Origin of the sequence: Leptospira sanjuanensis, from assembly GCF_022267325.1 — a bacterium.
GTDB lineage: Bacteria > Spirochaetota > Leptospiria > Leptospirales > Leptospiraceae > Leptospira > Leptospira sanjuanensis.
The window spans coordinates 57,672-112,500 of sequence record NZ_JAIZBG010000002.1; the positions used below are offsets into that span (position 1 = coordinate 57,672).

Here is a 54,829-nt window from a genome sequence, read left to right on the forward strand (position 1 = left end):
GGGGAGCGAAGCATTCTTAAATCGTTCCCGGAATTGAGCGAGAACTTCCGTCTCACCCAAAAGTCTGGAATGAAGTCCGGAAATGACTTCGAGCAAAAAACGATACGCTTCGTAACCGGAATACGATTCCAAAGTGGAAGGAAGTTTAGAAGGTTCTTTATGAATTCGGCTGTCCGTGACCCAGATCGTACGCATGCAAGTCATCCAGGAATAAGAACCAGGAATCTCAACATTCTCTCTATCCTTTTGGATCGAATGATAAACTCGCAGAGTGGACCACATATCGATAAAAGAACTATACCAGTTTTAAAGCTTTGATTGTCAAAGAAGTGTCACTGTCTCAAAAAACTTTCTGTTGACTTTATTGAGACTGATTTTCAATTTGATAATATGCACCTGGAGATACAAACGCAGGATTGGATCGTCTACGGAATCGTCAGCCTAACGGCGATTCGATTATTCTTTCCTTTGATCTCCCTGATCCGCGAATTTACGGATAAATCTTCTGGAAATAACGAAGAGGATTTCGGTTGTTACAACGGAGCGTGCAAAAGCTGCGGACCAGCACCCGTTTCAAAAAAGAACGATCCCATTCTCCACTAAGGCGAGAGCGACTCCGTCTTCTTCGTTGCTGTATCGCGTAACGTGCCTCGCGGAATTTCTGATTTCGGGAATCGCATTTCTCATCGCAAAGCCCGCGCCGCTGTGAAGCAGCATCTCCAAGTCGTTTCTTTCATCCCCGAAAGAGATGACACCGCTTCCATCCAATCCTTTAAGAGATAAGAACCGGGAAATGCCCGACCATTTGGATACGGAGACGTTGATGATTTCCACACAATACGACACCCCGGGGATTTTGGTGAGAATACATCGAAGAGAAGAGGCTTCCGGCAACGCGGAAATTTTATGAACCAGAGAATCCAAATCTTCTTTGAGAAGAGACAAAAAACAAATCACCAATATTTTTTCAAGATCGGCGGACAAAAGATCTCCGATGGATCTTGTTCGCGAATGATCTCCCCCGGAATAGTTGTGATACATTCCGTCCGTGATCGGAACCTCGGTCAACATGTCGATGCCTTCCTCGAATCGATCCACATGAAGAATCGGAGGCGTATGAAATTCTTTTCCTAAATGAAGAATTTTATGTACGACGTCGAGTTCCAGATAACTTTCCGCAATCCGCTCGGCGTTCGGAGACTTACGCAGAATCTGCCCGTTGTTGGACACGACGTGAACTTCTCCCTTGAATTCTTTCGCAAAGGCGAACGTGGAATAAAATCTTCTGCCGGTTGCGATCACGAGATTTTTTCCCTGATCGATCGCCTTTTGCAAAACGGAATGGGTGAGGGGAGAAATTCTGCTTTTGGAGTTGAGAAGAGTTCCGTCCAAATCGACGGCGATCGTGTGAATTTGTGTCGGGTCAAAGGACATGATTCTTTCAGTAAATCAGGGCGATCGCTTTCGTGAATGATTTTTTGAGGATTTGTCGGAGGTACGACATTTTTTTGTGAAACGGGCGCCCTGGCCCCACCCTGAAATTGGGCGGCGGTGGAGAGGAGGCGGGAGTGCTCGGGCCAATTTTCCTTTATCAGAAAATCCCGCATTTCACAATCGAAAATCAAAGATGCTGTCGGAACATTTTCGGTTTTCAGATAAAGAATCTCATCAAAGTTCCGACAACATCTGCAAATTAAAGTTGCAAGAAGAGACTTTCTTTTTTCGGCAAAATTCGAAACAATGGAATCTAAGTAGAAACATGATGGAACTCAGCTTAGCTTATTCTCCCTGTCCTAACGATACGTTTTTATTTTATCATCTTGCGCACGGAAAGGCTACGGATCAATTCCGAGTCCGTGAAGAACTGCACGACGTCGAAGAACTCAATCGTGCCGCGTTTGCCGGAAAATACCAAGCAACGAAACTTTCCTTTGCCGCATATTTTTCCGTTATGGATCGATATTCGATTTTGGATTCAGGCTCGGCGCTTGGGAGAAATTGCGGACCGCTTCTTGTTTATAAAAAAGGGAAGAATCCCGGAAACGCAAAAGGAAAAAAAATCCTGATTCCGGGTGAACTAACCACCGCGAACTTGCTTTTGAAACTTTTCTTAAAGAACGACTTTCAACCAACCGCGGTTCGGTACGACAAAATCATCCCGCTTCTTCTTGCAGAAGAAGCCGACTTCGGCGTTCTCATTCACGAAGAAAGATTCACTTACGAAAAACAAGGATTGGTCAAACTTCAGGACCTCGGAGAATGGTGGGAAGAAACGACGGGCAAACACATTCCGTTAGGCGCGATCGCCTTTCGCCGAGATTTGGGCGTTCCGTTAAAGGAGAATTTCGATTCTTCCCTGAAACACAGTTTGGACCTTGCCTACAAAAATCGGGAAGAGACTTATGAATACATCCTCAAACATTCTCAAGATACGACTCGAGAAGTAGTCGATGCGCATATCGGATTGTATGTGAACGAATTTACGCGTTCCCTCGGAGCCGATGGAAGAGAAGCGATTCTTACCCTGTATCGAAAGGGAGTGGATGCGGGTTTTCTGCCTGCGGGGAAAGAAAAAGATCTCTTTTAAAGTAAAATCGCGAATGCGCAAAAATAAAAAACAATATCAATCGTTTTTTCAGAGGGGAACCGTAGGAGCTCCCACACTTTCCTCACAAGAAAACGGTTTACAAAAAAAGAATCTTCTGATAGAGAAAAATTCTCCGAAATTCCCCACCAAACGCCCGCCTCCTCCACCCTAAGAGGGTGGGGCGCTGCTCTGTTTCACGAAAAGATCCTGTCGTAGCTCTTACCTTATCCCTTCAATTCCCGCACAATGTCGTAACTCGCATGCGATTGATTGAGCGTATAAAGATGAATCCCGGGCGCTCCCATCGCGAGCAGTTCGCGACACTGTTTCACCGTAAAATTCAAACTTCTCCGATAAAATTCCTCGGGGCGATGCTCGACTTCCTGCAAATCCTCGATCAAAGAAGAAGGAAACTCGCATGCTGCCAAGGAACGAAACCGTTCAATCTGAGAAAACGAAGTGATCGGCATAATTCCCGGAATCACAGGAATCGTAATTCCGACCTTTCTCACGAGATTTAAAAAATTCTCAAAGATGGAATTTACAAAGAAAAGCTGAGAAACCAAAAAATCCGTCCCCGCTTCCACTTTTAACTTTAGATGGCGAACGTCTTCTTCCAACGTTTTTGCATTCGGATGTTTTTCGGGATAACACCCGCCGCCGATACAAAAGTCCATCTTCTCGGAACGGATAAACGAAATAAGCTCCGTCGCGTTTGCAAATCCGCCCTCGGTTTTTTTGAATTCGCCTTCGCCCTTAGGAGGATCTCCGCGTAACGCCATCAGATTGACGATTCCCGCCGAACGAATTCCTTTCAACATTTCCCGAATCTGATCTCGATTTGCACCGACACAGGTAAAATGGGAAACCGTCGGAACGGAATAATTCTTAGAAATCTCGGACAAAATTTGCACGGTTTTATCCCTCGTCGAACCTCCCGCGCCGTATGTCACCGTTACAAAGTCGGGATTCAAACGAGACAGTTCCTTTACCGTCTCCATCAATTTCACATCTCCTTCCGGAGTTTTCGGAGGGAAGAATTCAAACGAATACACCGGCCCTTTGGCAGAGCCGTAAATTTCAGATATTTTTTTCATAAATTCCCGTTTATTGAAAGCAAAGAAGAATCTGGATCTGACCTTTTCCGGATCGAAGAGGACTCAAAGCCTTGCCAAACAAAGAACCCGGCCGAAGAGATTCCGCCGAAATTCGAACAGCGTGTCCGCCCGTCAAACCGGTCACGAGCAAACTTCCGGGTTGAATCGGATATGCGGACGCATCCGCATTCACCAGAACGACACCCGAAACCGCAACCAGCCAATGAGTTCCGTCCGCAGGAGCTTCGTTTCCGAAGAGTAGGGCCGCCGATTTCACGGCAACGCCGATCGCATGCGTCGCGTTAGCCGTCTTTGCCTTTTGCAATCTTCCGTCTTCCCCCATAACCAAAATGTCGCCTTCGGAAATCACGTCCGAAGGATTTACGGGAAAGAATCTTGCGATGCAGTCGGAATTCTTTCCCGTCGAAATCCGAACAGTACCGGAAAATTCGGATTCTCCTTCCGCAAGTATCGCCTTGCCCGATCCCGTTTCTCCCAAAGAAGCGATTCCTTTTCCGGTCGCATAAAGCGCGATTCCGGATCTCGAATGGAACATTCCGCCAAACCCTCGTTTGGCGAGACCGACAACTCCGGCTGCGTCCTTTTCGCCCGAAGAAGAATCTCCACGAACTCCGTATTTTTCTCCGTAGCCGATCAAGCCGGTGTTCCGACCCGCGCCGACAATTCCGGCTCCTTTCTCGCTTTCATTCTTCCCATAAATGGGCGCATGATTTTCCGGCGGGGGAGAAATGTTCGTATAAGAAGCTTCGGTATTTCCTTTTACTTTTAAGAATCCCGTATGAGAACTAAAGTCGTGATCCAGCGGTGCGTAATCGTGTGCATGCGGTTTCGGATCTCTTTTGTCGGATAATCTCGGGTCGTCGGCGGAAACCACTTTGCCCGGCGCATTGCTGCCCAATGTCGCAATTTCCACGATTCCGGGATAAGAAGTCGTGGCATTGCGAAGTCGCTTATCATTTCCTTGAACGACAAGACCTTCTTTCGATTCACCCGACTGTGCTAGCTGAACGATTCCATACGATTCCGCGGTGGCGATTTTTAGGCGTTTGTCATTTCCCTGCACCGCCGCCTCCGCCGAGTCTTCTCCGCTTTTCGCAAACCGAACAATCCCGGGAAATTCCGTGTTCGCTTTTCGAATTCTCGGATCATCGGCAGTAACCGCTTTTCCCGGTTCCGAAGCGCCCGGTTCGGAAAGAATCGCCAATCCGTATTTTTTCGTGGTGGCGATTTTCAGTCGATCGTCGTTTCCTTGAACGACAACACCTTCTTTTGTTTCACCGTTCTCCGCGAGTTCTACAATCCCGAGACTGGAAACGGTTGCCGCCTTCAAACGGTCGTCACTTCCTTGAACAACTCTTTCCGCCCGATTTTCGCCATTCGACGCCAGACGAACCAAACCGTGCGCGAGTTCCGTGGAATGTTTTAAACGTTTGTCGTTTCCTTGAACGACTACGCCTTCCTTATCTTCTCCGTCTCCCGCAAGTTCGACGATCCCCTTGTATTCGGTAGAAGCGTCTCTCAATCTTCTATCGTTGGACTGAACCGCAACTCCCTCCGAATTTTCCCCGTCCACTGCCAAACGTACCAACCCCGACCGCAACACGGTCGCGTAAGGAAGAGGTTCGGCCGTCGGTTTATTCGTGAGATCGCTCAAATGCGGCGTCGCATACAATTCCAATTCTACGATTTTTGTCTGATAAATTTCTTGGCCTTTCTTTTCTTTCTGGCGCGCGACGAGCTTCAGATAACGCACGTTCGTCGGCAAAAATCTCCACTGATACCAAACCCCCGGCTCGGATAAGAATTGATTCTCCTCAAGCAACTGGTTCCAAGAAAGATCGTCTTCGCTATAATAAACGGTAAATCTTTCGGGAAAAAAAGTCGGGTTTAATTTCGGAGTCAGAAGTCGCAGCTCATTCACGCGACTGATCGATCCTAAATCCACAAGAAAGAATTCCTCCGACGGCTTGGAAGATTCTTTTGATGACCATCCGTAGTCGGGCCGCTCGTCGATGAGATTTTCTTTTACCCAGAATCGATCCTGTTCCGTGCTGACTCCGATTTTGACGATGCCCGAAATTCCTACTTCTAACTGACCAAGAGCGATCTTATATTTTCCCGAGGCGTCTTTCTCGCTCACCTGGCAGATCAGCTTTAAAAACTTAGCTTGAACCAGAGAAAAATTCCAAAGCCCGGTCTTCTGATTCAAACGCCTAAATCCGGTCTCTTGCAAAATCGGCTCCCATACAACCCCGTCCATCGAGATTTCGAAACGGAATGTGTCGGGAAAAAATGCTACCTCTTGCGGATTCGAATGAAGACGGATTTGATTGAGACTGGAAACTCCGTCAAAGTGCAAGGTGAGGGCGGAAATTCCGGGAGAATCCTTCGCTTCCGAATAACGGAGTAATTTTCCTTCTTTTAAATCGCTGGTTCCCGATGATTTGATTTCACGGATTTTGATCAGACCGGGGTGACTGATTCGAATTGATTCAGAATTCATTCAAGATTTGTCCTGGTTCTCTTTTTAATATTTCGAGGATGTAGTTCGATTTTCTTCGGTTTTCGCGGAAAATATAACCAATATCGGGGGACGGATTTCCTCTGTGAAGTACTTTGCTATGATCATTCGCAACGACTCCGGCACACCGTCCAACACACAGAGCGTTCTTCCATCCGGCTCGACTCGAATTCGTTCTAAAATTTCTATGCTCGATCGGGTGAGTCTTTCCCGCGACCAATGAAGGAATCCATTCCAAGTTGCGTCCTGTTTCGGCGTTTCGGATTCCTGATTAAATTCCGGCATTGTCCCCGAGTGAGTCCGCATTAAGTTCTTACAGATCCCTTGAACATACTTTAAATTCGTTTCCATTCCTCGAGCTTTTGCAATTCCGAGCGCTTCCGCTAAAGTAGAAGCCCCGTATTTTTCTTCCAAAGAATCCAAATCTAAATGTACTTTTTTCCTTTCTGGTTCCTGATTTTGATTGTTGGTTATGGTTATATTGATATGGTTTGGGGCTCCTTCTGCCGACCCCTGAGGTCGCCGTCCCGACACCTCCGGAGATCCCGATTCGCCACCCCCGGGGTGCCCGAAAATATACCCCTGCGGTGGAATTTTGGAACCGGGGTAGTTGAAGCAAAAATAATAACGCGAACTTGTATGTCCTGTACCCGGAGTCACTTGAAGCAACCCCGCTTGAATCAGATCTCTCTTTCCTTGGATGATGGACTTTTTTGTTTTAAAGCCGGTCAGTTTGAGCAAAATTTCCGTACTGGGCCAGACGGGTTTGAAATGCTGATCACTAAATTTAAGCAGCACCAAATAGAGTGTTTTTGCGGCCGAAGAAAGGCTCGCCCAGACGCCAGATTCGATGATATCTGCGAAAAATTTGATGTATGGATAATGTTCGCCCATCTTTCTTTTCGGGTCCCTCCGCTTCGGAAGTACATTAATTTTAAGCAAAAATTCCGAAGAAGGTTGACATTATCCGACATAATGATACTTATGTCTCATCCAACAACATTCCTTCGGGAAAATCCGGCCCCTGGTTCTCCAGGGGAATTTTTTTATCCGGATCCAGAAAATACGCCTTCGGCCCGAATCCTTCCGGATTTGAGCTTCGTACTATATTTCCGTTTACTATATTATGTCACATTAAACATTCGAGGTGGAGCTTTGTCAATCCCATTGAATGTTTTTTCCGGGGTTTTGAAAATTTCTTTTGCTAAGTACCTGTATGTACCTTTTTAATGTCGCTTAATAATTTTGTTAAGCGACATTCTGTCCGCAATTATGCTGATTCGAATTTTTTGCGGATTTCTTTTTTGATCAGTTTTAAAATTTCTCCAAGCAACTCTTCGTTTTCGGAACTGATCTGAATCAAACCTTGTTTTTTTGTTATCTTGTATTCGACTGTTTTTGATCCGGAGGAAGAAGTCTTCGGGCCTGCGTTGTTTAAGGCCTTGGGAGAGAAGAGGTTGTCTTCCTCGCGATTGAACGACTTCGCGTCCTTGACCGTTTTGAGCGCCCCGGTTTGGAATAAATTTAAGAATTCCGAAAATGTTCCTTTGCGGGACGCGGAAACTGCCTGGATCAATAGATTCTTACTTTCGATTCCGGCTTCTTTGCAGAATCTCAATTCGTCCTTGCTTAAGTCTGAAATTCCGAGGAGTTCCGTCATGTAACTTCTGCTTTTTCCAAACAGCGTTCCCAGTTCTTGATCCGTGTATTTGAAGCTTGTCTTCAAATGAGACATGGCCTCGACTTCTTCGTAAGGAGATAGGTTTTCTCTTTGGAGGTTTTCGATGATAGCGAGCCGAAAGGTTTCTTTTTCATCCCGGTCTAAAATTTTACATTCTACTTCGATCCAGCCGAGTTGTTTGGCCGCGTGGTATCTTCTTTCTCCCGCAACGATTCTGTAATTTTCGTCTTCCGGATTCTGTTTTGTTACAATGATGGGCTGCAAAAGTCCGTCTTTTTCCAAGCTTCTCGCAAGATCTTCCACGCCTTTTTTTCGATCCTGGCGGGGTTGATTTTCCGATGGAAGAATTTTTTCGAGGCGGATTTTTTTGACGGTTCCTTCCAGCTTTTCGGCTTGGAATACATCCGCAAGGGAGCCGAGTCGTTTACTTTTTGAGCTCATTCAAAAACTCCTCAATGAAGCCTTCGTATTCTTGGGCCTGCTTGCTCGTTTTGTTATACTCAAATACCGATTTTTTTGCAAGATGAGATTCTCCCACGGCCACTCCGTCGGAAATGCTCGTTTCAAAAATACGGAAATATTTTGTAAGAACGGGGACAATCGTTTTGGTCAAAAGAGTTTGCGGTTTGAGTTGTGTTACGAGCGCGCCTAAGATTTCAAGTCCGGGATTGATTCTTTTTTTGATACTCGTGATCGTTTGCTGCAGCCCGACAATCCCATCCACGGAAAATTTTTCCGCCTGCAAAGGAATCACAACATAGTTTGATCCAACCAGCGCATTGATCGTAAAAATCGACAAACTAGGAGGGCAGTCGATGATGCAAAATTCGATTCCGTCCACACTTTGGAGAGCGTCTCGCAAAATATAGGGAGCGTCAACAGAAGTTCCGGAAAGGGTTTCCACTTCGGCAAGATTTGTCTTCGAAGGCGCCAGATACAAATTGGGTTGTTTGGTTTCGATCATGATTTCCTTGATCGTCATTTTCGAGTTAAAAACCCCGTGCATCGATTTTTCCAGAGTTTCCGGATTCGTAAAAATGCCGGTTGAATTTGCCTGAGGATCGATGTCGACAAGCAGGGTTTTTTTTCCTCTTCTCGCGAGCCCCATGGACAGATTGAGAGAAGTAGTCGTTTTTCCTTCTCCGCCTTTCTGGTTTGCTATAGATACAACTATCATGATTCTACCTTATACTCTATTGTCGGATATCCGACATTGAATCCTTATCGAGACCGGGTTTGGATTGGAGGAATTTTTCTTGTACGAAATGCGCGTCGTCGTTTCGAGTTCGGTCTCGTTTCCAGATGGGCCGAAGGTTTTCTATCTTCAATCATTTATCCGAAATTAGATCTTTTTTGAGTAAAAAATCTTTTTCAGAATCGATTTTGTCGGACGTCCGACATTCTCCTGTACTTGGTTGACAGGATGCTTAATTTTAAACATCTTCCCTTTGTGCATCCGTCCTATTTCAATCCATTCTTTGCGGAGAATTCTTCCTTGGAAACCATGAGGAAAGAGTTCGCAAACGCCTTTGAAGAATGGATTCGGATTTCCGGCGCGGCTTGCGGAGTTCTTACGTTGAGTTCCGACCACGGTCAAAGTCTGGAAGAAGTGGCGAGCGTCGGTTATGACGAAGACGGATTTTTCTATTCTTTCTTGTCCCGGTCTACCGGGAACTTGGATCGACTCAATCGCGGTTCCGACTTTATTCCGGTCTGGTTTGGGGCGACCGAAAATGATATGTTTCATCCAAATTCCGCCGGGTGTTTGGTTGCCGGGATTCGGGGAAATTCTTTCCTGGAAGGATTTTTTCTCGCCGAGTTTTTGGAAAAACCTGGAGATTCCGTTCTTTTACTTTGGGCCTTGGCGGCCCAAAAAATCTCGGCAAATGCGGAGGTGAAAACCTCCGTTTTGAAAGCACATTCTTCTTCTCATTCTCGTGCTGATTCTTTGAAAAAGGAAGGGGTCGCGGATTGGCTCGCGGAAATTTCCGGATGCGATTCTCCTCCCGATTGGCTCGAAAGAAAAAATTCCTGGGCTCGAATTTTGGGTCCTGCGGGCTCCGGAAAAAAGACGCTCGGAAAATGGCTGCATCGAAATTTGAACCCGGAAAAGGGAATTCTGGTTTTGGGATTTTTGCCCGAGCAAATTTCCAAGCTGGAAAAGTCTTTGGACGAGTGGATTCGAATGACCGATTCCGGAACGATTCTGATCGAGGGTGCGGAAAAATTCACCTCGATCCAACAAAAATTCTTCTTTCAACTTTTGTCCACGGCGTCGGGAAAATTTCGTCTTATTTTTACCGAAACCGCAGGCGTCGAGCCCAATGAAATCTTTCGTCCGTTTCGGGAGTTTTTACTCCAAAGGACGATCGAAATTCCGAGTCTGGACAAACTGGATTCTTCCCAAAAACGAATCGCGATCCGGTTGATTTTGGAGGAATTGAAAGAATCTTCCGGCCGCGAAGACCTTCGTCTTTCGGAGGAAAATCTTCAAAAGATCGCAAAAATGGGGTTCGAGAAAAATCTTTCCGGCTTGCGCAATCTTTTAGAAGAATCTATTTTGAGTTCCTCCGGTTCCGAAATTGAAATTCAGGACCGAACGGAAATTCGGGATCGAATTCTGACAATTCCCGATTCCGAAGACCTCGATCTACGCAGAGCGGTCGAGGCCGTGGAACGACAGAAGATTCTTCTGGCCCAAAAATTATTCGGCGGAAATCAAATTCGAATGGCGCGGGCCCTCGGAATTTCGAGGGGATCTTTGCAATACAAACTCAAACAATTGGAGATTGGCTAAAGTGGATCTCGATTCTCTCTATGAAGAACGAAAAACGCCGGGTGGATTTTTAGTAAAAGTCCGCCTCGCAAAAATGACCTACGTGGTCTTTACCCAAAAGGGGCCGGAAGTGCCTCGGGGTGCGAAAAACAATTCCATCGTCGTCGCCGTTCCGCGGGTCGTTTTTTTAGGGGTAGAATTCAATCTCTCCCACTTTCGTTTGGGAGAACTGAGTTTCGTAAACGTAAAGCAGGGGAAGCTCGTGATCCCGTATCAGCATTCCAATTCCGGAAACGAGGTTCGAACTATTTTTCTCAATAGCGGAAGCGACTGCGACGTCCTTCCGGTCGTCGTGTATCATTTTCAGAATAATGAGGATTTGATCCGTTCTCGGGAAGAAGGGGTGGAAATGCACCATCTCGTTCTGGATGAATCGTATCCGCGCCAGGATTTGATCACTCTGAAAATCCGTTTTCCTTCTCTCAACATGCTGATCGTTCGCAAAAAAGTCGCGGCTCATAAAGCCGTCGAAGCGGCGCCTTCCGAAACGAACAATAAAAAAGAATCCGGAATCGTAGACTTCAACAAAGTTCGCGCTGCGGATATTATGGATTCGGGAAATCTCAATATTCATTCCGGGAACCCGGTCTTTTTGGCTCGGATTCATTTGAGGAGAATGGATCTGGAAAAGGTAAAACAACTTCTACTCGATTTCCAATTAAAGCCGGAGGAAGTTTCTTTTATTCGAACTTTTTTTGCGGTAATGATTCGAAATGAATTTGAGAAGGACGATTTAAAGTTAGCTAAGCAAAAACTTTTGAATCTCGACGAAGGCTTTCGTCTTGCGGAGTTGATTTTGGAAATGAAAATTCCCGAGTTCGAAGTGGAGTTAGGGAAAAATTTTGGGCCTGAAATCGCGAGCATGTGCTACGCGCTTCTTGAAAAAGAACAAGACCGCGCCGAAGAAGAGGAAAAAGGAATTATTCTCTGGGAATGGAAGTTGAGAGTGAAGCGCCTTTTCCGCAAGACTGCTTAGGCCTGAATCTTAAAAAAACTCCGAAAAACACGAAAAAAAGCTTCCATTTTCTTGAAAAACGGGCAAATTATAGAAAATTGCTATGTTTTTTCGAGCAAAAACAAAATTTCTGGCACAAATCTTGCTTACTGGGCTGGTCGGGTTCGGGATGGTTGGATCCTTGTCCGCGTCCGAAAATCAGTCGGAAGCGAAGTCTGAAATTTTAACGCATCAAACGGAAGTGGACCGAGTTTTATTGCAACCGGTCGCAAGTGATTTTGATTTGGATCAGTTGGACTTTTCCATTTCAAACACAAGGCTCGTTGCTCAAAAAGAAATTTCTAAATCGACTTCAAAGCCGATTCTTGATTTTGGTTCCGGCAAAAACGGAATCGTCGCAAATTTGTCTGCCTCTGAATTTCACTTTTTAGCTTTCAGTTTGTATACCGGATGTCGCGCTATTGTTCAAAGTAATCCGTCTCAAAATTCTTTCAAAGATACTCGCAATTTTGTTTTTGCCACGAGCGATTTTTCTCATTCTCTTTTGCCTGAGAATTTTGTAAGTTCGTTGTCGGAACATTCTTCCGCACTTTCTTCGATTCCGATCTTTTCGGTCGGATGCCTCTCGAACGCTTCCGCATCAAAAGAATCAATCAGCTCCGAAGCTGCATTTTCTTCCCGTGATTCTTTCGATCGAGTTCGGACTTTTGTCGGTGAAAGGATGTCGCAAGTTGTTCTTTTAGGTCTAAACGCCGAAGATCGGAAAAATAGGGGACAATGGCAGGGTGGGCAGAGGGCACTGATTTCCGAGGATTGGGCTGAAATCCGGGAAATGTCGGAATTGCAAGATTTATCCGAAAGGTTCCGTGCCGTCCAAGAAAACGGCGACCCTTGGGTAATCGGGGGTAAGCTTCCACGGGAGCTAAAAACCAAGGTTGATCTACTGGGAATTTTTCCTTTGATTCGAATACAAACCCGACAACCTGCAAATGTCGGAATTCTTGGAGAAAGCGTTCCGGTTTCAGGATTCACTAAGGCGGCATTCATCCTCGAAAGTCAAAACCTGGTCGAAAATTCTCATCTTCAAAATAATGAAATTCTTTCCGGCGGGCTGTCGACTAACGGCGACAATCGGAAATCAAAACTTTCATTCCAAGTTCGCCCGAACTTCGACACAGAAATCCGCTCGTAGAGAAAATTCTTATTTTGTTTGTTTTTCAGCCTACGGCTGAAAATCTTTGTCCATGGCTTCCAAAGTGAAACGGTCTTCTTTTCAAAAATTGCTGAACGCAATGAAAAAGATGTCTCTTGAGGTAAACGATTACGAAATTTGCAGACGATTGGAAACGATCATGATGACGAGCAAAGAAGATTTAAGCCAAGTAGTTGTGAAGTCTCTTCTGGATAATCCCCTCGATTTTGATCCGAAAACGTTGCCGGAACCCTACGGGCAATACATCCGTCACTTCGTATATATGGTCAAAAGAAACAAAAAACAGGGGATTGATACGAACTTTGACGCACCGTCCGGCTCAAGAACATCCGACAAGCAAACATCTCTTCCTGTCGATCTGACAAAAGCACCCGCTAAAAAAACATCCTCCAAAAAAGCCCCAAAACGCTAAAAACCCCCTGTGCTGAGCACAGGGCATAAAATCAAAGTTGCAAATGTCCAAAAATGGGCAAATGCTGACATTTCCGCGACATCCTCCGCCAAATTCAGGAAACCAAGGCTGTCCTTTGGGCAAATAGGTAATTGCCTAAATTTAAACATGATCGGTCGGCGTCAAATAGGGGCGGTTCAGGTAGGATGCCTATAAAACCGAAATCAACAAAGTACAGGGAGACTGGGAATTTAAGATTTTTAGGATTATGTCACATATAGAAGTTTTAATGCCCAAAAATAGACCAATGCTAAATGTCGTGGAAGCCTTTGTTTACGGTTTCTGCGAAGAGGCGGCAGGGAAGGCCATTGAATCGGCGAATGGCTGCTTTGATCAAATAAGGGCACGTGAATCCTTTGAAAACGGACCTAACTTCTGCAGGATTTTCTGCGATATGCCTGCAAAAGGAAAAGCCGTGCCGGAGTGACGGCAGATAGATCAAAGGGCGAAGGTTCAAGCTGCGGAGCCGGAGTTCCTGTGGAAAGGGCTCCTTTAGGGGAACTATAGACAAAAACAGATCATAGCTTATCAAGAATCATGCAAATCTGTCATGTGTAGGAAAAGTTCCTGCAGATGCAAAGGTGTCAGAAAAAGGAATTTACGAAAGCCCGGCATTTCCGACAATCTACGGAATATTTATGGCTGAAGTAATTAAACTCCGCGTGCGGTGCCACGCCTGTTCGTATATGATTGAAGGCTCCGCGAAATACGGAGCTGGGCATTATGTCCCGGAGGGCGTGGATTTCGAGTTCGTTGCAATTGGAAAAATAGAAACACCAAAAGGCCGAAGAGTAAAGGCTGAAATTTCAGCAGTTTGCCCAAATTGTGGGATAAAAAATAAATGGACTGTTTGATCTTCGTAGAAGTTGATTAAAAATAATCCATAAAAAAGAATTGGAATAGATCAATTTATTTAAAATCGACTAAAATTAGGCAAATATCATCCTCTGCCTTGTTGGATCCTCTGAATTCGATCAGGCGCTGGTCGATGCTCTCGGGGGTAATTTCGGCAATGGCGGACGAAGCAATGCCGCGCTGCGTGAGCCAGCGGTAGAGCTCCCGGTCCCCTAACATCTTTTGTCCTGCGTTGTGGGTTTCCGGGATTCCGTCGGTAAAAATCGCAATTCTATCTCCGGAACTAAGTCGTATCTCCCTTTCTTTATAGTCCATTTTAGGAAAGATTCCCAGAACCTTTCCTCCGGGAGAAAGAAAACGAAGCTTAAAATTAGGCAATAGCTGATTAAAAATAATCCCTTTGTTATGCCCAGCATTAGCGTATTTGATTAGCTTTTTTTTGATATTTAGGTAGATATAAATTCCTGTAATGAAGTTATCGTTCAGTTTACCATACACATCTTCATTGATTTTTCTTAAGAGTTTGCCGGGACGCTCCCAATATCCGGAATTTTTTTCAAAACTGGATTTGAGCGTATTGGAAAACAAAGCGGCTCCGATTCCATGGCCCGAAATGTCCGCAAGAAAAATTCCGTATTCGGTGCCGGAAATTCGGCGGATCGTGTAAAAGTCGCCTCCGACAGGAAGCGCGGGCTTGTAGAGAATTTGTATTTTTACGTTTTCTTCAGGACCGGGAAGATCCGCGCGTAATGATTTTTTCTGAATCTTCTCCGCTTGGCGAAATTCTTTTTCGAGGTCGAGCTTTTCTTTTAAAATATTCTCGTGCTCTAACTGCCGCATACTGAGCAGTTCTTTCAAGCGTGTGGAAATGACTGCGTGCAGGTTTTGAATGAGGGAATCGGATTCTAAGCTTAAAATCTCCGTGGAAATCAAATATTTGAGACGGTTTTCCGATCCGATTTTTCGTAAAAGATGGAATTGAAAATTTTTCCGTAAAAGAACTTCGGCCTCGTAGATCTGCGCAAAGTTTAAACCGGAGCCTTCGGGAGATAGAATTCTTTCGATGACTTGAGATGGGTTTTGATACGTAAAAGGACGTTCTTCTGCAAAGGAATACAGTTTCCAGCGATATAGTTGGAACGTATCTACCACCCTTTGAAGGTTGAATGTCCACGTTTTGGAAAGCCCCTGAAACCAGGATTCAAGCAATGAGATTCTGGAATAATCTCGTCCTGGATGGGGTCTGTGATAATTTCCGAGTTCTTTCAGAATTGCGAGAATTTCACGATGAATCGGCGTTAGGTCCGGAAACGAGTCGTTTACGAATTTCGCTCCGGAGAGAATTTTTTGCAGAGAATACACCATGTCCTCTCGAAGAATCTGGAACAAGGTTTGCTTGAGTTCGTCTCGATCGATTTCCCGAGTTTCGTTTCCCTTTTTAGAACCGAGAAGCCGAAGCTTGGACAAAAACATTTCCACTTCGAAGGCCAGGTCCTCGGACAAGGAATCGGGGATTTCGGAGACGGCTTTCTGAATTGAGTTTAGAATTTCGTTCGATAAATCTTTCAGCTTCTTTTCTCCCTAAGATGTTCGCTGGAATTGAAAAACGGCTGGAGGATTTCCGTTTTGCCGAAATTCTGGATTCGTACGTCGCCTTGGTTTGAATGAATTTTACGACTCCACAATACTTTCTTTTTTTTGCAATCGTTTGGTGCGTTCGATGGGCTCTTGCCGCGTTCTTTCCGAAGAAGAATGTTTTCGTTTTGTATTTTCTGCTTTTGGTCAGTTATTTTTTCTATCTTTCCTGGGATTATCGCTTCGGGGTCTTGATTCTTTTTACTACCGTTCTGGATTACTCCGTGGGTCGGGGTTTGGATGCTCAGGAGAATCTTCGAAAGCGGAAAATTCTTCTCCTTCTTTCTTTAATCGGAAATCTTGCGGTCCTCGGATTTTTTAAATATTTCAATTTCTTTACGGATTCGTTTTTAAAGTTCTTTCATTCGTTTGGCTGGAACGTCGAGGCTCCGGCTTTGAAGGTGATTCTACCGGTTGGGATTTCGTTTTACACGTTTCAATCGCTGAGTTATTCGATCGACGTTTATAGAAAACAAATCCCGGCGGAAAAGAGTTTCGCGCATTATGCCCTATTCCTTTCCTTTTTTCCGCAGCTTGTGGCCGGTCCCATCGTTTCCGCGAGAATTCTTCTGCCCGCGCTTCGTTCCCTGTTTCGCTGGGAGAACGTTCCGATTCGAGAAGGAATTTGGCTGATTCTTTTGGGTTTCGTGAAGAAGGCCGTGATCGCCGATCGCATTTCCGTGATTTCGGACTTCGCTTATCAATTCCCGGAATCCGTCTCCACCGTTTTCGCTTGGATGGGCGTCGTTTCGTATGCGATCCAGATATATTGCGATTTTTCCGGTTATACGGACATCGCGATCGGTTCGGCGCTTCTTTTGGGAGTGCGTCTTCCTGAGAATTTCAAACTTCCGTATACGGCGGATAGTTTTTCCGACTTTTGGAGAAGATGGCATATCTCCCTGTCCGGTTGGCTCCGCGAATATCTTTACATTCCTCTCGGGGGAAATCGAATCAGCGGACTTGTGACCTATCGCAATCTTTTGATCACCATGATTCTAGGCGGCTTGTGGCACGGAGCGAGTTGGAATTTCGTGATCTGGGGATTTTTACACGGGCTTTGTTTGGCGTTGGAACGATGGTTTCGGGACCGGATCCGTTTTCCTTGGACGGAAGGTTTGTTCGTAGCTCGGATCGCGAAAATTCTATATCAGATTTTTGTAATTCTTTTGGTATGTTTGATTTGGATTTTTTTTCGATCGAAAACGTTTTCGGGATCGATGGATCTGTTTGTCGCTCTTTTTCGGTTTCGCGACGGAATTGAACCCACTTACACGATGCAGACTCAGTTCCTGACGATTTTTGGGCTGATGGTCGCGGCGGCCTGGATCGGTAGAAAAGAAGAATTCTCCGGTTCTTTTTCATCCTTTCGGGAGAATCTTCACTGGAGTCTTTTCGCTTTACTGAGCGCCCTCGGTTTTATCGTGGGCGTTGTCTTGACCGTGGAAACAAAACCCTTTCTCTATTTCGTTTTTTGAAACGGACGACGGAGCGCTTCCTGAATTCTGCGGGAATCTTCGTAGAGTAAGAACGCTTCGTTTTCGCAGGAAAATCGTTTGGACGGAACTCCGTAAACTTCCCGAATCCGCTCTTCTCCGAATCCTTTCGTAAACATCGCGACGGTTCCGGCGTAATTTTGCAAATATCGATCTTTGTTCGAAATCGTATGAGAACCTTCTAATGTTCCGTAGGCGACATGGATGGAGCGAATTTTCTTTTTTGAAAAAACGAAAATCCTTTTCGCAGCCCAAAAATCGCTCACGACCAGTGAAATCGGCGTTTTTTCGACGATTGTGTCGATACACGCGGTTTCCTGTGGTACCCTCAGGGAGAGCCGAATCGGTTGATTTTGACCGTTTCCCGTCGATTTGTGCCCGAGAAGCAAAAGCAAAAGGAATAAAAGAAAAATTCCGAGAGTAAGATAACGTTTCGGAAATCCGGCGACGAAACATAGAAAAAATGGTGCGAGGATCAAAGCCGGTGCCGCATAACGCAGGCTATATTCGTCGATGTATGATCCCGTTGCAACGGGCGCAAGGACGAGAACCGCAAAGAAAAAAAACAGAAACGCGGTTGATTTCGTTTTGCGAATTCTTGTTAAACCGGCAAGGAGGGCAAGCGCGAGAAGTAAGAGTAAGATCGCGGGCACCGGAACGTTCCCTTGCAAATCCGACGTGAACCAAAGTCGAGCTTCGGTAAAAAAACGGATTCCGTCTTTCGTTGCTTGCGCGACCGAAAGTTGCACTGGGATTCGTCCCGCCTTTTCGATGTATAAAAACGATTTTAGAATCGCATGCAGGATCAATCCGAAAACACCCGCGAGTAAAAGAAGTTTGGAACTTTCGGGAAAATACCGTTTCCATCCTTTGTCTTTTCGATTTACTGTGAACGAAAAAACAAAACCGGCTAAGATTCCCGAAACGATCAACTCGATAAAGAGAATCCGATCGGACGCTGTGGTAAGCGCGATCCAAAGAAACAAAAAGATCGCGTTTCGTTTTTCCATTCTTTGGTGAAGAAGAGGCCAAACATACAACGCGATTAAGAACGCACTCGCATGGATCGACGGTAAGAAGAGAATATACAAAGTCGGGAACAGGCCTGCGGCGAGCAACAAAAACGAAATCAAAAGTAACACCCAGGCTTTCACGCGCCGTTCTTCCTTTTGGGAGAGTTTTTTTCGGTTCCGTTCTTCCTGTGCGAAAATCCAAAAACGTTCCATAAGAACTGTGAACGTGATCGTCTGTAAGAATGCGAAACAAAGTAGAGCCTGATATGCGTTTTCAAAAAGCAAAAGGAGGATCGATACGATCGGGAAGTCCGGAAAAAAATACGGAGAGGGGGTGAACGACCAGGAAAGAAAATTTCCTCCGTCCCGAAATACATCCAGAGCAAGCGCGGGAAGATACAAAATATCCGAGTTCAGATAGATCCCTTCCGGGCTTCGCGTCAGGGAATAAAACAGGGAAAGAAAAAAGAGAATCAGGCTGAGAACATACTTCCACATTCTTCCCGAAAGGATTCCCGGATGGAATTGAGGGTAAAGTCAAAAAAGAAGTTCCTGGACAGACGACGCTCGGTTGCAAGAATTTGCAACGTCGGGTTTTGAAAACGAGGGATTATTTGGAGCAACGGGAAACTGCGGAATCGAAAACGGAACGATCGCAACGAAGCAGGAAACAATGGATTCTTCTGGGGAGCGGGATTCTTTTTTTATTCCTCATCGACTTTTTATTCTTTCGCGTTTTGATCTGGAAGGTTCCGAACGAATCTCCTTGGAGTTCCAATCACTTCTATAATTTTTTGTACGAATACTTTTCGCTTCGGGAAAAACAAAAACGGAATCCTAGGATTCTCATCGTAGGTTCGAGCATCGCACATTATTCCTTCGATCGGGAATCTTTCCGCAAAGAGATCGTTGCCAGGACGGGAAAAGAAGTCGAGGTGGAGTTTCTTTCTTACGCGGGGATGACTCCTCTCGACGCGTGGCTTTGCCGGAAAAAGATCGTCGAACTGGAGCCGGACTTTGTCGTGTTTCCGATCAACTTCATCGATTGGAGATTGCACCGTGCATACTCGATGAATCCCGCAAATAAAAATGAAACCATGGATCCTAGGATTCTTCTTTTGGACGCGCTGAATTTTTTCGAAGCGCCTCAGTCCCGTTTTATTTTTCCGTTGGAAACCGCGATTGAATTTTTTTCAGATCTCGGCTTTGCAAGAACTTCCGAGTATATCGTGTCGGGACTTTTCGGTTTTTATCGGTATAAGGACGTTTTTTGGAAGAATCTTCGTTCTCTCTACGATCATCGTTACGGAAGAAATACGAGTTATCATGGCTACAACGGGGTTCAAATCCCGGAACGGGTGACTTCTCTCGGCTGGACCGGACAAAAATTTTCGTTTGTTTCGACGGAAACGATGAAAAAGAACGGATTTTTAATCCAGATCGTTCCGGAAATTCTCGCCTCCGGGCCGCTTAAAATCACATTCCAAAAAGAGAATGTAGTTCAATCGTTTTTTTTTGCGGAATCTGGTTGGAAAAAGATTCTATTGGACGAAGCTTTTTATGAGAGCGATGTGTCCGGCTCGAGTGGCGGCGTAAATTCGGCCGCGGGAACCGACGATGTGTCGTCGGGTACGAAGGACGTTTCGCGCGATCCGCTGATTCACGCTGAACTTTCGCATACTTGGATTCCGTATTATGCCTCGGGTGAAAACAAGGACTGGAACTACGATCGACTCGGTGTTCGGCTGCAGCAAACCTTCGGAACGGATATTCCCCGAAACGGAATGCAATATACCAGGGAGGAACGGCTGGAGGATCTTCGGTATATCGGTATGAGTGATTTAGAATATTCTAAATACTTTAACTTCCGATTGCTCGACGATTACTCTCAAAGGCCCGGGATCGGTTATCTGATCGCCCTTCGGGAAGCGAAACTCCGCATTCGCGACGAAAAGTTCGTTCCGGTGCTTCATTTCCATTACCTCGAAAAGTTCGCAGGATTTTTGAAAGAAAAACGGATTCCGCTCTGGATCGTCAACAATCCCGAAAACCCGATCAGCCTCGGATGGTACGAGCATTCGAGCTGGTATCGGGACCATATTGCATTTTTGGAATCCCTCGCCGGAAAAGGGGTTTGGTTCAGCGATTTACGCCATTCTTTGCTCATGCAGGATTTCAGCGATTATCATCATTTCACATATCCGGGTATGATGAAAATGAGTTCGATTTATGCGGAAGAATTCGTCAAAATTTCTGAAAGACAACGCAAGAATCCTTTAAAACCATGATAAACGAGCCGAATTCGGCTAATACTATCGAAATGTGAGGGCGGGCTTTTCCGTTTTATTCAATTATGAGCAGGGTCAAAGTTGCCGTTTTAGGTGCCACCGGTTCCGTAGGTCAGCGATTCATTCAATTGCTGGAGAATCATCCGTACTTTGAAGTCACACATCTTTGTGCTTCCGAAAACAGCGCCGGCAAGACGTACGGCGAAGTTATGAAGACGAGATGGAAGATTTCTTCCGATATTCCTGCTTATGCAAAAAACATCGTCATCACGATCCCCGATCCCGAAAAGACGAAGGGTGTCGCATTAGCGTTTTCCGGTTTGGACGCGAGTATCGCGGGCGAAGTGGAAACGAATTACGCGAACGAGGGAATTCATATCATATCCAATTCTAAAAATCATAGAATGGACCCGACGGTTCCTCTTCTTTCCGCGGAAGTCAACGCGTCTCATCTCGAAGTTCTGACTTCTCAAAAGACCAAAGGAAAGATCATCACCAATTCGAACTGTACGATCATGGGCGTTACGATTTCTCTCAAGCCCCTTTACGATCGTTTCGGAATCGAATCCGTTATGCTTTTTTCTATGCAGGCGATCAGCGGCGCCGGCTATCCCGGAGTTCCGACCATGGACATTTTAGGAAACGTGGTTCCTCATATCGGAGGGGAAGAAGACAAAGCGGAGATCGAACCTCTCAAATGCCTCGGCAAAGTGGAGAACGGCAAGATCGTTCACGCGGATTTTCCGATTTCCGCACATTGCAACCGCGTTCCGGTCTTTGACGGACATACTGTGTGTGTGTCGGTGAAGTTTAAAAAGAAACCGACGCAGGATGAAATTCTTACCGCTTGGAAAGAATTTTCCGGAGAGCCGCAAAAGCTCGGGCTTCCGTTAGCACCGAATCCTCCGATTTTATATCGTGAAGAAGCGGATCGTCCGCAGCCGAGATTGGATCTCGATACAGGAAACGGCATGACTACGGTAATCGGTCGTCTCAGACCCGATCCTGTGTTCGATTGGAAATATGTCGTCTTGAGTCACAACACGATTCGAGGAGCGGCGGGCGCTGCGTTATTAAATGCAGAACTTCTTTACAAAAAAAATTTCCTTGGATGATACTGTCATTCCATGTTGGAACCTCAGTCTCCTGAACTCAAAGTAGCGGATTATAATACTGCATTGCAGTTGACTCAGTCTCTTGAGTCCAGGGGCGATTTCCAATACAAGGGAATCCACAAACTTCTTCTCGTGGTCGGAGATTGGACGGATAAGTTCGTCGCGAACAAAATTCTTCCCAACGCCGATCAATTAGCCAGAGAATTAAACATCGAGAAGGAAAGGATTCAAACCTATCTCAAAGAACTCTCCACCAAATACAATCCCCCGATCGTAAAAAAAATCTGCATGGTGGATTTCAATCCGAGCGGAGACGGCGCCGACGGAAGAATCGATTCGTATCTCAGAATGAACCCGGTCTTTGCGAGACCGCAGCCGACCGACGCTTCCACGAGCCATCGTTACGTGGACGGCGTCAATCAAACCACGTTCGCTTCCATCCAGCGTTGGGCGAAAGAAAAACGGGTTTTCCCCGGAAAGGAAGAATTTGTTAAGCGAATTCATACCGCGATTCTGGAAAACAAACTCACGGACACCTATGCTTCCACTGAAATCGGAAGTCTTTTTAACGACCCTTTGGACGTTACTCCGGGCCTAAAACAGGTTACGGTGAACATTCATCTCAAACCGGTTCTCAAAAAACTGGTGGAACAGAAGGTGTTGTTCTTCTTTCGGAACGAACACGCCCTCAATCCGGGGAACAGGTCCGTTTTTTACTACAACGTTCACGACGAGATTCTCGGAAGAATCGAAGCGTATAAGAGTTTTCTAATGGATCGTCTGGTTCCCGAACTCCAAAAGATCGGGGCGATAAGCGCTTTGACCGCGGAGGAAAAGGAAAACACGAGAACCCTCGTCAACTCCATCATGCCTTTCTTAAGTCCGGCGTACGGAGATCAGAAAACGGCGATGGAAGAACTTCTCGCGCTGATCCATTTCGAGGAAGAAGACAAGGAAAAAAAGGAAAAAGAAGAAAAGAAGGTCAAGCTGGGCGAGATTCTCGACTATATCAAATCCGCGAACCGTCTTGTGGATCTGAATTTTCTCCGGTTCCGCGGACAACAGCTCGAAGAGGATATCCGCACGCTTGTCGCCAATCACGAACAGATTCTTCATACCGAGTTCGCCGACAAAAACGCCCTGTATACGTATGTTCTTCATAAACTTTCGATTTCAGGCGCAATCGAAGCCGCGCGGAAAATCTTCGCTTCCACCGGAAACGACGCGGAGATTCGGATTCTCGATCGGATGAAGGTGAAGGATTTTATCGACAACCGCGATGTGGCGGCTTCTTTCGATAAGCTCGAACTTTCGAGTCTGTTCAAGTATCTTCCGTTCTTTACGAGACTCTGGAGAAATCTTTTCGGCAACGCGACGGTTCATAAGTTCGAAGCGGAACAGATCCGGGCGCATAACGCGGTCGAGTTGAACAAACGAATCGTCGAAGCCCGCACCAAAAAGATTCAGGAAGACGCTTCCAAACTCGCGGAAAAACGCGTTAAGGAAAAAGACGCCAAAGAACAAGCGGAGAAGCAGGCGCGCAAACAGGCCGCGGCTCACGCGAAGGACGACAAAGTTCCCGCGTCTTCCGCACCGAAAGAAGTCGATCCTCAGAACGCGAAACTTCTCGAACGGGTTCTGGATATTCTGGACGATTATTGGTCTAGCCGTCAATATCCCGATCGCAATATTCTTCTGTATGAAATGGACGGAGAAATCGACGAGGAAGGTTTGATCAACTTTCTCAAGAAGTTCGGTAAGAACGAAATCTTCTCCTTTATGGTCCGCAATCAGGAAGAACGATATACGTTTCCGATTCTCGTGACGAAGCGTTACCTCAAAAAGAACGGAAGGGATCTGATGGAAAAATCTTCCGCGATCATCAACGAACAGAAGGACGCGAGCATGCCCGATCAGGATTTGTTCGACTTCTGTATCTCTCTCGACGATTTTCTGAAGAAAACCCTGCCGAAAATCTGATTCCAGATTGTCCTACGCCCCGCGCTCCCGAATAAAGGTACTACATGAAGAGCGAATCCTCTGTTTTTAGAAAAACGAAAATTATCTGCACCATCGGACCCGCCACCGCCGACAAAAAAATGATTCAGGCGCTCGCCGAAGCGGGGATGAACGTGGCTCGTCTGAACATGTCCCACGGAAATCACGACTTTCACAGAAGCATCATTCGCAATATTAAGGCTCTCAACAAAGACGTTCTCAAAAATCCGATCGCGATTCTGCTCGATACGCAAGGCCCCGAAATCAGAACGGGGGATCTTCAGGTCGATCACCTCGATTTGAAAGTGGGAGAAACGTTCACCTTTCATATCATTCCCGGAGAAGAATCCGAGGAACAATCCGTTTTCGTAAATTACAAGGACATCGTCAAAGATCTCAAAGTCGGAGATCCGGTCACGGTCGACAACGGTTTGATCAATCTCGTCGTCGAAGAGATCAACGATTCCGCTCTCAAGTGTAAGGTGTTGGACGGAGGAAGACTCGGTTCGAGAAAGCACATCAATCTTCCGGGAATCCGCGTCAATCTTCCTTCGATCACGGCAAAGGATCATAAGGACATTCTTTTCGGATTGGAAGAAGACGTGGACTTTATCGCGCTTTCCTTCGTTCGTTCGGTGGAAGACATCAATCAGCTGAAACAAATCATCGAAGAAAACGAAGGTCACGCGCAGATCATCGCAAAGATCGAAGATCAGGAAGCGGTTCGCAACATGAAAGAAATCGTAGCGGCCTCGGACGGAGTCATGGTCGCACGCGGAGATCTCGGCGTCGAAGTTCCGATCGAAGAACTTCCGATTTTGCAAAGGGCGATCATCAAAGAATGCGCTCTCAAAGGAAAACGAGTCATCGTTGCGACCCACCTTTTGGAATCGATGATCAGCAATCCTTCTCCCACAAGAGCCGAAGTAACGGACGTCGCAAACGCGATCTACGAAGAAGCCGACGCGATCATGTTGTCGGGCGAAACCGCCGCCGGAAAATTTCCGGTCCGTTGTGTGGAGATGATGGACAAGATCGCACAGCGCGTCGAGAAGACGGGCGGCGTGGATTACGTAAAAGATAAAATTCCTCAGGACAAAAAGGAACAGATGGCGAGATCCGCATCGGAACTTGCGGATTCTCTAAAGTGTCCCGCGATCATCGTGATCACGAGAAGAGGAACGACCGCGCTCAACGTGGCGGGATTTCATCCTCATTATCCGCTGATCTACGCTTTTACGAACATGACCACGGTTCGCCGGAAACTCTGGCTGACGCGAGGGGTGATTCCGTATCGGATCGATTTTTCCAGAGATCCCGAAAAGACGATTCGACTTGCGATCGAAACTCTAAAGAAAGCGGGAAGAATCGAGGACGGCGATCAAGTCGTGATTCTATCCGACATCATCGCCGGAGAGGATCGTGTGGAAACGATCCAGATCCGCGAGGTGAAAACCTATCCGACAACCGAAGGGGAAACCGCTTCCAAATAAAACTCGCGAACTCGACTCGAGGTCGGTGGCGGCTCAATCCTAAGCTGAATCGAGCCGTTTGACCGAGTTACGTCGGCGTTCCTTTGAAAGTTTTCACTCTACGTTCCCGAATAAGTCGAGTAGGCCTTCTCGAATTTTTTCTTCTTTAAATCCTTGCGATCGATTCGAATGTGAAAGTGGCCTTCGCCGATTTCGGAATGAAATATTAGAATTTCCGAATTTTCTTCGATCTTGGATGAGGATTTCTTGCGACGACGGGATTTGCCGTTCTCTTCTTCGTCGTCCTCATCGTCCATACGTTCGTCTTCGCCCTGCCAAAACAAGGGTCTTCCGAAAATTCTCAGACTCGGATTCCAGGTCGCGACTTCCGCTTTGAGAAGTTTGGTCAGCTTGTCGTACAACGCTTTCGGGAGAAGTTTTGCGATCGTTCTGTAATCGTACGCGTCGCCCGCCACATAGAAAAGATATTTCGGTGAAAAGGAAAGTCTGTAGGTCGCGTCTCTGTATTCTTCCAAATAATATTCCGGTTCGGGAAGGGAATCCTCGTCGGGGTACTCGACGACCTTTAAATCCTCGATCGGCCCTTCGTAGAATTTTAAGATGAACTCGCCTTCGATCGTATCGAAGATGTAGAGAATTCCTTCGTCCGGAAAAAGATTTTCAATATCATACTTTTTGAATTCGGCGATATTGAGCTGCGCGAAAAAATACGTTTCTTTCGGCCAAAATTTCGCGTTGGGAAGATGGGGAAGCCCTTTCAACTTCGAGGAGCCGAGCGGAATCTTTTTTTCCGGCGTTTCCTTTTCGTCGATATCGATGAAGTAGTGCAATGCCTTGGCAAGAATGGTCGGCGTGACTTTCTCGTCCTCCTGAAAATAAACCGAAGAAGTTCCGTCGTAATAGGTTCCTTCCGCCGGAATCTTTTCCAAAAGACCTTTCGGATACGGATACTCGAGAACGAGTTTTTTTGCTGTAGAAATCGGGGTGCTCATAGAATTCCTTTTTGTTCGTTTTTATAATTCGAAAGCGTTATGCGTCTTGCGAACAAACAATCAACAAAGAAGCAAGGAAAGTATTGAGTCGGAAATGGGGGAGTTCCCACGTTTCTAGGTTTTAAAAAACGAATTACTCTTCGTCCGGAGAATACACGTGATCCGGCACTTTCAGAAAGGACTGTAAGAATTCTCCCATGCCCAACTTATCCAGAGCGTCGACGATCATACCGGTATAATTGATCGAAGACTGGAATTTTTCGAATTCCAAACGCACTCTCAGTTTTTGAATGTGGAGATAGAGTTTTAATTCCTCAAGGCTCATTTCGGAAGGATCTTTACCAAGAAAACGATCGCTTCCTTCAAACGGATTGAGATCCGGAAATTCCTTCATGACCGGTCCTTGATCCGAAGAGAAGAGGCGGCTAACCACAAAAAGACGATCGAAAGGAAAAAACTGATTCCCCCCGTGCCCAGGCTGGAGATGAGAAGATCGCCGCCCGTGATTCTATGGATAAAAACGAACGCCCCGCCTAACAACCCGATGGAGCCGAATGCCAGAAAAAAAAGCCCGATCTTGAGAAAAATATAGGCTTGGATTCCCGCCTGAAAGCGCTTGATGAGGAATTTTTTTCCGTAGAGGAGAAGGGTTTGGAAGTATTCCAGAACGGAATCCACCAAAGAGAGGAAATGCGATTTGAGATCGTTTCCTCGTTTCGTATAATCGGAGTCGTACGATTCCGATTTGGAATCTGATTTTCTTTTTTTAGCCATCGGTTCCCGGCGGTTCGTATTATTTTCTGCGAATCAACATTCCGACGAGAAGTCCGATTCCGAGTCCCACTCCGAGTCCGATCAAAGTCGCCTTCTGCGGATTTTCCTTGATATAAGTTCCGGTTTCGTCAATAATTTGTTTCGCTCTTTCGGAAGTGTCGCCCGAGATCTGTTTGATCTTTTCCTTAAGATCGGAAACGTGTTCGAGATATTCTTCGCGGGCTTTGCCGGTGATGCGTTTCGCTTTGTCCTTTAAGGACTCCACTTCTTCATTGAAATCTTCCGCCTTGGATGTCATGGATGATTCCTCCCGATTCTTTTTGTAAGTTCTCCGTCTGTGGAATCAACCACTTTCGTTCTTTCGCAGGGCGGTTTTTCTCTCGAATTTTGAAGTCTAAGTAAAAGAGTGGAAAAATCCGTTCGAGAAAAGACGCAAACGCCCGGAACCTTTTCGGATCGCCTACGATCAAAAAGTCGGTTCCGCGTTTCGATGTGAAAATTTTTTGCAGGCTAAGAATCATCCCAGTGTTAGGATAAACAAATGAATTGGATCGGCAAGCTGGTTCGTCTCAGAAGACGTCAAAAGCAAAGAATCTTTAACAAGGCGTACCGCCAAGCTCTGAAGTTAATGAAGAAAGAATTCAAGGCGGAACGAGACCGTCATCTTCAGGCGGAGAAGGAACTCGAGAAATATTACAGAAAAGACGTGGATACCGAGGCGAAAAAAACTCGGAAGAAGATTCAGGAACTCGACAACTTCAAACTTCTTTTGGAAAGAAGGGAGATGGAATTGGATTCCAAGATCGTGTTCTTAAACGAACAACTTCAAAAGATCGAAGAACTCAAGGCGAGAATGGACGGCGCGGTCAACTTGATGGCAAGGGCCGGATCACTTTCCAACGGAGCCGTCGACGACGCGGAAAAAATCAAACAAACCCTCAAAAAGGTTTTCTAATCTTTTATGAACGACCGCGAACTGCAAGACCTGAAAGAAAAAATTCCTTCAGGTTGGGAAGTGCGGTTCCGGGAAAACGTTCCTTTCCTTTTCAAAACGTATTCGTTTAACAAATACGTCGGCGGCGTAGAGTTCGTAAACGCACTCGCGAATATCGCCGAGCGGATGGATCACCATCCCGATCTTTTTCTGACGTATCGAAAGGTTACGGTCGAGATCTTCACTCATTCCAAAAATTCGGTCACCGAACTCGATCTTCGTTTCGTTCACGAAGCGGAAAAAATTTTTAATCCTTAAATCAGTTTGTCGAGAGCCCGGCCGCTTTCGCGGCAACGCCCGAGAAATAAAAAAGCCCGGGGTTAAACCGGGCTTTTGCGTTTCAAAGCGGGGGAGCTTTGAACTCTTCCGGATCTTAATCCGGGATTACGATGTTATCGTAGTTGTCCGTGAATCGATAACCGATTCCCCAGATCGTTTCGATCCATTCCGGTTGAGCGGAATTTTTTTCCAGTTTGGAACGGATTCTTTTTACGTGGGAGTCGATCATTCTTTCAAAACCGTCCCATTCCATTCCCCAAACCGCTTCGAGGATCATTTCTCTGGAAAAAACTTTTCCGGGAGAAGCAGCCATCAACTGAAGAATGTCGAATTCTTTCCGAGAGATGTTTACGATATTGTCCTTCAAAGTGACTCTTCTGCGGACCGGATCGATTTTCAAAGAACCGCGGATAATTTCTCCGCTTGCGCCGACGTTCGGTTTGATTCCGGCTTTTTTGTCCCATCTGCGAAAGAAAACGTCCACTCTCGTCTTGAGTTCGCGAACGGAAAAAGGTTTCGTGATGTAATCATCCGCACCCAACTCCAGTCCCATAATTCTGTCGATTTCTTCGTTTCTTGCGGTAACGATGAAAATCGGAGTATTTTCGTCGTTGCGTCTGACCGTTCTACAAACTTCGATTCCGTCTATGTCCGGAAGAGAAAGATCTAGGATAACCATGTCGGGATGATTCGCTTTGTAAAATTTGAGTCCCTCTTCTCCGCTTGTTTGTAGAGTTGTCGAGTAGTGCGCCGAATCCAAGGATTTACGGATTAAATTTCCGATATCCGGATCGTCTTCGATGACTAAAATTGTTTTCATTACCAAGCCCCCGGTAGAGATTAGAGGATAAAATTACCTTATCTGCAACAGATAAAACCGATGAAATGTTAATAAAGGAATTTTTTTTATTCGCCACATTTTTACCAGATTCTCGATCGTTTCATAATTTAGAGCTTTCGGGTTTCTCCGCCGAACGGTGATAAAACTGTGGATTGTGTAAATTTATAATCAAATATTCGTAAAGTTTGAAAGTGTGTAAAATACCATGAGCCAACCTTTGTCCAACCCGCTCACATGGGCGATCCTCTCCGTAAACGAAGACGGACTCAACTCCGAATCCGTCACACGTGAGTTAGACCTCAAGCCCGATTTTAGTACTCCCAGAATTGCCACGGACAAGGAAGGAAAACCCCTCGGGTTCGGTCATTGGCAGCTGCATTCCACATTGGACGCGCTGGCCCCGCTCGAGGATCATATCCTTCAAATTCTGGAGAAGGTGCTTCCTTCCCGTCATAAGGTAAAGGAATTCGCGACGAAACATCATCTTTGCATGTACGTTTCGGTGGAGTTCTCGGATTATTCCCGCAAGGAAACGGAAATCTCTCCGAAGCTTCTTTTGCTTTTGGGAAACTTGGGGATCAAACTCGTGTTTCAACCTTGGAAACGGGACGAAAAAAGAAGAAGATCAGAAGACTAGGACGGCCTTGTCGAATCGATAGAATTGAATCAGTTTTTTAAAAGAAGGGCTCGCACCGGATATGACAAGGGTTCTGTTTTTCAAACGAAGATCGAATGCGAAAGAAAGAATCTTCATCGCGACCGGAAGAGGCAACACCTTGACGCCGCTCAGATCGAGTTTTACGTGAAGACTGGATTGATAGAACACGAGCGCGAGAACGGACTTCAATTCGTCGAACGAAGAATCGTCGAACGAAGCGAAAAGAGGGATCACTTCCGTCGATTGGCGGTTCTTGCGGATTTCGAAATGTTCGTGTCTTTGAATCGGGTCCATGCGTTTTGTTCGCCGAAGAATTTTCGATCGGCGGGAAAAATCAAACGAGATCCTATGCTCCCTCTTTTTAAAATGGAATCAAGAGGAAAACGAATTCAAAGATGAACGAATTGAGCCGGGAAATTCTCGTCAAACGCGCCAAGTTCTTATCCGTGTTGCGCCGCTTTTTCGAAGAACGAAATTATCTGGAAATGGATACGCCTTGTCTCAAGGCGGTCCCTTCGATGGAACCGTATTTGGATCCGTTTCAAGTTCAATCTCCTTCGGGAAAGGAGAGGGGATTTCTCATTACGTCTCCCGAATATTCTCTGAAGGAAATTCTCTCCAAGGGTTTGGAAAGAATCTACGAGATCACGCACACATTCCGTTCCGGCGAAGAAGGAAGTCCGTATCACAGCGCCGAGTTTTTGATGCTCGAATTTTATACCGCCGGAATGCGGCTCGAAGGTCTGATGGATTTTTGCGTCGAACTTCTGGAGGTTCTGGATCGGGACTTTCATCCTTTCGGTTTTGAGAAGAAGTCGGTGCGTAGAATTTCCGTCGCGGACGCTTTCCGCGAATTCGCGAACTGCGGAATTTCCAAGGAAGAATTGGACCGAACGATTTCGCTTAACAAACTCAGCGAGATTCCCGCGGAAAAAAGAGCAACCGAAGATTCCTTTTTTATTGTATTCTTAAATTTAGTGGAGGCGCATCTTCCTAAAGGGTTTACGTTTTTATACGATTATCCGCCGGAGTTGGCCGCGCTTTCCAAAATCGAATCCGGTTTCGGGAAACGTTTCGAACTCTATTACGGAAATCTGGAATTGGGAAACGCGTTTCAGGAATTGACCGATCCCGTGGAACAGATTTCCCGGTTTCGTTCCGAGCAGATTCTTCGGAACAATCTCGGAAAGGAAGTTTTCCCGATCGATTCCGGTTTGGAGCGCGCGCTCCAAGAAGGGATTCCAGAATCGTGCGGAATTTCCATCGGTTTGGACCGGCTTCTTCTCGCCATTTTGGGCGGCGGATCGCTTCGGGAAATCAGTCCGTACTTCGGTAGATTCTGAACGCAAAACGCGGCTCAACAAATCGAGTCGAAAGGTCGATCTTATAAAAGAGAGTAAAAACTTTGGTTGCAGGGAATGAATTCTTCCTTAAACCTTGGTGCGGCGGGGATCATGGCGAAAAAAGAGAACTACTACGTTACCATCAAAGGTAGAAAATACGATCGGGAGTTGATCAAACTCGCCGAGGAATTCACTTCCGGCAAACGGGACGGTAGAATTTCGGTTAACGACGCGAAACAACTCTTGAAGGCCGTCAAAGATAACAACAGTTATACGGACATCGAAAAACACACGATCGAATACATCCGTGAGAATTATAAATTTACGGAAAAGTCGGACGAATGGTTCCGCACTGAAATCCGCAAATGGGCCGCTAAAAAAGTGCAAGAAGCCAAAAAGAAAGGAACTCCTTCTTCGGAATCGATCCTAGTCGACGAGAACGAGGCACCGGACGCGAATTTCCCGTCCAGTTGGTCCGACGACAAAGGGAGCGGCGCTTACGAAACTCCCGCAAAAGATTATACGAATTACATTCCTACCCCGTCCGCAAAACCGCATCTGAAAAAGGACAAGACCGTTCCGATCCTGATTTTCTTGGCGGGACTTTTGATTCTCGTGGGATTGATCTATTTCTTTTGGACCCTGTTCTCGAACGAAAACAAGGATCGTTCGGAAGAATTGGCAAAGTCGAAAACGAAATCTTCCGTTACGGCGAGCGCGTCAAAAGCGACGGAGGAATCCGCTTCGACTTCTTTCGCAAAAGAAAAGACTGCTCCTTCGTTGAAGGATGCCTTTTCGGAAGGTACTAAAAAAGAAACCCTACAGGGTCCGGTCGCGATTCTCAAAACGAAAGAGGAAAAACAAGAACCGAAGGTCGAACCGAAATCTTCTTTTTCTTGGTGGCGCAAGAATGACTCGGAAGAATTGTCTTCCAATCCGAAATTCCGCCAACTCGAAGAAAAGACGATCCGCTTTGAAAAGAACAGCATTCAAGTTCACAAAGAATCGAGACCGAATCTCAACCAACTTTCCCGTTGGATGCGGGAGGATTCTTCCCTTCGCGTAAAAATCATCGGTCATACTTCTCTGGAAGGTTCCGAAGCCGCGAATCTAAAAGTTTCCCAGCTTCGCGCGGAGATGGTTCGGGATTATCTCGTCGGGAACGGAATTTCTCAGGATCGTTTTGAAATCGTTCCGAAAGGTGCGAGCGTTCCGATCGGAGACAACTCCAAGGAAGAAGGGAAGGAGATGAATCGCAGAGTGGAACTGAGAATCCGCTGAGTTAGAACGCGACCCGTAGGGAGCGTTCTGCTGAGTTCACGCGACTCTCGAAAACTTATCGAACGACCTATCGAACGACCCGTAGAGAGTGAGATAAAAGATAAGATAAGAAATTGAATTCCAGGAAGCGTTCTTGATTTCCACGAATTCCGAAAAAGTTATTTTTCAATCGACCGTTTGAAAAATCCTATACAAACAAAATGCTTACAACAGCATGATTTTATAACTTGTCCCAACCACCAACCTTTCTGAGGCTCGGAAAGTTTGCCGACTCCAATACGCATACCGGGCTTGTCTAAGGTTCTTGTCCTCCTCGATGAACTCAGGGCATTCTTGGGGCAGGTGCATAACCTACGGAGAAAACAATGGCATTCGATATAGAAATGATTCGCGCCCGATACGCTAAGATCGGGGATCTCGTTACAAAAGCGAGAAACGTTGTTGGAAGACCTCTTACTCTTACCGAAAAAATTCTTTATTCCCACCTCTGGGAAGGCGAACCAAAGACTGCTTACGAAAAAGGAAAGTCTTACGTGGATTTCGCTCCGGACAGAGTCGCGATGCAGGATGCTACGGCTCAGATGGCTCTTTTGCAATTCATGTCTGCTGGAAGAGACAAGGTCGCGGTTCCTTCTACCGTTCACTGCGATCACCTGATCCAAGCAAAGGACGGCGCCGCGGAAGATTTAAAAACCGCAAACGATGTAAACAAAGAAGTCTACGATTTTCTTTCTTCCGTTTCGAACAAATACGGAATCGGTTTTTGGAAACCGGGCGCCGGAATCATTCACCAAGTAGTTCTCGAGAATTATGCGTTCCCCGGCGGAATGATGATCGGTACCGATTCTCACACCGTAAACGCGGGGGGCTTGGGTATGATCGCGATCGGAGTCGGCGGCGCGGACGCCGTGGACGTGATGGCGGGCATGGCTTGGGAATTGAAGTTCCCGAAACTCATCGGCGTGAAACTCACCGGTAAACTTTCCGGCTGGGCTTCCGCAAAAGACATCATCTTAAAAGTTGCCGGAATTCTTACCGTAAAAGGTGGAACCGGTGCGATCGTGGAATACTTCGGCGAAGGCGCGGACAGTCTTTCCTGCACGGGAAAAGGAACGATCTGCAATATGGGCGCGGAAATCGGTGCGACCACCTCGGTGTTCGGTTACGATCAGAACATGAAGGAATATCTCTTAAAAACGAACCGCAAAGACGTCGCGGAACTCGCGGACAAAATCGCGGAGCATTTAAACGGAGACAAAGAAGTTTATGCCGATCCCGCGAGATACTTCGACCAAGTCATCGAGATCAACTTGTCGGAACTCGAACCGTATATCAACGGGCCGTTTACTCCGGATCTTGCGACCCCTCTTTCCAAGTTCAAAGAAGCGGTTCAAAAGAACAACTGGCCTACCAACTTGGAAGTCGGTTTGATCGGTTCGTGCACGAACTCTTCTTACGAAGACATCACTCGCGCGGCTTCCGTTGCGAAACAAGCTGCGGAAAAGAATCTCGAAGTAAAAGCGGAATATACCGTAACTCCGGGTTCCGAAATGATCCGTTATACGATCGAAAGAGACGGACTTATCAAAACATTCTCCGATATCGGCGGTGTGGTTCTTGCAAACGCATGCGGTCCTTGCATCGGTCAGTGGAGCCGTCAGACGAAAGATCCGGAAAGAAAGAATTCCATCATCACTTCGTTTAACAGAAACTTTGCGAAACGGAACGACGGTCTTGCGGGAACGCACGCATTCGTCGCGTCACCCGAAATCGTGACCGCGTTTGCGATCGCCGGAAAATTGGACTTCAATCCTCTTACGGATGCGCTCAAAACCAAGGACGGAAAGGAAGTGAAACTCGATCCGCCTACCGGATTGGATTTTCCTCCGAACGGTTTCGACGTAAAAGACGCGGGTTTTATCGCTCCCGCAGCGGATGGTTCCAAGGTCAACGTCGCGGTCGATCCAAAGTCGGATCGTCTCCAACTTCTTTCTCCGTTTACTCCTTGGGAAGGAAGCGATCTCAAAGGTCTGAAACTTCTGATCAAAGCAAAAGGAAAGTGTACTACGGATCATATTTCCATGGCGGGTCCTTGGTTGAAATACAGAGGTCACTTGGACAATATCTCCAACAACTTGTTGATCGGCGCTGTCAATGCGTTCAACGATAAGACCAACGAAGTGAAGAATCAGCTTTCCGGCGGTTACGAGCCGGTGCCTCAAACCGCAAGAGCATATAAAGCGAAAGGAATCGGTTCCGTTATCGTCGGAGACGAAAACTACGGAGAAGGTTCTTCCCGAGAACACGCCGCGATGGAACCGAGACATCTCGGTGCGAGAGCGGTTCTCGTAAAGTCTTTCGCGAGAATTCACGAAACCAACCTGAAAAAACAGGGAATGCTTGCGCTTACGTTCGCGGACAAAGCCGACTACGATAAGATTCAAGAAGAGGATTCAATCGACATTCTCGGTCTGACTTCGTTTCAGGAAGGAGTGCCTTTGACTCTCGTGTTACACCACAAAGACGGTTCTTCGCAAGAGATTAAGGTGAATCATACGTTCAACGCGCAGCAGATCGCTTGGTTCAAAGCGGGGAGCGCTCTGAATCTGATCAGCGAAGAGCAAAAGAAAAAAGGTTAATTTAAAAACTTGGCGGGGCGCCCGTTCCGATGTTCGGAACGACGCGCTTTCCGCGAGCTAACTCAATCTCACTCCCTATGGGTCGTTCGATAATGCATCGCTTCGGCCGCAAGCGGCCGCGAGTGCGTCGCTCCAATCGCTGGCGCGGGGGAGTGTTGATTCGAGATTTTGTGGGAGTTCCTACAAAGTTGTGAGTTGGGGATTTTACTTTACAAAATTAGAATTTTCTGATAGAGGAAAATTGGCCCGAATCACTCCCGCCTCCTCTCCACCGCCGCCCAAAATTAGGGTGGGGCGCGCTTTGTTTCAGGGAAGAACTTGTAGGAGTTCCGACAAACGTATTCTTTTTTATTTGGATTTTTTCTTTTCCGCTTCCGGTTCTAAACCTTTACGGAAGATCCTCGCGACTTCTTTGATGGTGGCTTGGATTTCCGCGGGAGGGATTTTATAAACGCATTGACCCATAAAGCCTAACGCAAAGGTAAGAGAAGAAATCGCATACGCGATGGATTTGAGATCCGCTTTCGGATCGATTTTTCCGGCCTTCTTGAATTTTTCCAACTCGGCCATAAACTCGGGAAGGGCTCTCGTATAAATTTTCTTTTGAATGATCTGGCTGACTTCCGGGTCCAGTATGATCTGACTTACCGCGACTTTCATAAAATCTTCCGCGTCTCGAAAGTCTCTGCATTTGCCGGACATGGAATACTGAAGGCTCGCTTCCAAGTCTTGATAACTTTCCGGCGTTTTGTTCGCGCGGGTAGGGGTCTCTTCTTGTTTGATGTCTTCGGATCGGGTGAGAATGGCTTCGAGAAGACCTTTTTTGTTTCCGAAGTATCGGAAGATCAGAGCTTCGTTCGCATTAGCAAGCTTGGCTATATCTTTCGTATTAGCGGCATCGTATCCTTTCTTCGCAAAGACTTGAATCGCAGCTAAAAGAATCGCCGTTTCCGTGGCGGAACGATCTCTTTTGCGAATCATCGTTTCACAGGCAGCCTCATCCTTCATTTGTTGAATTTCCGAGTTGTTTGCCTTCGATCTAACCGACTTCATTTTGATCCCTATAAAAGTTAAGACTGGCCCAGTGTCACTCACTATTTCGGTAAAGCCCCGCTCCCTTCAAAAAGCAGAAATGCAAAGCATGCGATAACGTGGAAATTCGAGGAGTCTTGTACTCCTATAACCGACCTTAAGCCTATTTTTTTCAATATGACCCGACCGATACTTTTTTCCGTTCACGATTTTATTCTAGATTGTCATTTTTTAGATTAGACGAAACGATTGCAATAAGTAAGTAAGTAATTACATAAAAGAAGGTGCAAAATGTTAGGCAACTCTTCTAAAAAAATAGAGTATCCCCTCGTTTCGGATGTTTCGTCGAAAGATTCCCTTCGAAAAATTTCCTCCAGTCGGAGAGATCTGCTCATGGCGGCCGTTCTTTTCGTCATTTCGGTGCTTTTCCTTTTTCCCAACATAGGTTCGAGAGCCGTGTTGCCTCAAGGCGACGAGGAAATGCATATCGCGACGATTCGGGAAAGCATTCAAACCGGAGAAATTCTTTTTCCGAGGTTCGAAGGTTTTATGAATCTATACAAGCCTCCCGTTCTTTTTTGGACCGGGATCGCTTCCGACTTGATTTTCGGAACGAGTTTAACCTCCGAAAGACTTCCTTCTTTGTTTCTTTTTGCGGGAACGGGAATTTTGATCTACTTCGCGTTACGGTTGTTCAAGGCGGCTCCGATTTATTCGGCGATCATCGCTTCGAGTTATCTTCTGACCCTCGGAGTTTTTAAGTTTTCTAGATTGGTGATGATGGAAGCTTTGATGACGTTTTTATTGGCGGCCTCCACCTATCTACTGTTAGTTTATTTTAAAAAAAGAAACCGTTCCTTTCTCATTGCGGCGGCGCTCGTTTCGGGCTTTGCCTGTCTCGTCAAGGGACCCTTGTTCCAAGTATACTCGGGAACCTTACTTGCAGGTTGGGCCTTCCTTCACGCCTTTCAATTTCAGGCAAACGGAGAATGGTCCGGTAAAAAACGTTTGGTCCGAATGATTCTGGATCAGGTTCTGTTTCACGCGCTCGCGCTCGGAGTTCTCGCGGCTTGGGGAGGAATTCTTACTTCTCTTTCGCCTGCGGGAAGCGCTTTCTTAAAAGTATTCTTCTTCACCGAGAACCTCGGTAAATTCTCGTCTGCTACTACCAATCAGAATGAGTTCATTATCCTTTTGGGGTGGATCCTGTACTGTCTTCCATTTTCGCCGTTTCTTTTGGAAACGATGTCGAAGACGATCGTAAAGTCTTCGAAAAGTTTCGGAGGGATGATAGGCAGGGTCCTTATTTTTTCAAGCGTTGCGATTTCGATCATACACGAACTTCCCAATCGAAAGGATTATTATTATATTCTACCGCTCATACCTCTTGCGTTTATCGGAGTGGGTTTGTATTTTTCGAGAAAGGATCAGGAAGTTTCCTTGTCCGGTCCTCTTTCACGCAACTTCCGATTTTTGATTTTCGTTTCGATCGTTCTCGGTCTCGGAAAGATTCTATTGGATTTTCGTTCGGGACAAGAGGCTTGGGTCGATCTTCTTTGGGTCGGCTTCGCGAATATCGTGGGCGCGTTCTGGATCATTCCCCATAAAAAGACCATCCTTTATAAGACGTCTTTGACTCTTCTGCTCGGAACCGGATTCATGTTTTACTTGCAGCTTTTGTTGATTCCTTCGGTGAATCTTCCCGACGTACCGTTAACGGGAAGAATCCAGGAAAGCAAGAATCTCTGCGTCGTATCGGAAAATCCTTGGGTTTCTCTTACGTTCAAAAACGCGTTACCCGGAACCTCGGTGGAACATTCGCTTCCCGGAGCGCAGATGAATTGTATGGACGGAAAACGAGACGTAGTATTGTATCGAGTGGAATCTTCCTTGCCGAAAGGATACGCTCTCGCACAAACTTGGTCGATCTGGAAACGCGACTTAGGATTAAAGGAAGTTCTTATCCACCAGGATCTGTACGATAAGATCCGTTTTTACAGTCACGATTCTTCCTTGCAGCAGGCCGCGGAGAATGGCCGATGAACTTTTCCGAAAGCCCGAAAAACGGGTCCATAAACGCGACTCTTCGGCATATCGTCCGATACGCTCCCGTCTACGCTTTGTTAGTTCTTATGTTCGCGGTCGTTTTGGTGAAATACGGAAGGGCGGTTCAAAAAGAAGAATTCTATTCTTCCGAATCTAAGGAGATTTGTCTCGCGTATTGCACGAAGTTGACCGGTTGTGTGGCGGAGTTGTTTCCGGGAGCTGTCGTTTCCGAGCAGATGGGGAAGATCGAAAATTCCTGTTTGCGTGGATGCAGAAAACACTTCGATAAGATGCAGGTTTGTTTAAACGGGATCGAAACCGCGAGTTGCAAATCTCTTACGGGTTGTCTGCAAACGGAGATCCAAAAGTATTACTGATTTGTGGGAACTCCTTCAGGAAATCGCGGCGGATCGCGGCACCGAGCCGCGGATCCGACCGAATGCGACTAAAAATGTGGGAACTCATACGATTTCGGAAATTACGAAAAAGTTCCGATCCTAAACGAAACGATTTCGAAACTCCTACGAGATTATTCCGAAAAATCTTTGTAAAACCGTTTAACCTTCTCCACGTATTTCTGCGTTTCCTTATACGGAGGAATTCCTCCGTACTTATCCACGGCTCCCGGTCCCGCGTTGTAGGCTGCGAGCGCATGATCCAGATTCTTGTATTTGCTCAAAAGATCGCTTAAGAATTTCGTACCGCCCGCGACATTCTCCGCCGGGTCGGAAGGATCATCCACTCCGAGAAGGTTCGCGGTGGAAGGCATGAGCTGCATCAATCCGATCGCTCCTTTGGGTGAAACCGCATTCGCCTTAAATCCGGATTCCGCTTTGATCACGCTTTGAACCAAAGAAGGATCGAGATGATTCTTTTCCGATTCTTTGCGGATGATCTCCGCGAGAGTAGGTTCAATGCCTTTGAGATCGCCTCTGGAATCTCTTCTCCCAGGTTCTGTTTGCAGATTCGGTTCCGCGGTTTTTTCCTGAGCCGCCTTCAGAATGGAATCAAAGTCCTGCTGCGAGGCGGAAACTCGCTCGGGCGTCGGCGTTTCCCGGACAAATTGATTCGGAAGACTTTCGATTTCACGAATTCGGTTCAAAATCGTTTGCACAGTAGGCAATTCTTCGATCCTCATATTATGTCTCTCGGAGAATTCTCCCGAAAGAATGAACTTTTTTTTCTTTTTGAGGAAATTTCAAGGGATTCTTGATAAATCTGCCGCGTGCGAAATACTGCCTTTTGTGATCGAAATTGCAATCACATCCAGAATCACGGCGTTCCCGATCGTATACGCGAAGTCGCGGGGCTTTTTTGAAAAAGAAGGAGTTCCGGTTCAGATCCGGGTGCTCGAAAACTACGATGCGGTTCTCGCTTTTTTGAGTTCGGGAAAGGTGGAGGCCGGTGAAATTCCGTTTACGACTTGGTTGGATCTGCATTTCAAAAAGGCGGCGCCGAACAAATCGATTTATCGCGGAATGATTCTTTCGAGAATGATCCATTCCTTTTACTCGAGATACAACTCGACCGCGGATTCCATCTTGGAAGGAACTCCGTATTTAATCCCGGTTCTGCAAAGCACTTCTCTTGATAAATTGCTCGCGCAGGAATTTTTAAGTTCGAGTCGTCTTCGTAAAAAAATCTCCGCTTCCTTCGTTTATTCCCGGTCGTATCTTTTGGAGAACGAGTTCGCTCAAACGGGAACGCTCGGCCTCGTCGGTTCCGTTCAGGAATCCCATTTTTTAAACAACGGGTTCCGCATTTCGGACGGAAGGGATCTTCCTCCGTATCGATTGCCGGTCAACATGCTCGCGTTTAACGGAAGATTTGCGAGAACGTATCCCGATCGCATTCAAAAAGTGCAAACCGCTTTGACTCGAGCGATCCAATCCCTGATCGAGAACACGAGCGTTTCCACCGAACACGTGATTCAGGAAAGTATTCCCGAGTTCAAGATCGAAGCCGAACAACTGCATTACTTTTACAAACAACCTTCTCAAGATCTAAAGGAAATTCTTTCTCCGGTCGCCGCGTCGGAGGAGTTGGAATATCTCGGAAAAATTTATTGGAGATCGATGGGACATCTCATCGATCCTCCTCCGGTTCTTTTGGAAGCCCTAGACTTTGCGGCAAAAGATCCGATTCCTTCGTATCCATCCGCGTTTAAAACGAAAAAGACGGCGTTGATGGAAGAACAGTTCAACCGCAAGGACGAGTCGAACAAACTTTTACAACAAGCGGGTGATCGACGAGAACTGGGGGATTTGGTTTCCGATCTTCAGAATCTCGTGTTGAACATCTACAATTCCAAGAAAGGAGTTCGTCTTCCGATACTTCCTTTGAAAGGAACCGCTTCCGCGATCCGTTCCGGAGTCAATTCGATTCTCGATTTTCTTTTTCAGGAGATTCGTAGTCAGGAAATCCGTACATCAGCAATCGATAATGTTCTTATGATGCAGGGTTTGGAGATGGACAAACGAAGCATCGAACTTCAATTCTCGGACGATCGATTCAATTACCTTTTCGAATTTTCTCCGATTCCGGTCATTCTTTTGGATTCGGTTTCGGGAGCGTTGATCGCCGGGAACTATAATTTTAGAAGTTTAACCGGTTATAGCAAGGACAACATCACCAATCTAAGACTCGAGGATCTGTTTCCCGGTTTGAACGAAATGGGGGATTGGTCCTCTCCCACAAAGTCCGCCGAAACGATGTTGCGTGTCGATCAAGCGAAGATGAGGCTTCGGGACAAATCGGAAATGGGAGTTTCCTTGAGCATTACTGCGTTGTTCGAACGCGCGCGGAAAATCTATCAGGTTCATATCCTTTACGATTCGGAAAAGAAGGAAACCGAACAGGCAAAACACGAATTCATATCCAATATCAGTCACGAACTTCGTTCTCCGATGACGAACATCCAAGGTTACTTCGAACTTCTCCGAGCGGAGTTGAATTCTTCCATTTCCAAAGAACAAGTCGGAATGTTGGATGTGATCGAAAAGAACATCAAACGTCTGAATCACCTGATCGAAAACCTGCTGAAGTTCGAAGAAGTTCGGACGGAAGACAACTCCGGTTTGATCGAGAATTTCGATCCCGCTCTCGTCATCGAGGAAGTCGTCTATTCGAACGGGCCATCGGCAAAGGAAAAAGGGCTCGGAGTCGAACTCTCTCTGATCAAGAAGTTGAAAGTACGCGGAATCCGTTTCGAATTCTCGCAGGTGATCACGAATCTTTTCGTCAACGCGATCAAATACACCGAACGGGGAAAGATCGAAATCCGAATGATCGAATCGGGGACCGGCAAACTCGAAATTAACATCAAGGATACGGGAGTGGGAATCGATCGCCAATACGTCGAAAAGGTGTTCGAACGTTTTTTCAGAATTCCGAACGATCGAAACAAACGGATCGGAGGAACCGGACTCGGTCTTCCGATTTCCAGAAGTATTCTTCATAAGATGGACGGGGAAATCACTTTGGAATCCCGCGTCAACGGCGGAAGTAATTTCCGCATCTTCCTTCCTTTGCAGAAACAGGAATCGTGATGAACAAAAAAATCTTATATTCTAGTATTTTAATTCTTTTATGTATTTTCGCGTATCTCGCTTTTTTCGAAGGAGACGGTCCGTTCGGCGGCGGAAGTTCTTCGAGTAATGATCGTTTGGCGAATGGACTCAGCCGAGACACGGTCAGCCGGGAAGAAGGCTCTCTCTTTGAATCTGGAAATTTTTTGGACTTCTCCAGTGCGAGCGAGTCGGATACAAGCGTCGTTTCGACCGGTGATACGTCCTCTGCGGAAACCGCGGGCGGTTATTCCAATCTTTCCCCCGAAGAAAAGGAACGAATCCGAAAGGAAGTCATTCAAAAAGTAAAACCTTTGGCCGACCGTTTTCCGAATAACAGCCTCATTCCGAGGGAGTTGACCAAGGAACAGGAAGAGAAGAAAAAAAAAGACGAAGAAAGAATGGATGAAGTGCGCGCGGCTCTTCTCGAAGGAAGAGAAGTCGCTAAGCCGGAAATGACGTTTTATTTGGATTCTAAGATCAAACGTTCGGACGACATGACCGAGATTCTGGAATACAGCGTGCAGTTCTTTAAGGACGCGGGAAGAAATTATCCTGCTTCTTCCCTTAAAGTGATCGAAGAACGGCTTCATTCTCTGCGTGAAAGCAAGAACGAACTTTTAAACGCAAAAAAGAATTTGGATCAACCTCAGTAAAAAAAAACGTCCGAACCGACCGTTCACCGATTCGGCGGAACTTCGTCCGGCATTCTTTCGTTACTGAACGTTGATCTTTTGTTCCACTTTTTTCCCGTCCGCTCTTTGCGGAATCGCGAGTTTTAGAATCCCATTCTCGTATTTCGCAGTGATTTTTTCCCGGTCCGCCGTATCGGGAAGATTGAACGAACGGCTAAAAGAAGAATAATTGTATTCCCGTTTGCTGTAGTGTTTGTCTTCCTCTTTGGATTCCGTTTTTTTCGTGGCGCTGATCGTCAGCAAATCCCCTTCGAGATCGATCTTGAAATCCTTTTTATCCAAACCGGGTGCGGCGCATTCCAATTCGTATCCTTCTTTCGTTTTGACCACGTTCACCGCGGGTATATGACGCACCCAATCCTTTTGCAGGAACTCGTTCCAGTTGTGGAAGAAGTGGTCCAAGCTATTCAGACTCAAAAAGGGGTCGCGAGTTTTTGCGAGACTGTTCATAAAATTCTCCTTTTGTTTGAAATGATTTTGTACCATCGTTGTTTTGTTTGGTCAAGATTGGCTTGGGTAAACGGCCGGAATAAGGCGAGACCTGCAAATTTACAGGATTTTCGGAATGGAAGAAACACAAAAAGAACTGAATCTCTTACGAAATGTCGTCGATTGCCTGGAAATGCTTTCCAGTTTATACGGCAAGGCCGTGGATTTGGAAGAGGCTTTGTCGAAAATTTTAGAACGTTTGTCTCAGGTTGCGAATTGTCTGTACGGCCAAGCCTGGCTTTTCGACGAATACGCGAATTCCTTTTTGCTCGAAGCGGTTTTTCTTCCCGATCGAATCGCCTCGTTCGTTCAAGAAAATCGCATCGATTCTTCCGCTAAAGTCGCGCCAAACGGGGCGTTATACGATCAATTCTTCCGAAATTCCGAAAACACGCGAATCGTTTGGGACGTTTCGTTTACGCGGCCGCTTTCGATTCCCGAATCGCTTTCGACTCGAATCGGATCCGTTCTCGGCTTTTCGATCATTGACGGAAACGAAGTCGTGGGAGTTTTTCTTTTGTTTTTGGAAAACGGTTCGGAGCCGGGGCCGGATTTCGCGGCCGAGTTGAGCTGCGTTACGCGTCATTGGGGCGGCTTGATTTCGGAAAAACGTCTTCGCCGATCCCTGCAGGAAAGCGAAGGAAGAATGCGGAAGGTTCTCGAGAACATGCCGATTCTCTTTATGGCGGTGGACAGAGGATTCCGTCTCGTATCCTGGAATCACGAATGCGAACGCGTGATGGGATATTCCGAAAAAGAAGTTTTTGGAAAAGAGGAATTTCTTCAGGAAAAACTTTTACCGGAATCCAATTCCGGATCTTTGATGAAGATCGATTCGAAAATTTTCGATTCCGACTTTAAGAACTGGGAACTCGAACTCATCGCCAAGGACGGAAAAACGAAGACGATCCTTTTATCCAATCTTTCCTCCGAGTTTCCTTTACCCGGTTGGGAAAAATGGTTCGTCGGTGTGGACATCACTCACACGAAAGAGATCGAACGCGAGTTAAAGGGTTCTCTAAAAGAACTGTCAGATTTTCAAACCGCGTTGAACGCGGTCTCCATCGTCGCTTTCACCGATCGAGCGGGAACGATCATCTATGTGAATCAAAACTTCTGCAATATCAGCGGCTATTCGCGGGACGAACTTCTCGGACAAAATCATCGAATCATCAATTCCGGTTATCATTCGAAAGAATTCTTCAAAGATCTTTGGAAAACGATTTCCAAGGGAAAGATCTGGAAGGGAGAAATCAAAAACAAGGCTAAGGACGGAAGATTTTATTGGGTGGATACGACGATCTCCCCGATCTTGGACGAAAACGGGAAACCGTATCAATATCTCGCGATCCGAAACGACATCACCGAACGAAAGGAAACGGAAGAGAAGGCGAGACACGCGGAGAATAATCTGAAGACGCTTCAGGATAGAATGAGTCCGCACTTCTTGTTCAATACGCTCAGCATCATTCATTCGTATCTGCAGACCAATCCCGAACTTGCGGATTCCGCGATTCTGATGCTTGCGGATAATTATCGATTTCTTACCGATCAAGCGGTCAAACAACTCGTTCCGTTCGACGTGGAATGGGAGTTTATGGAGAATTATCTTCAACTTCTCAAGCTGCGTTTTTCCGATTTTATCGACGTAAAGGTCGAGAAGATCGGAAACTTCAGCAAATGCCAGCTTCCGCCTTTGACGTTGCAGCCGATCGTCGAGAATTCCTATCTTCACGGACTGCGAAACAAAAAAGGAAAAGGGATAATTTCCGTTCAGGCTTATATCGAAGGGACAAAAACCCATATCTTAATTCGAGACGACGGGGTCGGGCTCAAATCGGATATGATCCATTCAAGAACCTTAACAAACATCTCGGATCGACTTAAATTTTATCTTTACGAATCCGAAGTAAAAATCGAGAATCACCCCGAAGGCGGCACGGTAGTGACCGTGACTTTTGATAAACCGAACAACGAAAAACTTTCGGATTCAATCGGAAAATGACTACGGGAAGAGAATGGAAAACGATGATCGTGGAAGACGAGGCTCCCACTCGGGAACTCCTCGTTAACTTTTGTTTGTCTCGTCCCGAACTCAAGCTCTGTAAGGTTGCAAAAGACGGAGAGGAAGCTCTCGAATTTCTATTAGCCGAACCGATCGATCTCGCCTTCTTCGACATCAACCTTCCCTTGCTTTCCGGTTTGGAAATTTTGGAACGGTTGGAGGTTCCTCCGTATATCATCTTCATCACCGCGTTGAAGGACAAAGCGATCGAAGCGTTTGAGTTGGGAGCGATCGATTATCTGCTAAAACCTTTTTCGAAGGATCGCTTTTACAAAGCCGTTGACCGCGCCGTTCAGTTTCTCGATCAAAAGGTGGAACCCGCTCCCAAAAACGTATTCAACGAACACGGACTTTTCATACTCGAAAAGGAGAATCACTTTCTGATTCCGTACAAAGAGATCAATTACATCTCTTCTCGCGACAACTTCAGTCTCGTTCATACGGACGCGAGAGAATACGTCACCTATAAATCCTTGAAAAATCTTGAAACCAAACTTCCGCCGACTCGCTTTTTAAGAATCTATAAACAATACATCATCAACCTGGAAAAACTGTCGCACCTTCAGAGCGATAATATGGGAAATTATTCCGTCTACTTAAAGGACGAAGAGGAAACACAACTCCCTGTCGGCCGCAAATACATCGCAAAGATCAAGGAGCTTCTGTAACTTAAGTACTAAGTTTCGTACAGTTTCGTCTAACGTTCAATCGTGAGATCTCCGTAAAAACCGATCCTTCTTTTTTACCCTCTCATTTCACCGAAAACCTCTCCCATTCGCAACATCCCCCGGGGGTGATTGACCTGTCGTTTGGAATCGATTACGATTCTTCATCCGTGCCGGAAACTCTGCACGCCGAGACGCGATTTGTTGTAAGTGCGCGCGTTTCAAATTCGGAAAAAGCGTTCAAACGATTTATGATGAGGGAAAGAAAAGATCATAGCAAAACCATCGCCATTCGAGTGAATCGGATCGGCTTAAAGGGTGAACTGCGTCTTCCTCTTCATTCCAAATTGCTCGTGATTACGGTTTTGGGAGAGAAGGAAGGCAGACATCTGGAACGGTTCGACGCTCTTTGTAGGACTTTGTATGCGAACGGGATCGGTACTTTTTTTCTATCCGGGCTTTTGACCGAGGATGAAAAAAAAATCTCCGCAAATCTTTTCGACGAGTCCCTGCTCGCGGATCGTTTGGTCGAAGTAACGAAAAAATTAGAAGCGCTTTCCGAAACAAAAGGACTTAAGTTCGCGTATCTCGGTTTTTCCAATATCGCCGAAAGAATCTTTCGTGCCGCTTCCACATTGAAGGGAAAAATCGAAAGTCTGATCTTAATCGGAGACGGATTACTGCCTTTGAACATCGTGTTTAGCGACGTTTCGATTCTGAACATCATCGGCGCCCTCGATTTTAAAACGATCCAATCCAATCAAATCTTTCTGAATCGAATCGAGACTCCGTTGAAAAAATTGTATTTGATACCCGGTTCTCCGAGTCATTTTGAAGATCCGCAAAAATGGAGATTGGTGTCGGATACGGTTTTGAAATGGTTCTCTCACCCGGAACGAAGAACGCTGGAGTTCGCCGAATAAAGAACCCGAACCGGGTTCGTAAAAACCCGGTTCTCTGCGTTTCACTTCTTCATGGGGCAGGTGCTGAATCCGAATACGGAGTATAACGGACACCATCCTAAAACACCGGTTCCTAACGGAACGAAACCCGCCACCAATAGGACCGTACCAATCACTCCCTGAGTCGCATATCCGAAACCGATGAGAGCGATTCCCAAAACGATTCGAATGATGCGGTCGATTGTTCCTTCGTTGATTTGCATAGCCGACTCCTTGTTGTACATTAGAACTATTGGATGCTGAAAATCGAATTTCGCAAATCCGAATCGATTTTCTCGGGAATGATAATTATCATCCGATTTTTCTCCTCTAAATCCGCCGAAAACCGTCCAAATCCGCCTCATACCCCGTCGCCCGTTGACGGATCGATCGAATCGGAGTATGAATGAATCACTCCGATAGAGGTAGATAAGAATGAGTGCACTCAAAAAAACCTTCACACCGTTTCCAGAAAACGACGTAACCTCCGAAAAAGGTTCCTTGCGATTGGTGAATCCTTCGAGTTTCAATCAAGATAAGAAGATCAAGACTTTCGAGAAAGGAGAGGTTCTATTTCGAGAAGGCGAATCGTCCAAAGGATTCTATATCATTCTGAAAGGAGCGGTTCGCGCTTATCGCGCTTCCAAAAACCAGGATAAACAACAGACATTCAAAATCCATTGTGTAGGAAGCTGGGTCGGATTGAGGGATTCGATCGGAGGAGGAAAGTATCTTCACAATGCGACCGCGTTGGAGGATACGGAAGTGCAATTCATATCCGAATCGGAATTCAGACTTCTTTTGCAGGCGGATCCCGGATTTCGGGACTTGGTTTTCGATCGAATCGCGAACGAAAGCAGGGAAGCCGAAAATAAGATCTATTCGATGGGAACCCGTCAAGTGCACGCTCAGGTCGCCGAATATCTTTTAGAGAGCATGAACGAACAGGGACAGGAAATCGAATTGCCTTTTACGCGAGAGGTTATGGCTTCGATCATCGGTGTGAAAACGGAAACTCTCGTTCGGACCCTTTCCGATTTAAAATGCAGGGGTTGGATCGAGATTGATAAGAAAAAAATCATAGTTCAAGACAAAGAGCATCTCGCCCGATTGCTGGATTGAATCACCGGAAACGTAAGTTAAATGAATCTAATTCGAGCTTATTTTAAAATCGTAATCGGATCCCGCTGGGGACGCGTCGCACTCTTAGGAGTTTCTTCGATTATTATAATATCCGTAATTTATATAATCCTAAATAACAAACGATCCGAGTTCACTCCCAAGGTCGGACCGATCGTAGAACTGGTTTATTCGCTGGGAACGGTAAAGTCGGAACGGGTCTATCATCTCAAAATGGGCGTGACCTCCTCCGTTCGTAAGCTGTATGTGGAGGAGGGTCAGGTCGTAAAGGCCGGTCAATTGATTCTTATAACGGATTCCGGAGTTTCCTTTACCGCGCCTTTTTCCGGAACAGTCACTTCTCTCTTATTTCAGGAAGGCGAAATCGTCATGCCGGGAACGCCGGTTCTCACCATGATGGATTTGAACAAAACATACGTCCTTCTTTCCCTGGATCAGGATTCGATGTTGCGGATTCGCACAGGACAAAAAGCGGAACTAAGCTTCGAGAATTTACGGGGAAATAAGATGCTCGGAAAGGTCAGCCGTGTTTATCCTTCCGACGGTCAATTTTTTGTCCGCGTCGACGTGGATTCCATGCCAGAAGGAATTTTACCGGAGATGACGGCGGATGTTGCGCTGGAAGTTGCACGCAAAGAAAACGCCGTCTTGATCCCCATCAGAGCCGTTGAAAAAGGCAGAATCCGCGTTAGACGAAACGGGAAGACGTTCTGGGTGCAGGCGAACGTCGGCGCGGTCGACGGAGAGTGGTGCGAGGTCTTGGAAGATTCGGTGTTACCGACCGATACGGTCTTTTTAAACGGAGAAAAGTAAATCCATATGTTTTTTCTCGCGATTCGGCAGTTATTAAAGAGACCTCAGCAGACTTTTCTGACTTTTTTGGGGATTCTCTTGGGAACCGCCGGGTATGTCGTTTTTTCCGGGATGATGTTGGGCTTTCAGGAATATATCACGGATCAACTCGTGAACAACGACGCGCAAATCCGCATCTCGCCCAGGGACGAAGTTTTAAAGAAGGAAAGTTTCGAAGGCATTTTTTATCCCGATTCCACGGTACGATGGATCAATCCTCCTTCGGGAAAAACGGACTCTACTCAGCTAACAAACGTTAAAGGCTGGTTTTTGAAATTGGATCAGGACGAACGCGTGGAAGCGTATGCCCCGCAGCTCAATAGACAACTGATCTTCAAATTCGGAAAACAGACTTTGCCCGGAAAATTGCAAGGGATCGATCCCGCTCGTCAAACCAGAGTGACGACCATCGGTAAATATGTGGAGAAAGGAAATCTCCGGGATTTGGATCGGGGAGGCGATATGATTTTTGCCGGATCCGGATTGTTGGAGAAACTCGGCGCCGAAACCGGCGATACTCTTCAAGTGGTTACCACGAACGGCAAATTATCGAACGTCAAAGTCGGCGGAGTCTTTCGAGTCGGGAATCGAATGATCGATGATACGACCGTCTATGCCTCTCTGCGGACGGTTCAGAGGATTACGCAGTCTAACGGAGTCATTTCGGAAATAGCCGTTCGATTGATCGACGTTTCGAAAGCGGCCGAAGTCGCAACGGAGTGGTCTTTTTTTACCAAGGACAAGGTTCAAAGCTGGGATCAGACGTACGAAAGCGTTTTGTCCGTGTTCAAAACGCAGAATATCGTAAGGAATACTACGACGTTTACGATCATACTCGTTGTCGCTTTCGGAATATACAATGTTTTGAATATGGTTGTGAATCATAAAAAAAGGGAAATCGCGATTCTTCGATCCGTGGGTTTTGACGAAGGGGACACGATCCGACTCTTTATCATACAAGGGCTTTTGTTGGGTCTGCTCGGAGCGGCTTGCGGTCTGATTGTGGGAGCGATCGCGTGTTACGCTTTGGACGGTTATCCGATCGGCGGTAAAACGACCAAGGGACAAATGATGGTCAACGTGATGAAGATTTCTTGGGATTATACGATCTACGTTAAGGCCTTCAGCTTATCCGTAATCACGAGCGGAATCGCGGCTTATATTCCCGCTAAGTCCGCTTCGAAACTTTCTCCCGTCGAAATCATACGGGGTAGCGCATGAGTCCGGGGCGAAATCACACGATGGAAAAGGAAGAAACCGCAGCGATCGCGTGCACTTCCTTATCCAAACGATTCGGAGAGCCGCCCACATACGCGGTGCAGGACGCGGAGTTTCGTCTGCAACGCGGAGAGTTTGTCGCTTTAACGGGAAGATCCGGTTCCGGAAAATCCACCTTGTTGTATATGTTGAGCGGATTGGATCAGCCGAGTTCCGGAAAGGTGTTTCTGAACGGAATGGATCTATTTTCGATGCCGAGCAAGGACGCACATATATTTCGAAATCTGAATATAGGATTCGTATTCCAATTTCATTATCTTTTACCCGAGTTGACCGCAATCGAAAACATATTGATGCCGACGCGTAAAACCGAAAAGAATATCCTTAAACGGGACGAAGCAAGGCGACTCCTATCCGAGTTCGGTTTGGAACACTGTAAGGACAAATTTCCTTCCCAAATGTCCGGGGGCGAGCAGCAAAGAACGGCAATCGCGCGGGCTTTGATCATGAATCCGATTTTTCTGTTTGCGGACGAACCGACGGGAAATTTGGACACGGCGAACGGCGACAAAGCGATGGAAATCCTGAAACGGATCAATCAGGAGAACAGAACCACCGTCGTTTTTGTGACGCACGACCCCGATTACGCCGCCTTGGCTGGACGTAGAATTAACATGGTGGATGGAAGAATCCATTCCGATTCCCTGCAAAAGATGAGTAAGGCGGTTGTCCGTTAAAAACGTTTTGTCCGCGTCTTCCACTTTAGAAGTTTCTAATTTACGAATGTTTTCGTTTCTTTTTGACGGGAGCCTTCTTTTTCGGCTTCGCCTTTTTCTTGGAGGATTTTTTAGAAGCGGCTTTCCTGGATTTGGCGGAAGCGTTTGCCGCGCCCGGAAGTTTCATTCCGGAAATCGTATACGCGAGTTCGATCAGCTCTTCCAAACCTAAAACGCCCATGATGTGAAGGTTCTTTTCAAATCCGAGCGTTCTCAAAAACACCAAAAGATTCTGAACGCCGAAGGCTTCGATGAGTCTCGGAATATCTCCGATACCCCTTTGACGGATCCAGATGCCGGATTGTTGCGGAGTCAATTCGGCGACCACGGGGATCAGTTTGGTGGGCGGAACCTTTAAGGAAAGTTCGATGAAGTTTTGAACTCCGACTTCGTTTAACAAAGCGATCGATTTGTGGGGACCGATGTTTTTTAAAAGTTCCGCGGAGGATTCTTTACCGGTTTTTAAGGACATTTCCGCGATGTCGGCCGCGGGAATCGAAGTGGATAATAAAACAAGATCGTCCATCGGAATACTATTTGCGAAATACGTAATGTCCGCCGGACGAACCGTGGATAAAAGTTGCACTAGGGTTTCTTCCGGAATTCGGTTTAAAAATTCGATGATGGTTTTTTCGTCGAGGTTCTGGCTGATGTACAAAAGGGTTTTGTGATCCACCTTCTCCGAAAGGGAATACAGTTTTTCATAACCGAGTGACCGAAACAGTTGAAAGGATTTGCCGGTGCCGAGTTTGTCCAGGTATTCGAGGGCCTTTCCGATCTGATTGATCACTTTTTTCATCCAAGCACATCCTCCAGCAGATCCGTTACGAGCCCAGTCAGCGGTTTTTGTTTGTGAATGGCAAGAAGGTTTTCCGCGGTCGTTTTAGAAACGGAATTTTTAAAGCGAACGTATTCCTCTTCGGAATAGCCCAGGAATTCCTTCAAGGTTTCCCCTCTGTATTCGTTTAATATCGCGTCCCTGAAATTCTCGTAAAACTTTTCTATACTTTGTTCCAGAAGTGGATCTTTGGAAACCGCTTCTCTCAGTTTTTCCAAATGTTTTCGGAGATCTGCGGATTCGAGATGGCCGATGTCCGCAAAGCCGGTTTGAAAAAGGATCTTCAACGTGTTGCGGATCAGAATTTTGCCCGCCTCGCTTTCCGAGGAAGAATGCAGAACCTCCGCCATCTTTTCCGTAAAACCGGGAAGTAAAACCGAAAGAAATCCGGAGATCTGTTTCTCGAAACCCGCGGCTTGAAACACTCCCGCGAGAGGGTTCAGCTTTTTATTAAATTCTACTAATATCTTTTCGAGACCTTGCGAAAACATCTCCTGAATCGGAGATTGATTGAGAATCTTCATCAAAAATAGTTTGGAAGGGGCCGCGACCGTTCCCGCCGCGAGTTCCAAGATCGCTTCCTGCGTATCGGCGCTCATCGCTTCGGAAACCGAGTTGAACGGAAGAAGAGTCCGTACATCCAAACCTTGTAAAATGATTCTCGCTTTTTCTTCCGGAACTCTGAGTCCCGCTACCGGTTCCAAGGAGACGGAAATTTTTTCCGGCAACAATTCTTTCAAAGTGGAATCGAAAACGAAGTCGAAAATTCTTCCGATGCTTTTCTGAACTCGTTCCGGATTTTCGATCCAGGCTTTTGCCGCGGATCTAAATTCTTTTTTAGGGGAGAAGAGGCGTTTCCAAAATCCCATCGAATCAAATTCCCGAATCGCTTAAAGAAAGAAGAATTTTATCCAGCTCCGGTTTGTGAAAGGTGAGCTGGTTTGCGTGATACAAGAACGGGTTTTTCTTTCTCAAATTTCTCGTGTCTCCTTCCTTATGAAGAAGTTTTTCCGTAGCAAGAACGTGTCCGTTTCCGTCGAGTTTGAGAAGTTTATGTTCAAAGCCTCTCTGCAGAATATGTTGAAACGCATCCTCGAGGTGAGAACCGAACAACTTACCGGAGACGTGAATCTCCTTCCCCTTTTTTTTGACTTCGGAAGCGAAACTTTGCAGACGTTTCAACAAAACGTCCTTGCCGACCGCGGCTTCGGAACTCAAACGCATTAGAATCATGGAAAGCAGATTGCCGGTCGTCGCGACGTAATTTTTTCCGAGTCTTTCTTTGACGATGTTGGCGACCTCGTCGCTGTTCGCGCTTTCGGAAACGTCGAAATTCTCCCCGTATGCGATGTGAAGCTGGGTCTTTTTCGCGGAGATGTAATCGTACGTCAGAGTGAAGGAGATGAAGTGAACGTCCTTGATCTTCGTGCGGATAAAGTAGACTCCCTTTTTGATCTGATTCAAATAGCCGTCGTGGTTGAACGTTCCTTCGGGGAACATGAAGAGATTTCTGCCCGAGTTCACCCGCTCCACAAGAGTGTTCCATTCCTGATCGACCATGTTTCTGAGTTCTCCGCTTTTGAGAAGTTCTCTCGCATTGTCGCGGAACGGGCGTTTGATGGGAAAGGCTCCGATGTATCTTAAAAATGTCGGAATCAAGTTGGTTCTATCGATAAAACCGAAGATGAATTTCAGTGTTCCTTTCGGACGGAACTCCTTTACTAAAAAATGTTTTTTTAATATATCTTCCCGTGCGGGGATCGCGAACTTGATCTTGGGTTGAATCACTCTATGGATCGCGGCGAGGGCTGGGACGTCGCCTTCCTCCACGTGGTTGCCGATGATGACGGTGGGATATTGCGCTCTTAAAATCCGATCGTGGTTGTTTTCCGAAAAGTATTCGTCGATCGAATCGAATAGAATTCCTCTGGTTCTATAAACCAGGCTGATCAGCCAATCGTAGGTTTTTGTGGAATAAACGATTTCAGTTGCGTTCGAATTTTTGGGAGTGGAGGTCTCTTGCATGCGGCCCCTTTTTATTTTTGGAAATCTTTTGGATACAAGTTACGCTAAGAAAGGAAGAGTTTCTAGTCTACAACAATCCTTGGAATGGATTCGCTGATTCTCGTCGTAATCTCGTAATTGATCGTATGCGTTCTGTCCGCAACGTCGTCGGCGGTAACGGATTCTTCTCCGTCTTGTCCAATGATCGTAACGACGCTTCCCACGTCCGCTCCGGGAATATGAGTAACGTCGAGCATCGTCATGTTCATGCAGATCCTTCCGATGATTCTCGCGCGTTTGCCCTGAACGAGCATTTCACCGTTGCTCGAAAGTTTTCGGTCGAGTCCTTCGTAATAACCGACCGGAACTACCGCGACCTTGGTCGGATACGACGTTTGAAACGTGGAACCGTAGCCGATATAACTGTCGGCCGGATGATTTTGGATATGGGCGATTCTCGTCTTCCAAGAAAGAACGGGACTGAGTTGAAAGTTCTTGTTTCCGGTGAGATTCAAGGACAAACGGGTCTGCATACTCGGCCAAAGTCCGTAAAGGGAGATTCCGATCCGAACCATTTCGTAATGAGCGTGCGGGAAAAGCATCGTCGAAGCGGAAGCGCATGTATGTCGGATTAAATTCTTGTAACCGAAGGACTCGGCGAGCGCGACCGCTTCCTCGAACTTCCGAATCTGCATTAGAGAATATTTATGTTCTAAAACGTCTTCCGTGCTCGCAAAGTGGGTGCAGATCCCGTCGAGAACGATTCCGGCTTCTTTCAGTTCGGCTAACGTATTCCGCAACGTTTGTCCGTGACTTCCGAGTCTTCCCATCCCCGTATCGATCTTAAGGTGGAGCTTCGGGGAGGGATTCAAAGAAGAAAGAATCTTGGCCGTTGCAGGTCTTGAGAACACGATCCAGAAGTTCGGATCGGCTAACGCATCCTTTTGTTTTTCCGGGTTTTGAATTTCTCCCATAATCAGGATCGGAATTTGGGAATCGATTTCCCGAATCAGAATCGCTTCCTCGATCGAGTTGACGCCGATACGCGAAACACCGGCCTCGATGCAAAGCCTCGCCATCGTTTCGATGCTGTGACCGTACGCGTTGGATTTTAAGATCGCGGTAAGAATGGAATGAGGACGGAGAATGGAACGAAAACTCTCCAGATTGTTGTGAAGAGAACGTTTTGAGATTTCAACCCAGGAAGAGGCAATTTCTTTCATCGAATTCCAACCAAAGACCTTCCTACCAGAATTAAAGTCTTGCAAAATCTTCCTATAGTTTTTTATTAACTGGATTGGAAAACCGAGCATTCCTTAAGAGAATGCGCGAGAACTCATCAAGAGGCCCGGATGAAATACAAGGTAGTTCAGCAATTTCCCGTCCCATTGAAGGACCTTCTAAAAGCGAGAGAAGACCGTTACAAGTATTTGGATAAATTCCCCG

54 protein-coding genes (2 of these 54 only partly in view) are annotated in these 54,829 nt (G+C 46.3%); 31 read left to right on the forward strand and 23 right to left on the reverse strand.

Going from position 1 to position 54,829, the window contains the following annotated elements:
- Positions 1–282, reverse strand: partial view of a Rossmann-fold NAD(P)-binding domain-containing protein gene (locus LFX25_RS18245; protein WP_238731701.1) — the 5' portion only. 594 nt of this gene lie to the left of the window's left edge; only the first 282 of its 876 coding nucleotides appear in the window; it begins with the start codon at positions 280–282; the stop codon falls past the left edge of the window.
- 108 nt (positions 283–390) lie between these two features.
- Between LFX25_RS18245 and LFX25_RS18250 the strand changes: the two genes are divergently transcribed.
- Positions 391–603 carry a hypothetical protein gene (locus tag LFX25_RS18250; RefSeq protein WP_238731702.1) on the forward strand — a complete coding sequence of 71 codons (213 nt, stop codon included), beginning with the start codon at positions 391–393 and terminating at the stop codon, positions 601–603.
- Here LFX25_RS18250 and LFX25_RS18255 read toward each other — a convergent pair.
- Positions 574–1,434 (reverse strand): HAD family hydrolase, encoded by an 861-nt coding sequence (locus LFX25_RS18255; protein ID WP_238731703.1) that lies wholly within the window; start codon positions 1,432–1,434, stop codon positions 574–576. The genes LFX25_RS18250 and LFX25_RS18255 overlap by 30 nt on opposite strands.
- 328 nt (positions 1,435–1,762) lie before the next feature.
- Between LFX25_RS18255 and LFX25_RS18260 the strand changes: the two genes are divergently transcribed.
- On the forward strand, positions 1,763–2,587 hold the full coding sequence (locus tag LFX25_RS18260) for a 1,4-dihydroxy-6-naphthoate synthase (protein ID WP_238732064.1): 825 nt from the start codon (positions 1,763–1,765) through the stop codon (positions 2,585–2,587).
- A gap of 224 nt (positions 2,588–2,811) precedes the next feature.
- On the opposite strand, the gene metF is transcribed toward LFX25_RS18260, so the two are convergent.
- The 5 genes from metF to LFX25_RS18285 all read right to left on the reverse strand — a co-directional run bounded on the left by metF (position 2,812) and on the right by LFX25_RS18285 (position 9,084).
- Positions 2,812–3,684: a methylenetetrahydrofolate reductase [NAD(P)H] gene (gene metF, locus LFX25_RS18265; protein ID WP_238731704.1), complete on the reverse strand. Its 873-nt coding sequence runs from the start codon at positions 3,682–3,684 to the stop codon at positions 2,812–2,814.
- Between the two features lie 10 nt (positions 3,685–3,694).
- Positions 3,695–6,208, reverse strand: a complete 2,514-nt coding sequence (locus LFX25_RS18270) for a discoidin domain-containing protein (protein WP_238731705.1) — start codon at positions 6,206–6,208, stop codon at positions 3,695–3,697.
- Positions 6,209–6,232: 24 nt separating this feature from the next.
- A complete protein-coding gene (locus tag LFX25_RS18275; protein WP_238731706.1) occupies positions 6,233–7,120 on the reverse strand; it encodes a helix-turn-helix domain-containing protein in 888 nt (295 codons plus the stop codon).
- A 376-nt stretch (positions 7,121–7,496) separates the two neighbouring features.
- On the reverse strand, positions 7,497–8,348 hold the full coding sequence (locus LFX25_RS18280; RefSeq protein WP_238731707.1) for a ParB/RepB/Spo0J family partition protein: 852 nt from the start codon (positions 8,346–8,348) through the stop codon (positions 7,497–7,499).
- Positions 8,332–9,084 (reverse strand): ParA family protein, encoded by a 753-nt coding sequence (locus LFX25_RS18285; protein WP_135570808.1) that lies wholly within the window; start codon positions 9,082–9,084, stop codon positions 8,332–8,334. Before LFX25_RS18285 ends, LFX25_RS18280 begins: the two co-directional genes overlap by 17 nt.
- A gap of 246 nt (positions 9,085–9,330) precedes the next feature.
- Between LFX25_RS18285 and LFX25_RS18290 the strand changes: the two genes are divergently transcribed.
- From LFX25_RS18290 to LFX25_RS18315, 6 genes are all read left to right on the forward strand, one after another.
- The gene (locus LFX25_RS18290) at positions 9,331–10,704 is read left to right on the forward strand and encodes a helix-turn-helix domain-containing protein (RefSeq protein WP_238731708.1); all 1,374 of its coding nucleotides are present in this window, start codon (positions 9,331–9,333) and stop codon (positions 10,702–10,704) included.
- 1 nt (position 10,705) lies between these two features.
- Positions 10,706–11,719, forward strand: a complete 1,014-nt coding sequence (locus tag LFX25_RS18295) for a hypothetical protein (RefSeq protein ID WP_238732065.1) — start codon at positions 10,706–10,708, stop codon at positions 11,717–11,719.
- Positions 11,720–12,419: 700 nt separating this feature from the next.
- Positions 12,420–12,890, forward strand: a complete 471-nt coding sequence (locus LFX25_RS18300; RefSeq protein WP_238731709.1) for a hypothetical protein — start codon at positions 12,420–12,422, stop codon at positions 12,888–12,890.
- Positions 12,891–12,942: 52 nt separating this feature from the next.
- On the forward strand, positions 12,943–13,323 hold the full coding sequence (locus tag LFX25_RS18305; protein ID WP_238731710.1) for a phosphatidylinositol phospholipase: 381 nt from the start codon (positions 12,943–12,945) through the stop codon (positions 13,321–13,323).
- Between the two features lie 247 nt (positions 13,324–13,570).
- A complete protein-coding gene (locus LFX25_RS18310; protein WP_238731711.1) occupies positions 13,571–13,789 on the forward strand; it encodes a hypothetical protein in 219 nt (72 codons plus the stop codon).
- A gap of 211 nt (positions 13,790–14,000) precedes the next feature.
- On the forward strand, positions 14,001–14,216 hold the full coding sequence (locus LFX25_RS18315) for a hypothetical protein (RefSeq protein ID WP_238731712.1): 216 nt from the start codon (positions 14,001–14,003) through the stop codon (positions 14,214–14,216).
- A gap of 55 nt (positions 14,217–14,271) precedes the next feature.
- On the opposite strand, the gene LFX25_RS18320 is transcribed toward LFX25_RS18315, so the two are convergent.
- The gene (locus LFX25_RS18320; protein ID WP_238731713.1) at positions 14,272–15,720 is read right to left on the reverse strand and encodes a PP2C family protein-serine/threonine phosphatase; all 1,449 of its coding nucleotides are present in this window, start codon (positions 15,718–15,720) and stop codon (positions 14,272–14,274) included.
- Between the two features lie 161 nt (positions 15,721–15,881).
- Here LFX25_RS18320 and LFX25_RS18325 point away from each other — a divergent pair, with 161 nt between their 5' ends.
- The gene (locus LFX25_RS18325; protein ID WP_238731714.1) at positions 15,882–17,330 is read left to right on the forward strand and encodes an MBOAT family O-acyltransferase; all 1,449 of its coding nucleotides are present in this window, start codon (positions 15,882–15,884) and stop codon (positions 17,328–17,330) included.
- Here LFX25_RS18325 and LFX25_RS18330 read toward each other — a convergent pair.
- Positions 17,315–18,859 carry a hypothetical protein gene (locus LFX25_RS18330; protein ID WP_238731715.1) on the reverse strand — a complete coding sequence of 515 codons (1,545 nt, stop codon included), beginning with the start codon at positions 18,857–18,859 and terminating at the stop codon, positions 17,315–17,317. The genes LFX25_RS18325 and LFX25_RS18330 overlap by 16 nt on opposite strands.
- A gap of 179 nt (positions 18,860–19,038) precedes the next feature.
- Between LFX25_RS18330 and LFX25_RS18335 the strand changes: the two genes are divergently transcribed.
- From LFX25_RS18335 to pyk, 4 genes are all read left to right on the forward strand, one after another.
- The gene (locus LFX25_RS18335) at positions 19,039–20,649 is read left to right on the forward strand and encodes a hypothetical protein (RefSeq protein WP_406600551.1); all 1,611 of its coding nucleotides are present in this window, start codon (positions 19,039–19,041) and stop codon (positions 20,647–20,649) included.
- A 65-nt stretch (positions 20,650–20,714) separates the two neighbouring features.
- Positions 20,715–21,764, forward strand: coding sequence for an aspartate-semialdehyde dehydrogenase (gene asd / locus LFX25_RS18340; protein WP_238731717.1), 1,050 nt, complete (start codon positions 20,715–20,717; stop codon positions 21,762–21,764).
- 12 nt (positions 21,765–21,776) lie between these two features.
- Positions 21,777–23,744 carry a hypothetical protein gene (locus LFX25_RS18345; RefSeq protein ID WP_238731718.1) on the forward strand — a complete coding sequence of 656 codons (1,968 nt, stop codon included), beginning with the start codon at positions 21,777–21,779 and terminating at the stop codon, positions 23,742–23,744.
- A 44-nt stretch (positions 23,745–23,788) separates the two neighbouring features.
- On the forward strand, positions 23,789–25,255 hold the full coding sequence (pyk, locus tag LFX25_RS18350) for a pyruvate kinase (protein ID WP_238731719.1): 1,467 nt from the start codon (positions 23,789–23,791) through the stop codon (positions 25,253–25,255).
- A gap of 98 nt (positions 25,256–25,353) precedes the next feature.
- Here the strand turns inward: pyk and LFX25_RS18355 are convergent, their stop codons facing one another.
- From LFX25_RS18355 to LFX25_RS18370, 4 genes are all read right to left on the reverse strand, one after another.
- A complete protein-coding gene (locus LFX25_RS18355) occupies positions 25,354–26,247 on the reverse strand; it encodes a DUF1963 domain-containing protein (protein ID WP_238731720.1) in 894 nt (297 codons plus the stop codon).
- Between the two features lie 133 nt (positions 26,248–26,380).
- Positions 26,381–26,641, reverse strand: coding sequence for a hypothetical protein (locus LFX25_RS18360; RefSeq protein ID WP_238731721.1), 261 nt, complete (start codon positions 26,639–26,641; stop codon positions 26,381–26,383).
- Entirely contained in the window at positions 26,638–27,021 is a 384-nt protein-coding gene (locus tag LFX25_RS18365) for an LBF_4227 family protein (RefSeq protein ID WP_238731722.1), read from the reverse strand. Before LFX25_RS18365 ends, LFX25_RS18360 begins: the two co-directional genes overlap by 4 nt.
- Positions 27,022–27,040: 19 nt before the next feature.
- The gene (locus LFX25_RS18370) at positions 27,041–27,319 is read right to left on the reverse strand and encodes a hypothetical protein (RefSeq protein WP_238731723.1); all 279 of its coding nucleotides are present in this window, start codon (positions 27,317–27,319) and stop codon (positions 27,041–27,043) included.
- 243 nt (positions 27,320–27,562) lie between these two features.
- Here LFX25_RS18370 and LFX25_RS18375 point away from each other — a divergent pair, with 243 nt between their 5' ends.
- Both LFX25_RS18375 and LFX25_RS18380 read left to right on the forward strand, forming a co-directional pair.
- The gene (locus LFX25_RS18375; protein WP_238731724.1) at positions 27,563–27,976 is read left to right on the forward strand and encodes a hypothetical protein; all 414 of its coding nucleotides are present in this window, start codon (positions 27,563–27,565) and stop codon (positions 27,974–27,976) included.
- A gap of 6 nt (positions 27,977–27,982) precedes the next feature.
- Complete coding sequence (locus tag LFX25_RS18380; protein WP_238731725.1) at positions 27,983–28,273, forward strand: 4a-hydroxytetrahydrobiopterin dehydratase; 291 nt, start codon at positions 27,983–27,985, stop codon at positions 28,271–28,273.
- 115 nt (positions 28,274–28,388) lie between these two features.
- On the opposite strand, the gene LFX25_RS18385 is transcribed toward LFX25_RS18380, so the two are convergent.
- Complete coding sequence (locus LFX25_RS18385; protein ID WP_069609813.1) at positions 28,389–29,114, reverse strand: response regulator transcription factor; 726 nt, start codon at positions 29,112–29,114, stop codon at positions 28,389–28,391.
- A 238-nt stretch (positions 29,115–29,352) separates the two neighbouring features.
- Between LFX25_RS18385 and LFX25_RS18390 the strand changes: the two genes are divergently transcribed.
- Positions 29,353–29,772, forward strand: a complete 420-nt coding sequence (locus tag LFX25_RS18390; RefSeq protein ID WP_238732066.1) for a DUF4279 domain-containing protein — start codon at positions 29,353–29,355, stop codon at positions 29,770–29,772.
- Here the strand turns inward: LFX25_RS18390 and LFX25_RS18395 are convergent.
- A complete protein-coding gene (locus tag LFX25_RS18395) occupies positions 29,761–30,087 on the reverse strand; it encodes an anti-sigma factor antagonist (RefSeq protein ID WP_118957238.1) in 327 nt (108 codons plus the stop codon). The two genes, LFX25_RS18390 and LFX25_RS18395, sit on opposite strands and share 12 nt — an antisense overlap.
- 101 nt (positions 30,088–30,188) lie before the next feature.
- Here LFX25_RS18395 and epmA point away from each other — a divergent pair, with 101 nt between their 5' ends.
- The 3 genes from epmA (at position 30,189) to LFX25_RS18410 (ending at position 35,056) form a co-directional block, all read left to right on the forward strand.
- A complete protein-coding gene (gene epmA / locus LFX25_RS18400; RefSeq protein ID WP_238731726.1) occupies positions 30,189–31,136 on the forward strand; it encodes an EF-P lysine aminoacylase EpmA in 948 nt (315 codons plus the stop codon).
- Between the two features lie 66 nt (positions 31,137–31,202).
- Complete coding sequence (locus LFX25_RS18405; RefSeq protein WP_406600542.1) at positions 31,203–32,417, forward strand: OmpA family protein; 1,215 nt, start codon at positions 31,203–31,205, stop codon at positions 32,415–32,417.
- 365 nt (positions 32,418–32,782) lie between these two features.
- On the forward strand, positions 32,783–35,056 hold the full coding sequence (locus LFX25_RS18410; protein ID WP_238731728.1) for an aconitate hydratase: 2,274 nt from the start codon (positions 32,783–32,785) through the stop codon (positions 35,054–35,056).
- A 348-nt stretch (positions 35,057–35,404) separates the two neighbouring features.
- On the opposite strand, the gene LFX25_RS18415 is transcribed toward LFX25_RS18410, so the two are convergent.
- Positions 35,405–36,109, reverse strand: a complete 705-nt coding sequence (locus tag LFX25_RS18415) for a TetR/AcrR family transcriptional regulator (RefSeq protein ID WP_238731729.1) — start codon at positions 36,107–36,109, stop codon at positions 35,405–35,407.
- A 372-nt stretch (positions 36,110–36,481) separates the two neighbouring features.
- On the opposite strand from LFX25_RS18415, the gene LFX25_RS18420 reads away from it, so the two are divergent.
- Complete coding sequence (locus tag LFX25_RS18420; RefSeq protein WP_238731730.1) at positions 36,482–38,131, forward strand: ArnT family glycosyltransferase; 1,650 nt, start codon at positions 36,482–36,484, stop codon at positions 38,129–38,131.
- Positions 38,128–38,511, forward strand: coding sequence for a Cys-rich protein (locus LFX25_RS18425; protein WP_238731731.1), 384 nt, complete (start codon positions 38,128–38,130; stop codon positions 38,509–38,511). The genes LFX25_RS18420 and LFX25_RS18425 overlap by 4 nt, the downstream gene beginning before the upstream one ends.
- Positions 38,512–38,663: 152 nt before the next feature.
- Here the strand turns inward: LFX25_RS18425 and LFX25_RS18430 are convergent, their stop codons facing one another.
- On the reverse strand, positions 38,664–39,272 hold the full coding sequence (locus tag LFX25_RS18430) for a lytic transglycosylase domain-containing protein (protein ID WP_238731732.1): 609 nt from the start codon (positions 39,270–39,272) through the stop codon (positions 38,664–38,666).
- Between the two features lie 97 nt (positions 39,273–39,369).
- On the opposite strand from LFX25_RS18430, the gene LFX25_RS18435 reads away from it, so the two are divergent.
- Together LFX25_RS18435 and LFX25_RS18440 are read left to right on the forward strand one after the other, a co-directional pair.
- Complete coding sequence (locus LFX25_RS18435) at positions 39,370–41,682, forward strand: ATP-binding protein (protein ID WP_238732067.1); 2,313 nt, start codon at positions 39,370–39,372, stop codon at positions 41,680–41,682.
- The gene (locus LFX25_RS18440) at positions 41,682–42,356 is read left to right on the forward strand and encodes an LIC_20245 family lipoprotein (RefSeq protein ID WP_238731733.1); all 675 of its coding nucleotides are present in this window, start codon (positions 41,682–41,684) and stop codon (positions 42,354–42,356) included. The genes LFX25_RS18435 and LFX25_RS18440 overlap by 1 nt, the downstream gene beginning before the upstream one ends.
- Before the next feature lie 60 nt (positions 42,357–42,416).
- On the opposite strand, the gene LFX25_RS18445 is transcribed toward LFX25_RS18440, so the two are convergent.
- On the reverse strand, positions 42,417–42,845 hold the full coding sequence (locus tag LFX25_RS18445) for an Hsp20/alpha crystallin family protein (RefSeq protein WP_238731734.1): 429 nt from the start codon (positions 42,843–42,845) through the stop codon (positions 42,417–42,419).
- Positions 42,846–43,530: 685 nt separating this feature from the next.
- On the opposite strand from LFX25_RS18445, the gene LFX25_RS18450 reads away from it, so the two are divergent.
- The 3 genes from LFX25_RS18450 to LFX25_RS18460 all read left to right on the forward strand — a co-directional run bounded on the left by LFX25_RS18450 (position 43,531) and on the right by LFX25_RS18460 (position 46,537).
- Complete coding sequence (locus LFX25_RS18450) at positions 43,531–44,889, forward strand: PAS domain S-box protein (protein ID WP_406600552.1); 1,359 nt, start codon at positions 43,531–43,533, stop codon at positions 44,887–44,889.
- Complete coding sequence (locus LFX25_RS18455) at positions 44,886–45,617, forward strand: LytR/AlgR family response regulator transcription factor (protein WP_238731736.1); 732 nt, start codon at positions 44,886–44,888, stop codon at positions 45,615–45,617. Before LFX25_RS18450 ends, LFX25_RS18455 begins: the two co-directional genes overlap by 4 nt.
- Positions 45,618–45,865: 248 nt before the next feature.
- Complete coding sequence (locus tag LFX25_RS18460) at positions 45,866–46,537, forward strand: dienelactone hydrolase (RefSeq protein ID WP_238731737.1); 672 nt, start codon at positions 45,866–45,868, stop codon at positions 46,535–46,537.
- A 41-nt stretch (positions 46,538–46,578) separates the two neighbouring features.
- On the opposite strand, the gene LFX25_RS18465 is transcribed toward LFX25_RS18460, so the two are convergent.
- On the reverse strand, positions 46,579–46,779 hold the full coding sequence (locus LFX25_RS18465; RefSeq protein ID WP_238731738.1) for a YgaP family membrane protein: 201 nt from the start codon (positions 46,777–46,779) through the stop codon (positions 46,579–46,581).
- A gap of 211 nt (positions 46,780–46,990) precedes the next feature.
- Between LFX25_RS18465 and LFX25_RS18470 the strand changes: the two genes are divergently transcribed.
- From LFX25_RS18470 to LFX25_RS18485, 4 genes are read left to right on the forward strand one after another with little or no spacing between them, the layout of a single operon-like run.
- Positions 46,991–47,677, forward strand: a complete 687-nt coding sequence (locus LFX25_RS18470) for a Crp/Fnr family transcriptional regulator (RefSeq protein WP_238731739.1) — start codon at positions 46,991–46,993, stop codon at positions 47,675–47,677.
- A gap of 21 nt (positions 47,678–47,698) precedes the next feature.
- A complete protein-coding gene (locus LFX25_RS18475) occupies positions 47,699–48,508 on the forward strand; it encodes an efflux RND transporter periplasmic adaptor subunit (protein ID WP_238731740.1) in 810 nt (269 codons plus the stop codon).
- Between the two features lie 6 nt (positions 48,509–48,514).
- On the forward strand, positions 48,515–49,768 hold the full coding sequence (locus LFX25_RS18480; protein ID WP_238731741.1) for an ABC transporter permease: 1,254 nt from the start codon (positions 48,515–48,517) through the stop codon (positions 49,766–49,768).
- Positions 49,765–50,502 (forward strand): ABC transporter ATP-binding protein, encoded by a 738-nt coding sequence (locus LFX25_RS18485; protein ID WP_406600543.1) that lies wholly within the window; start codon positions 49,765–49,767, stop codon positions 50,500–50,502. Before LFX25_RS18480 ends, LFX25_RS18485 begins: the two co-directional genes overlap by 4 nt.
- Positions 50,503–50,542: 40 nt before the next feature.
- Here LFX25_RS18485 and LFX25_RS18490 read toward each other — a convergent pair whose 3' ends face one another.
- The 4 genes from LFX25_RS18490 to alr all read right to left on the reverse strand — a co-directional run bounded on the left by LFX25_RS18490 (position 50,543) and on the right by alr (position 54,606).
- Entirely contained in the window at positions 50,543–51,340 is a 798-nt protein-coding gene (locus LFX25_RS18490) for a hypothetical protein (RefSeq protein WP_238731742.1), read from the reverse strand.
- Positions 51,337–52,248 carry a hypothetical protein gene (locus LFX25_RS18495; protein WP_238731743.1) on the reverse strand — a complete coding sequence of 304 codons (912 nt, stop codon included), beginning with the start codon at positions 52,246–52,248 and terminating at the stop codon, positions 51,337–51,339. The genes LFX25_RS18490 and LFX25_RS18495 overlap by 4 nt, the downstream gene beginning before the upstream one ends.
- 4 nt (positions 52,249–52,252) lie before the next feature.
- The gene (locus LFX25_RS18500) at positions 52,253–53,404 is read right to left on the reverse strand and encodes a 1-acyl-sn-glycerol-3-phosphate acyltransferase (RefSeq protein WP_238731744.1); all 1,152 of its coding nucleotides are present in this window, start codon (positions 53,402–53,404) and stop codon (positions 52,253–52,255) included.
- Positions 53,405–53,466: 62 nt separating this feature from the next.
- Complete coding sequence (gene alr / locus LFX25_RS18505; RefSeq protein WP_238731745.1) at positions 53,467–54,606, reverse strand: alanine racemase; 1,140 nt, start codon at positions 54,604–54,606, stop codon at positions 53,467–53,469.
- 129 nt (positions 54,607–54,735) lie between these two features.
- On the opposite strand from alr, the gene LFX25_RS18510 reads away from it, so the two are divergent.
- Positions 54,736–54,829: the 5' end (the start) of a DUF2505 family protein gene (locus tag LFX25_RS18510; RefSeq protein ID WP_100764351.1), read on the forward strand. 395 nt of this gene lie beyond the right edge of the window; the window shows 94 of its 489 coding nt (coding positions 1–94); the start codon lies at positions 54,736–54,738; its stop codon lies beyond the right edge, outside the window.

Bases quoted from the DNA above. Each gene is read 5' to 3' on its own strand.
- LFX25_RS18250 (WP_238731702.1), top strand. From the start codon at position 391: ATGCACCTGGAGATACAAACGCAGGATTGGATCGTCTACGGAATCGTC.
- LFX25_RS18255 (WP_238731703.1), bottom strand. From the start codon at position 1,434: ATGTCCTTTGACCCGACACAAATTCACACGATCGCCGTCGATTTGGAC.
- LFX25_RS18260 (WP_238732064.1), top strand. From the start codon at position 1,763: ATGGAACTCAGCTTAGCTTATTCTCCCTGTCCTAACGATACGTTTTTA.
- metF (WP_238731704.1), bottom strand. From the start codon at position 3,684: ATGAAAAAAATATCTGAAATTTACGGCTCTGCCAAAGGGCCGGTGTAT.
- LFX25_RS18270 (WP_238731705.1), bottom strand. From the start codon at position 6,208: ATGAATTCTGAATCAATTCGAATCAGTCACCCCGGTCTGATCAAAATC.
- LFX25_RS18275 (WP_238731706.1), bottom strand. From the start codon at position 7,120: ATGGGCGAACATTATCCATACATCAAATTTTTCGCAGATATCATCGAA.
- LFX25_RS18280 (WP_238731707.1), bottom strand. From the start codon at position 8,348: ATGAGCTCAAAAAGTAAACGACTCGGCTCCCTTGCGGATGTATTCCAA.
- LFX25_RS18285 (WP_135570808.1), bottom strand. From the start codon at position 9,084: ATGATAGTTGTATCTATAGCAAACCAGAAAGGCGGAGAAGGAAAAACG.
- LFX25_RS18290 (WP_238731708.1), top strand. From the start codon at position 9,331: ATGCTTAATTTTAAACATCTTCCCTTTGTGCATCCGTCCTATTTCAAT.
- LFX25_RS18300 (WP_238731709.1), top strand. From the start codon at position 12,420: ATGTCGCAAGTTGTTCTTTTAGGTCTAAACGCCGAAGATCGGAAAAAT.
- LFX25_RS18305 (WP_238731710.1), top strand. From the start codon at position 12,943: ATGGCTTCCAAAGTGAAACGGTCTTCTTTTCAAAAATTGCTGAACGCA.
- LFX25_RS18310 (WP_238731711.1), top strand. From the start codon at position 13,571: ATGTCACATATAGAAGTTTTAATGCCCAAAAATAGACCAATGCTAAAT.
- LFX25_RS18315 (WP_238731712.1), top strand. From the start codon at position 14,001: ATGGCTGAAGTAATTAAACTCCGCGTGCGGTGCCACGCCTGTTCGTAT.
- LFX25_RS18325 (WP_238731714.1), top strand. From the start codon at position 15,882: ATGAATTTTACGACTCCACAATACTTTCTTTTTTTTGCAATCGTTTGG.
- LFX25_RS18330 (WP_238731715.1), bottom strand. From the start codon at position 18,859: ATGTGGAAGTATGTTCTCAGCCTGATTCTCTTTTTTCTTTCCCTGTTT.
- asd (WP_238731717.1), top strand. From the start codon at position 20,715: ATGAGCAGGGTCAAAGTTGCCGTTTTAGGTGCCACCGGTTCCGTAGGT.
- LFX25_RS18345 (WP_238731718.1), top strand. From the start codon at position 21,777: ATGTTGGAACCTCAGTCTCCTGAACTCAAAGTAGCGGATTATAATACT.
- pyk (WP_238731719.1), top strand. From the start codon at position 23,789: ATGAAGAGCGAATCCTCTGTTTTTAGAAAAACGAAAATTATCTGCACC.
- LFX25_RS18355 (WP_238731720.1), bottom strand. From the start codon at position 26,247: ATGAGCACCCCGATTTCTACAGCAAAAAAACTCGTTCTCGAGTATCCG.
- LFX25_RS18360 (WP_238731721.1), bottom strand. From the start codon at position 26,641: ATGAAGGAATTTCCGGATCTCAATCCGTTTGAAGGAAGCGATCGTTTT.
- LFX25_RS18365 (WP_238731722.1), bottom strand. From the start codon at position 27,021: ATGGCTAAAAAAAGAAAATCAGATTCCAAATCGGAATCGTACGACTCC.
- LFX25_RS18370 (WP_238731723.1), bottom strand. From the start codon at position 27,319: ATGACATCCAAGGCGGAAGATTTCAATGAAGAAGTGGAGTCCTTAAAG.
- LFX25_RS18375 (WP_238731724.1), top strand. From the start codon at position 27,563: ATGAATTGGATCGGCAAGCTGGTTCGTCTCAGAAGACGTCAAAAGCAA.
- LFX25_RS18380 (WP_238731725.1), top strand. From the start codon at position 27,983: ATGAACGACCGCGAACTGCAAGACCTGAAAGAAAAAATTCCTTCAGGT.
- LFX25_RS18385 (WP_069609813.1), bottom strand. From the start codon at position 29,114: ATGAAAACAATTTTAGTCATCGAAGACGATCCGGATATCGGAAATTTA.
- LFX25_RS18395 (WP_118957238.1), bottom strand. From the start codon at position 30,087: ATGGACCCGATTCAAAGACACGAACATTTCGAAATCCGCAAGAACCGC.
- epmA (WP_238731726.1), top strand. From the start codon at position 30,189: ATGAACGAATTGAGCCGGGAAATTCTCGTCAAACGCGCCAAGTTCTTA.
- LFX25_RS18410 (WP_238731728.1), top strand. From the start codon at position 32,783: ATGGCATTCGATATAGAAATGATTCGCGCCCGATACGCTAAGATCGGG.
- LFX25_RS18415 (WP_238731729.1), bottom strand. From the start codon at position 36,109: ATGAAGTCGGTTAGATCGAAGGCAAACAACTCGGAAATTCAACAAATG.
- LFX25_RS18420 (WP_238731730.1), top strand. From the start codon at position 36,482: ATGGCGGCCGTTCTTTTCGTCATTTCGGTGCTTTTCCTTTTTCCCAAC.
- LFX25_RS18425 (WP_238731731.1), top strand. From the start codon at position 38,128: ATGAACTTTTCCGAAAGCCCGAAAAACGGGTCCATAAACGCGACTCTT.
- LFX25_RS18430 (WP_238731732.1), bottom strand. From the start codon at position 39,272: ATGAGGATCGAAGAATTGCCTACTGTGCAAACGATTTTGAACCGAATT.
- LFX25_RS18440 (WP_238731733.1), top strand. From the start codon at position 41,682: ATGAACAAAAAAATCTTATATTCTAGTATTTTAATTCTTTTATGTATT.
- LFX25_RS18445 (WP_238731734.1), bottom strand. From the start codon at position 42,845: ATGAACAGTCTCGCAAAAACTCGCGACCCCTTTTTGAGTCTGAATAGC.
- LFX25_RS18450 (WP_406600552.1), top strand. From the start codon at position 43,531: ATGCGGAAGGTTCTCGAGAACATGCCGATTCTCTTTATGGCGGTGGAC.
- LFX25_RS18455 (WP_238731736.1), top strand. From the start codon at position 44,886: ATGACTACGGGAAGAGAATGGAAAACGATGATCGTGGAAGACGAGGCT.
- LFX25_RS18460 (WP_238731737.1), top strand. From the start codon at position 45,866: ATGATGAGGGAAAGAAAAGATCATAGCAAAACCATCGCCATTCGAGTG.
- LFX25_RS18465 (WP_238731738.1), bottom strand. From the start codon at position 46,779: ATGCAAATCAACGAAGGAACAATCGACCGCATCATTCGAATCGTTTTG.
- LFX25_RS18470 (WP_238731739.1), top strand. From the start codon at position 46,991: ATGAGTGCACTCAAAAAAACCTTCACACCGTTTCCAGAAAACGACGTA.
- LFX25_RS18475 (WP_238731740.1), top strand. From the start codon at position 47,699: ATGAATCTAATTCGAGCTTATTTTAAAATCGTAATCGGATCCCGCTGG.
- LFX25_RS18480 (WP_238731741.1), top strand. From the start codon at position 48,515: ATGTTTTTTCTCGCGATTCGGCAGTTATTAAAGAGACCTCAGCAGACT.
- LFX25_RS18485 (WP_406600543.1), top strand. From the start codon at position 49,765: ATGAGTCCGGGGCGAAATCACACGATGGAAAAGGAAGAAACCGCAGCG.
- LFX25_RS18490 (WP_238731742.1), bottom strand. From the start codon at position 51,340: ATGAAAAAAGTGATCAATCAGATCGGAAAGGCCCTCGAATACCTGGAC.
- LFX25_RS18495 (WP_238731743.1), bottom strand. From the start codon at position 52,248: ATGGGATTTTGGAAACGCCTCTTCTCCCCTAAAAAAGAATTTAGATCC.
- LFX25_RS18500 (WP_238731744.1), bottom strand. From the start codon at position 53,404: ATGCAAGAGACCTCCACTCCCAAAAATTCGAACGCAACTGAAATCGTT.
- alr (WP_238731745.1), bottom strand. From the start codon at position 54,606: ATGAAAGAAATTGCCTCTTCCTGGGTTGAAATCTCAAAACGTTCTCTT.